The organism is Acetivibrio sp. MSJd-27 (assembly GCF_018918095.1).
Taxonomy (GTDB): domain Bacteria; phylum Bacillota; class Clostridia; order UMGS1840; family HGM11507; genus HGM11507.
Window position 1 is genome coordinate 173,015 of the sequence record NZ_JAHLPV010000001.1, and the last position, 57,671, is coordinate 230,685.

Below are 57,671 nucleotides of genomic sequence, written 5' to 3' on the forward strand. Positions count from 1 at the left end.
CCTGTTAAGCGGGGCAACCATTTTCGCCTCCTATGCGCCGGAGGGGCAGAACCCGTGGCTGTATTCCATGGGCTACAACGCTTCCTATATGATTTTCGAGTGGATTATTACAACGGCGATAACGGTATTGCTTTACAAATACGCCAAAAGATTGTTCGCCGTAAAATAACAGGATTTATTTTGGCGGAAAGCAAGCAATCGTCATGGAATTGAGATGATTCCATGACGATTTTTTCATGTCGGTATTTTCTTCTGGAAACCCGGCTTTTTTGGTTTTCAGGTATCTAATAGGTGATAAATGTCTGGCCAAAATAATATCGGTAGGTGGACTCTTCGCAATAAGCCGCTCCCACCCCCAGATATTTGAACTTGTCGCTGAGCAGATTTTCCCGATGCCCTTCGGAATTGAGCCAGGCGTCAAAATGATCGATTCCAAACTCCCTTCCGGCAGATATATTTTCCCCCCACGCACGCCATGCGACCGGGCAAAGGCGCAGATAGCGGTCAATCGGCGTTCTCCCGTCCAGCGAGATATGCGAAAAATAATCTTTTTTTCCCATATCAATCGCATGAAGACGGGCGGCCTCTGCAGCGATTTCGTCCCAAAGAAGAGGATTTAGCCCTTTCTTCACGCGAAATGCATTGGTGACATCAAAATTCTCTCTGGCCTGTATCCCAAGAAACTCCCGCTCGGTCGTGTCTATACTCTGTTTCGATTCCTCCCAAACAACAAAAACGGCATAAACCTTGTCACCATCCAGTTTGTCCCGGTATAGTTTGATATCGGGATCCCAGTCCCCGCAGCAGGTATCCGCCTTTGCCCTTCCGTCAATTTCAAAACCTGCTGAATTGGTATAATATCCGCAGACAACCCCGTCGCTGACGGCCGCCATCAGAAAACAGCTGTAATCTTTATGGTAAATATACCATTGCAGGCCATAAATCCCCATTTCTATCCGATCTGGTTCTCCAAAGATCTGACGAAGCTGTTCTATTTTCTGACCGGTATAAATTTCTTTTCCCTGCAAGTTCATAGCTATCCGCCTTCTGGCTGGCCGCTCGATCGGCAAATCCGCGTTTTCCGTCTCTCCGGCTGTCCGTTTCTCCCCGGTGGGAACCGGAATTGATTTTCTTCCGAACATTGGCAGGACATCAAGGAGCACAAGCCGTCCGTCTACAGGGATTTCTCTCCGTGCATAGGATAGGAGGCTCAGCCCCAGAACTGCCGCAAAAATAAATAACAGCACTTTTTTCGCTCGCATCGTGCTTCCACCTTTCACCTCAGCATTGAATAGACAAAAATCCCCTCCCCGCTGAATCGCTGCATTGTTCCCCAGCGGCAAATATCACCTGCCTTGCGGCACTGCTCCCTTTTATGAGCGCTTTCTTTTTTGTCTATCCTATTATCCTTATGCTTGGTAAAAGAAAAAAAGACACTGTTGGGACTCTATCCATAAGGAAAGTGCCCCCAGACTGTCGAAAAACTCGGTCTACCACAAGCAATAACTGAGAAAAGGCAGAAAGAAAAGAAATGTATTGAATGAAAACCACTATTAAAAATGCCAATGGTTCCATCGAGGAGCCATTGGCATTGCTTGCTTTTCGCCAAAATAAACCCTACCGTACCGTCATACACCTACTTAATTCTTTTTCAAAACGAAGAATATCATTGAAATCATCAACTGCGACTGCAATATCGATTATCGGTTTTGCCTTTATGGAAAGGATAGAGGGGCTTCCCACATGCTGAATGTCTTTTATGACATTACCCAATATCTGCTTCAAACGAGAAATTATATTCTGAGCTTCCATTTCCCATTCTTTTTCGTGTTCACACAGTTTTACCGTTCCCCGTTTTAATCCAATCATTCCTTAAGCATTAGGGAGTTGAATCCCATATGCCCTGCACTTGTTAAATTTCCGCCTTTTCGGATTGTCGGTCTTGCAAGGCGTCAGCCTTGCTGCACCCTTACGCACCAAAAAAACGAATTGCTCGAAAGATTCCTGCATGCAGGGTCGCAGAGTTTCCACAGAGCAAATTTTTTGTAAGACAAGGAAAAAGCGCAGATCATCCTGACGGATTGACGAGCATTTTGACGCAGGATTGCGGGAAATTTGCCTGTGAAAACCATATCGTGTTCGACTCTCTAATGCTTAACCTCCAAACGACAGTTAAGCTCATATACAGCCGTGCGATTTGAGTCCCATTTAAGCTTTTTGATTGCTTCATCATAAGGCAGCCAAACGCACTCGGTATGTTCGCGAGATAATCTTATATCTTCTTGGCACTCAAAACCAAACGCATACTCAGGTATTACATAAGTGTCCTGACTCCAATGCTGACGATACTTTTCAGAAACAGCCGCAGCAGGGATATAGGATAGGCTTTTAAGTGCAACCCATTTATCTGGCTGCACTCCACTTTCTTCAAAGGTTTCTCGCTTTGCCGCTTCTAATGGGGTTTCATCCTCTTCGCCCCCTCCAGCTATGAATTGCCATTGATCTAAATCGGCACGATGAAACACGCAGTAAAGAGGAGAATTGTCCATTATTCGATAAGGTATTACAAGTATTTGGAATGCTGCTCTCATTTTAATCCTCCGAAAAGTCAATAAACCATTTTAGCGATTTTATCACATGATAGAAATTTTTTGTAGATCAATGGTAATTCATCAATAGGATCGATTTTTCCATCATTCCAATCATTTTGATTAGAAAAACCAAAGGGAGGCAATCTCCTTACGAAGCGTCTCCCTTCCGTACCTTTTTATTCTTCCAAATGTTCAATATCCGAAAAAGCATATCCGCTGCGCGTCATCTTTTCAACCAGCTGGACAAGAACGGAATCACTGTCATATGTATACGTTCTCTCCCCCTTCGTCGTTGTGGTCAAGTGTATTTTTGTGAAGTCCATAAACGGATGAAAGAAAATGCTTCGGAGCTGATCCTCGGGCAGTGTATCTATTTTTTCCAAAACACCCGGCAATTCTTCCATGGAGGGGACATATCCCAAGGGAGTGGGCAGAAACAAAATTTCCCTTCCCCCTTTTCGAACCCATTCTGCTCTGCCAACCTTCTTCGCTTTGGTATATTGCTGATAGATGACATCAAAATTTTTTTCGGCGATTCGCAGCTGATCTTCCGTAAAGGCGTAATGAGGAAATTCGAAGATATGATCTTCAAATCCCAAAGCGTTTGCCATCTGCTTGGCCTTTTGCATTCTCTGATCGATCTCTTTTGCCGAGAACGGGGTATTGGCTCCGAATTCGGTGCCAACACCGCTCTGGGTATTCTTTTCCTGATGGGTGTAGCCATGTAGTACAATATGTCCGTTGTGACCTACCATGTAATCCAGAGTATACAGAAAATCCGCATTGTAGAAGCTGAAATTCTGCGTCATATCATTTTCAATTCCCATTTCGGGATACTTGTAAAAAGGAATCCAAGCAATATAAAACGATTGTCCGTGGGTATAGAGATAATCCGCTACCGCCCGCAGTTTCTCATTGGTTTCATTGGAAAAATTGCCGGACGCACCATTGTCAAAATAGATGTCTTCCAGCCGCAGCAGACCTTTTTTTACATTGTCTGTATCGACCGGTACAACCGGTGATGCCTTTTTGTGATATAGATTAATTTTTTTTTGCGGGGAGTCAAACACAACCGCAAGATGAAACAGTTCCGCCGCGTCATACAGGGAAAGGTAAGCTACCTTGTCAAAATAATAGATCGGCCGGTTTAGTCTTTCATCCTGCATTCCCTCCAAGACAATCTCACTGCCATTCCAGGAAATTCGGAAGGTGTTTTTGGTACGGATGACACTGCCGCCCATCTGGCTGACAAACTCCTTCATTGGCAGAAAAATCCGGCCCGCCACAAAGTAAAGGGGTTCGTTCAGCGAAAGCCGGTTGTCCAGAAAGGAAACCTGGCCTCCCTGTATTTCCTGCGCTGTGATGTGCTCGTCACTTTCCATTGCGGTAAATCCCACACAGCTGTAGACAACAATACAGACAAGAGCGATGACAAGCGTTCGGAGCCGCCTTAAATTCTTATAACACATTTGTTTTTTTATCCATTGAAACATGCCTGTCACTTCTTTCATTTTGCACTTCTACTCTTTCCTTCATCGGTTTTCTTTTTATTTTATACCATTTTGTTTGGTTTGAAAAGGGGCGAAAGAAATATTTTTATTTTTTCTCACTGATTTTCGAAAAAATTTTGTATTGACACATCTATACTGCCAACATAAGATATTCAAAAAATGATGAAGGTTGATAAGAGAGTCATAACCACCGGCACACACAAATCCGATGGTTATGACTTACAAGGTTTTAATAGAGCGTAGACGGTTTTATCTATTGAGATGTGACTGCTTCCTGTCTTAGTTTTTAATATTTACATCTCTTTGACATTTTTTATTGCGCTGGGTATAAGAATTTCATCGTTTTATCTTTCAAATCAAATTTACAAATATATGGAGTACCACCGATATAAAGGGTATCATTCTTTACTGCACAAGTAAAAGGGGTATACCCATCCCAAGAATTTTCATACCAAATACCTTTCCATAAAACCTCAGGCTCTCCTTTTATATCTTTGTAATACAGAATCCTTTTATTTGTAATAACGATGAGCCCGCCCTTGTAAAAGCAAGTGCCATATGTTTTGCTGTCTTCTAACTGATTGATTTCCACCATCTCATCCTCGCCTCCATATCCATATATTTTGGGAGAATAATGATCTGCATTCTCAACCAAGTCGCCGATTACATATAGCATACTCTCTATGAAGAAAGCCTCTTTTATGATGTGATTTTCCTGCACATCATACAAATATCTTCCTGATATTCGTTCTCCGACACTTGGGTGTCTCACATAATATTTTTTCGCTCCTGTGCTGGATTTATAAAAAGCTAATTCTAAATAATGCTCAGATCTTTTGGTTAAAAATACATGATATCCGTCTCCTGTGACTTCCCAGAATTCATTCTTTTTCAGCGGTTGAATCTCGCTCATTTTAAATTTCTTTATATTCACAGGCTCTTGATCTACAATTTTGTTATTATGAAAAAAATAAAAATAACAGAAAGCAAAAAGAAGAACGATAATAAAAATGATTGTAAACCATATTATCTTTAAAATAAATTTTTTCATTTTTATTTACCTTCCATTTCTAACCTCCAATATAGGTTTATTCTAACCGTGAAACCATCCTAATAAACTTGGTGCGCCTATCCCGGCAGCTCTTAATAATTCTTTCTCGTATGAATTGGAGTTATCTCTGTCTGAATTTACTTCATCGTTGCTACATATTTTTATGTGCCATTATAATTATCTCCGAAATGCTTATCACTTGAAATCAACTCCAAAACATGATCTAATCTAACATCCACTAGATGCTATCAATAGAACCGTCCCTTTAATATGTGCATATTTTAATTTTTGTAATTCGGAAATTTTCCATATGGATTTTCTTCTATAATTTCACCCACATACTGATCAATATACCGTTTTGTTAAAACCCCACCATATTGATAGGATTGAAACGGTGTGTGTAAAATATCATATACTAAATAAAGAAAATCTCCTGTTTCAATATATTGGTTTTCTTGCTCGTGTTTTAATTGGAATTCATTACTTATTGATGGAATTAATCCCCATCCATCAAAAGACGAGAACCAGTCATCCCCCTTTGAAGATAAAAACAGATTTCCCATTTCAAACATTCTTAATAAAATAGTAATACTTTCTTTATAGGTTATGTATGAATCTAAATCAGCTACCAAATTCCCATTTGTATCACATCTTCCTTTTAATATACCGTTCATATGTGTAGTAGCAACTAATTTACTATCGTTTGTACCTAAATCTACATCTATGAATTCGATTTTTTCTTGTTTAAAATAAGATTCACTGTCAATCTCCATTATACCATTTATTTGAATAGCACTAATTAAATACAAAGCATTTCTTCTAGATACATAATTTTCTTTGCTTTCTTCAATAAGTTCGTCAATCAATTTACAATTTATTAAGACATTAAAAGCATGATTCTCGTTTATTGGTGATAAATTATTTTGTGAAGCAAAACCTATATGTATTGTTAATATAAATATAATAAATAAACATATAATATTTTTTTTCATCACGACCTCCATTTATTGCGTATAATTTTCAAGGATATGTCTAACTATATCCGGGCCATAGGCTCTAAGAACAGCGGCATGTACTTTTCCTTTAAAATAATTGTACGTTTTTCTTTGTCTGTATTTGTGTAAGTGAAGCATTCTTTATCTGACGTAGGAAGTTGAAATGGAAATTGACCTAAGTCATTAACACCTATATATCCAATACTTTTGTCTTTAGGCTTATATCCCATTTTGATTCTAACATACTCCTCCATAATAATGGCAGTAGCTTCTTTAAGTTTTCTTCTTACAGCCATATCAATAGCTCCCGCATCTTCTGTTCCAACTCCACTTTCAATATTTATAATTAATCGATCATCTATCCCTGTCATTTCAGTAAATGCGTGTAAAAATTCATGGAACAATGTGGTAGTAGTATCTTCAGTATCAGCAATTTCTCCTAATGTTAATGTACCATTGTTATAATTTGATTTTAGCCACGTTGAATTTGTGTCGACCAATACCATTATATAAATAGTCTTGTCATTAGTCACAATTTCTTTCATTACAGCTCTAGCTAACGCTGAACCACCATTTATTTCACCGTCTTCTTTCCAAACTATGTTATTGCCTTCTATTTCATAACCACTATATCCGGTCATTTTTATAATTTGATTCCGCAAGAACTTCAAATATGCTTCACGTTTCCTCTTATTAGACTCAGAAATTTCAATTTTCAAACCACTTGGATCCACTAAATTAATTGGATTATTCGCACAATAAACAAACCAATTCAGCCCATTCTTTTCCGGCTCCTCCGACGTGAACCTCCCGATAGAACTGTCATAATACCTCGCTCTGAGGTAGATGAATCCGATTTCATTGTCGAAATATTCTCCTCAGTAACGGAACGGATTATTGTCTTCTGCCTGTTTCTGTTTCTGGTTCCCGAATGCATGGTAGGTATAATCTTTCAGGACAGTGCCGTTGCGTTGACCAGGACGGTGGTATCTCCATGCGTATTGAAGGAATAATATTCTTTGCTTCCTCCGTTCACGGTTCTGGAAATCAGGGAAATCCCTCTGTGGAAGACCTGCTTTTCGCCGTCCTTGTCATCCATGACAATATTCTGTCCGTCATAGATATGGCTGGTGGTCAAGCCGTTGGTGGTTTTGCTCTGGCGCAAACCATTGGCATCGTATGTGTAAGTTGTTGTCACATTGTTGACGGTAGATTTCGTCATCCGGTTCAGCGGAGCGTGTTCAAACAGCTGGATTCCGTTGGGCCCCTCCCCGATGGTGACCGACTGGTTGCCTGTTGCTTCGCCCATGGCCGTGATGGTCTTCGTGGTCTGGTTACCCTATATTTCCAACCACATTATACTCTCATTTCATAATATTGTCAATCTTTCCATTGTTGCTTAGAGCTAGGAACAGAAAACTGCCTTCTGTCTTGGTTACCGACATCTACCTTTCCTTGTCATACAGCAATTTTTCAAAGCGAATTTCCTAGTTCTGATTTCCATACCCTATTTTATCAGGATTGCAATGAAAATACCACAATATATTATAGGGGAATCGATGTGAAAACTTCCCAATATTTACTTGGTCATAAAGATATTTGGATCACATTGAATTTAGATACAACTCTTGAAAGAAATAATAGCATAGTAGCTAACAAATTGAATGAATCTTTTGAAAAATATTAGTTAAATGCTATTTTTAGAAGAAATTAAAAAATGACCTACCCACACGAAAACCGTATGGGTAAGCCATTTGAAGAAAATAATTATTCGATGATAGAAGAAACAACGCCGGAACCTACGGTTCTTCCGCCTTCACGGATAGCGAAACGCAGACCCTCTTCGATAGCGATGTGGCTGATCAGTTCAACAGACATGGTAACGTTATCGCCAGGCATGCACATTTCAGTGCCTTCCGGCAGAGTGATGATGCCGGTAACGTCAGTTGTTCTGAAATAGAACTGAGGTCTGTACTGGTTCATGAAAGGAGTGTGACGTCCACCCTCTTCTTTGGTCAGAACGTAAACTTCTGCGTTGAATTTTTTGTGAGGATGAATGGTGCCGGGTTTTGCTAAAACCTGACCTCTTTCGATTTCATCTCTCTGAACGCCTCTCAGCAGTACGCCGATGTTGTCGCCTGCTTCTGCATAGTCCAGAAGTTTCCGGAACATTTCGATACCGGTAACAACAACTTTTCTGGATTCTTCTACCAGACCAACGATTTCAACTTCGTCGGACATTTTCAGAACGCCTCTTTCTACTCTACCGGTAGCAACTGTACCACGACCGGTGATGGAGAATACGTCCTCAACAGGCATCAGGAAAGGCAGGTCTGCTTTTCTTTCAGGAGTCGGGATATATTCGTCAACAGCGTCCATCAATTTGTGGATGCATTCGTATTCCGGAGCGTTCGGGTCGGTGGAAGTAGATTCTAGAGCAACCAGAGCGGAACCAACGATAATCGGAGTATCGTCTCCCGGGAAATCATATTCATTCAACAGTTCTCTGATTTCCATTTCAACGAGTTCCAGCAATTCCGGATCGTCAACCTGGTCAGCTTTGTTCATGAATACAACGATATAAGGAACACCAACCTGTCTGGACAGGAGGATATGTTCTCTTGTCTGAGGCATCGGGCCGTCAGCAGCAGAAACAACCAGAATTGCTCCGTCCATCTGTGCAGCACCGGTGATCATGTTTTTAACATAGTCAGCATGTCCTGGGCAGTCAACGTGAGCGTAGTGACGTTTGTCTGTCTCATACTCAACGTGAGCAGTAGAGATGGTGATACCTCTTTCTCTTTCTTCCGGAGCTTTGTCGATCATGTCATATGCTTCGTACTGTGCTTTCCCGTCCATAGCCAGGACTTTGGTAATTGCAGCGGTCAAAGAAGTTTTACCATGGTCAACATGGCCGATTGTACCAATGTTAACGTGAGGCTTATTTCTTTCAAATTTAGCTTTTGCCATTTTAAATTTCCTCCCTTGTTTTAAATAAATAATACATATTTATTATAGCTTTCTTTTACGGATATTTCAAGCAAAAAGACAAAATTTATTAGTCTTCTTTCTTGGTTCTTGCAGCAATGATTTTTTCTGCAACCGATTTCGGAACTTCCTCATAGTGGCTCGGTTCCATGGAATACTGTCCGCGGCCCTGCGTTCTGGAACGGAGGTCGGTCGCGTAACCGAACATTTCAGAAAGCGGGATAAACGCGTTGATTCTCTGTGCACCGGCGATGGATTCCATTCCCTGCATCTGTCCGCGGCGGGAATTGATGTCGCCGATAACGTCGCCCATATATTCTTCCGGAACAGTGACAACCACTTTCATGATTGGCTCCAGAAGAACGGGAGCGCCTTTTCTGCAGCCTTCCTTGAAAGCCATAGAACCGGCAATCTTAAACGCCATTTCAGAGGAGTCGACATCATGGTAAGAACCATCGTACAGGGTAACTCTAACGTCCACGACATTATAACCGGCAAGCACACCGGTCTGCATCGCACCCTGAACACCGGCGTCAACAGCAGGAATGTATTCTTTCGGGATAACGCCGCCGACAATTTTGTTGACGAATTCGTATCCCTCTCCCGGTTGTCTGGGTTCCAGTTCCAGGAATACATGACCGTACTGACCACGTCCGCCGGACTGTCTTGCATATTTGTGTTCGATTTTAACCGGTTTTGTGATGGTTTCTTTGTAGGAAACCTGCGGTTTACCAACATTTGCTTCCACTTTAAACTCGCGGAGCAGACGGTCTACGATGATTTCCAGATGGAGCTCACCCATACCGGCAATGATGGTTTGTCCGGTTTCTTCGTCTGTATAAGTCTTAAAGGTCGGATCTTCTTCCGCCAGCTTCGCCAAAGCGATGCCCATCTTTTCCTGACCTGCTTTTGTTTTCGGTTCGATCGCGACACGAATAACCGGATCCGGGAATTCCATGGATTCCAGAATAATCGGATGGCTGTCTACACAGAGTGTATCACCGGTTGTCGTATTTTTCAAACCAACCGCAGCAGCGATATCGCCGGCATACACCTGTTCGATATCCTCCCTGTGGTTTGCGTGCATCATCAGGATTCTTCCGATTCTTTCCTTGTTGCCCTTGGTAGAGTTCAGAACGCCGGAACCTGCTTTCAGCGTACCGGAATAGACACGGAAGAAACAGAGCTTACCGACATAAGGATCGGTAGCGATCTTAAAGGCCAGTGCAGAAAATGGTTCGTCGTCGCTGGCATGTCTTGCATCCTCTTCCCCGGTATCCGGGTTTACACCCTTGATCGCCGGAATGTCGATGGGAGAAGGCATGTAGTCGACAACCGCGTCCAGCATCTTCTGTACACCTTTGTTACGATAAGAAGTTCCGCAGAGAACCGGAACAAATTTGTTCTGAATCGTTCCCATACGGATTGCTTTTTTGATTTCATCAATGGTCAGCTCTTCGCCTTCCAGATATTTCATCATCAAATCTTCGTCCAGCTCAGCAACGTGCTCCAAAAGCTCATTTCTGTACTTTTCCGAGATTTCTTTCATGTCGTCCTGAATCTCTTCTACCTTGATGTCAACGCCCAGATCGTCACAGTAGATATACTGTTTCATCTCCACCAAGTCAACCAAGCCGACAAAGGTGTCTTCTGCACCGATCGGCAGCTGAATCGGAACTGCATTACAGTTCAGACGGTCTTTCATCATATTGACAACGTTGTAGAAGTCAGCGCCCATGATGTCCATTTTATTGACATACGCCATACGGGGAACCCCGTAAGTGTCTGCCTGTCTCCATACGGTTTCAGACTGGGGCTCAACGCCGCCTTTTGCACAGAATACCGTAACAGAGCCGTCCAGAACACGCAGGGAACGTTCCACTTCAACCGTGAAGTCAACGTGCCCAGGTGTATCTATGATATTGATACGATGACCTTTCCACTGCGCAGTGGTAGCAGCGGAGGTAATGGTGATACCTCTTTCCTGCTCCTGTTCCATCCAGTCCATAGTAGCTGCACCTTCATGGGTTTCACCGATCTTGTGAACCCGGCCGGTGTAGTACAGAATTCTCTCGGTCGTGGTGGTTTTCCCTGCGTCAATATGCGCCATGATACCAATATTTCTGGTCTTTTCAAGAGAAAATGCTCTTGGCACAAAAATCCTCCTCTCAGCAAATCAAGCGACTTACCATCTGTAATGGGCAAAAGCTTTGTTCGCTTCCGCCATCTTATGCATATCTTCCCGTTTTTTTACAGAGCCGCCTGTTCCATTTGCTGCATCGAGAATCTCGCCAGCCAGTCTTTCGCGCATGGTTCTTTCGCCTCTGGCTCTGGAATAAGTGGTCAGCCATCTTAAGCCCAGAGTCTGCTTTCTGTCAGGACGCACTTCGATCGGAACCTGATAGGTTGCACCGCCGACACGTCTTGCTTTTACTTCTAACTGAGGCATGATATTATTCATAGCATCTGTAAAAACTTCCATAGCGTCTTTGCCTGATTTTTCTTTTACAATATCAAATGCATCATATACAATTTTCTGAGCAATACCCTTCTTGCCGTCCAGCATGATGTTATTGATCAGTTTTGTAACGATCTTTTCATTGTAAAGCGGATCAGGTAAAACGTCACGTTTTGCAATATTACCTCTTCTTGGCACTTTACTTCCCCCTTTCGCGATAAATGTTTATCACAGGTACTCAATGATTCATCACTGTCAGTGCTTGTTTCATATGGAAACGCAACCAAAGCAGCCATTTTAAGGAAACAGCTGACTATAGTATGCGCAAAAATCTATATAATAAACTCGCACAAAGACATGATACCTATAATTTGCGAAATTTTTTTGTACGTTTGTACTATTTCGCAGCTTTCGGCCGTTTCGCGCCGTATTTGGATCTGGCCTGGTTCCGGTTTGCAACGCCGGAGGTATCCAATGTACCCCGGATGATGTGGTAACGTACACCAGGAAGGTCCTTGACCCTGCCGCCTCTGATTAAGACGACGCTATGCTCCTGCAGGTTATGGCCGATCCCCGGAATGTAAGAAGAAACTTCGATTCCGTTGGTCAGTTTTACCCTGGCAATTTTACGCAGAGCAGAGTTTGGCTTTTTCGGTGTCGTGGTCTTAACGGATGTGCAAACCCCTCTCTTCTGCGGAGAGCTCTGATCCGTCGGTGCTTTTTTCAGTGTGTTAAAGCCTTTCTGCAGAGCCGGAGCAGTCGATTTCTTTTTGTGTGTCTTTCTGCCGTTTTTGACTAACTGGTTAAAGGTTGGCATTCTTTGTATTCACCCCCTGTTATTTAGAATATATATTTAAAGTTTCCTTTAAATCAATCGCAAAGCAACACAGCGACGGACGCACCGACACTGATGCCGCAGGCTTTTCCAAGATTTTTTAAAGTGTCCACATGTTCACAGGGAACTCCCTGTCTTTCACACAATTTCAAAAAGGGTTCGGTGACGGAAGGAGACGCTTCATCCGCAACATAGGCTTTTCTTGCCTGCCCGGACTCCACAGCCTTGGTGCTCTGCTTCACGCCGACCACTCTATTTGCCTGTGTTTTTAAATCTTCCAGCATTCTGCTTATTCCTCCATATTTGTTTGAAAGGAAGATACGCTGTATCATTTTAGGAATTTAAACTATCTGCAATATTCTACCACCAAATGCCTGTTGTGTCAAGCTTTTTGCGTAAAATTACACTTGTACACACATACATTTCCCATAATGTAAGGCGTGGACAGGGCGCATTGACGCGCCCTGCCATACACCTACTGCTCTATATTGTCAAGGATTTACTGCCTACTCGATCATATCACTTTTCGGCTGAACATCAATGCTCCGATATTTCATCATACCGGTTCCGGCCGGAATCAGCTTGCCGATGATGACATTTTCCTTCAGGCCGATGAGCGGATCGCGTTTTCCTTTGATGGCCGCTTCGGTCAGAACTCTTGTGGTTTCCTGGAAGGAAGCCGCGGAGAGGAAGGAATCGGTTGCCAGAGAAGCCTTGGTGATACCCAGAAGCACCACGTTTCCTTCTGCCGGGCGCAGTCCCTTAGCTTCCATCATCCGGTTCTGTTCGTCAAACTCGATGGAATCCACCAGCGTACCGGTCAGCATGTTGGTGTCTCCGGAATCCTCTATCTTAATCTTACGCATCATCTGCCGCACGATAACTTCAATATGCTTGTCGTTGATGTCAACACCCTGCATCCGATAAACCTTCTGAACCTCTTTGATCAGATAGTTCCAAACCGCCTGCGGGCCTTTGATGCGGAGGATGTCATGCGGGTACAGGGAACCGCCGGTCAGCTCGTCGCCCGGCTCGATAATATCCCCTTCGTTTACCTTGATGCCGAAGCCGTAAGGAATCTGATAGGTTTCCGCTTCGCCGTTGTCGTTGGTGACGATAACTTCCCTTTTCTTTTTGGTTTCGGAAAGGGTGACCTTACCGCCGATCTCCGCCATAATGGCAAGCCGTTTCGGTTTTCTTGCCTCAAACAGCTCCTCAACCCTGGGAAGACCCTGGGTGATATCGTCACCGGCGACACCGCCGGTGTGGAAGGTTCTCATGGTCAGCTGGGTACCCGGTTCGCCGATAGACTGCGCCGCGATGACGCCGACCGACTCGCCGATATCCACTTTTTTGCCGTTTGCAAGGTTCGCGCCGTAACATTTTGCGCAGACACCATGTTTGCACTTACAGTTCAATACGGAGCGGATTTCAAGCGACTTGATACCCGCCTTGCTGATGGCGCTGACCTCTTTTTCGGTGATGATTTCACCGCCTCTCGCCAGAAGTTCGCCGGTTTCCGGATGGAGCACATCGTGGACGGGATACCGTCCCATGATCCGTTCTTCAAAGGATTCCAAAACGCTCTTGTTCTCATCGATATCCATGACGATAAGCCCTTCCTGAGAGCCGCAGTCCTCTTCCCGGATAATGATATCCTGGCTGACGTCAACCAGCCTTCTGGTTAGATAACCGGAGTCAGCGGTACGCAGCGCGGTATCCGCCAGACCTTTTCTCGCACCACGGGTAGAGATAAAGTATTCCAGGATGTTCAGACCTTCCCGGAAGTTCGCGCGGATCGGGATTTCGATGGCTTTACCGGTTGTGTTCGCCATCAGACCGCGCATACCGGCCAGCTGACGAATCTGGTTGACGCTACCACGGGCTCCGGAATCCGCCATCATGAAGATTGGATTGAAGCGATCCAAGCTGTCCATCAATGCATTGGTAACCTGATCGATGGTTTTTTCCCACTGTTTGATGACCAGCTCATAGCGCTCTTCATCGGATATCAGACCGCGCTTGAAGCTTCTTGTGATTTTGGCGATCTCTTTTTCCGCTTCCTCGATCATGCCTTTTTTCTCTTTCGGCACCACCATGTCGGAGGTGGAGATGGTTACCGCACCCAAAGTAGAATACTTAAAGCCCATCTCTTTGATTTTATCCAGAACCTCAGCGGTTTTTGTCCCGCCGTGGATTTTGATACATTTGTCAATGATTTTTCCAAGCGCTTTCTTGTCTACCAGGAAAGCGATCTCCAGCACCAGCTGGTTCTCCGGTTTCGAACGGTCTACAAAGCCCAGATCCTGCGGGATATTTTCATTGAATATAATCCGCCCGACCGTCGCGTCGATAATACCCGTTATCTCCTTGCCGTCAATCGTTTTGGAGGTCCGCACCTTGATGGGGGCATGCAGGCCGACCGCTTTGTTCTGATAAGCCAGAATGGCTTCATCAAAGTCGGAGAATACCTTTCCTGCACCTGGCTCTTCCTCATTCAGATTGGTCAGATAATAGCTTCCTAGAATCATATCCTGTGTGGGCACAACAACCGGTTTTCCATCCTGCGGTTTCAACAGGTTGTTCGCGGACAGCATCAGGAACCTTGCTTCCGCCTGCGCCTCCGCGGACAGAGGTACATGCACCGCCATCTGGTCACCGTCGAAGTCGGCATTGTAAGCGGTACAAACCAGAGGATGTAGCTTCAGAGCGCGGCCTTCCACCAGCACCGGTTCAAAGGCCTGAATCCCCAATCGATGCAGAGTAGGCGCACGGTTCAGCAGAACCGGATGTTCCTTGATGACATCCTCCAGAATATCCCAGACCTCATCGCGGACGCGTTCTACCATCCTCTTGGCGGATTTGATGTTATGCGCTTTGCCGGTTTCCACCAGCTTTTTCATCACAAAAGGTTTGAACAGTTCCAGCGCCATCTCCTTAGGCAGACCGCACTGGTAAATTTTCAGGGACGGGCCGACAACGATAACCGAACGGCCGGAGTAGTCCACACGTTTTCCCAGCAGGTTCTGCCGGAAACGCCCCTGTTTTCCTTTGAGCAGGTCGGACAAAGATTTCAGCGGCCGGTTGCCGGGGCCGGTAACCGGTTTCCCCCTTCTTCCGTTGTCGATGAGGGCGTCTACCGCTTCCTGCAGCATTCTCTTCTCATTGCGGACAATGATGTCGGGTGCGTGGAGCTCCAACAGTTTTTTCAGACGGTTGTTCCGGTTGATTACCCTCCGGTATAAGTCGTTCAGATCGCTGGCCGCGAACCTGCCGCCGTCCAGCTGCACCATCGGGCGAAGATCCGGGGGAATGACAGGGACGACATCCATGATCATCCATTCCGGTTTATTGCCGGAGAGGCGGAACGCTTCCACCGCCTCCAGCGTTTTGATCAGTTTGATTTTTTTCTGTCCGGTAGCGGTTTCCATCTCCTCTTTCAGCTGAGCGGAAAGCGCGTCCAGATCAATTTTCTGCAGCAATTCCTTGATGGCGGAAGCTCCCATGGAAGCCTGGAACTTATCGCCGTATTTTTCTTTTGCTTCCCGGTATTCCTTCTCGGTCAGGATCTGCTTTTCCATCAGAGATGTTTTGCCCGGATCCGTAACAATGTACGCGGCAAAATACAATACTTTTTCCAGCACTCTGGGCGTCAGGTCCAGAAGCAGACCCATCCGGCTGGGCACGCCCTTGAAGTACCAGATATGGGAAACGGGAGTTGCCAGCTCAATGTGACCCATCCGTTCCCTTCTGACCTTGGAGCGGGTTACCTCGACCCCGCATCGATCACAGACAACCCCTTTATAGCGGATTCTTTTATATTTACCGCAATGGCATTCCCAGTCTCTCTGAGGCCCGAATATTTTTTCGCAGAACAGACCATCCTTTTCGGGTTTCTGGGTTCTGTAATTTATGGTTTCCGGCTTTTTGACTTCCCCGTAGGACCATTCCCTGATTTTCTCCGGAGATGCAAGGCCGATTTTGATTGATTCAAAGCTATTGAATTCTATCATGTATGATACTCCTTCCAAACAGGCGGGAATCTGTTATTCCTCGTCCGGTAAATCTTCCGACAGGATGGTATCGATATCGATATCCTCTTCATCCTCTTCGTCCAGCACTGGATCCGCTTCCGTTTCCGGATCAAAAACAAGCTCGATGTCATCCAGTTCGATTGCATCGTCCTCGTCTTCCTCCTCGTCCGCTTCCTCAATCGCACTGTCGCTTTCCGCATAGCCGATCAGTTCATCCTCGTCCTTGATCGCGCTCGGAATTGGTGCGATATCGTCATCGGAGGTATCTCCGAGATTGATTTCCTCATCGTTTTCACCGAACACTTTCATATCCAAGCCAAGACTTTGCAGCTCTTTTATCAGAACCTTGAAGGATTCCGGAATGCCCGGACGGGGTACATTTTCGCCCTTGACGATTGCCTCGTAGGTTTTGACACGTCCCACGATATCGTCGGATTTCACCGTCAGGATTTCCTGCAGGGTGTAAGCCGCACCGTACGCTTCCAGTGCCCATACTTCCATTTCCCCGAACCTCTGGCCGCCAAACTGGGCTTTACCACCCAAAGGCTGCTGCGTTACCAGAGAGTATGGCCCGGTGGAACGGGCATGTATTTTATCATCGACCAGATGATGGAGTTTCAGCATATACATGATACCGACGGTAACGCGGTTATCAAACGGTTCGCCGGTTCTTCCGTCATAGAGGACGGTTTTCCCGTCTTCATCCATTCCGGCTTTCTGGAGGGTTTCCAAAATATCCTCCTCCTGTGCGCCGTCAAAGACAGGAGTGGCAATCTTCCAGCCCAGCTTTCTGGCCGCATAGCCCAGATGGACTTCCAGCACCTGCCCGATATTCATACGGGAAGGAACGCCCAAGGGATTCAGCACGATATCCAGGGTGGTGCCGTCGGGCAGATAAGGCATATCCTCCTCCGGCAGGATTCGGGAAATAACACCCTTGTTTCCGTGACGTCCCGCCATCTTATCGCCGACCGAAATCTTTCTCTTCTGCGCGATGCTGACGCGGACAATCATGTTGACGCCGGGGGACATCTCGTCGCCGTTTTCACGGGTAAACACCTTGACGTCCACAATGATACCGGATTCACCATGAGGCACTTTCAGGGAAGTGTCGCGGACTTCACGGGATTTCTCACCGAAGATTGCGCGAAGCAAACGCTCCTCGGAGGTGATTTCGGTTTCGCCTTTCGGGGAAACCTTACCGACCAGGATATCTCCCGACCGAACTTCCGCACCGATGCGGATAATGCCGCGGTCGTCCAGATCCTTCAGAGCGTCTTCCCCCACATTTGGAATATCTCTCGTGATTTCTTCCGGCCCTAATTTGGTGTCGCGGGCTTCGATTTCATATTTTTCAATGTGGATTGATGTGAACACATCATTCCGCACCAGTCTTTCATTGATTAAGATAGCGTCCTCGTAGTTGTAACCTTCCCAGGTCATGAAGCCGATCAGAATATTTCTTCCCAGCGCGACTTCCCCCTGACTGGTGGAAGGGCCGTCCGCGATAATCTCGCCGGCTTTTACCCGATCCCCTTTGGTGACAATGGGACGCTGGTTGATACAGGTACTCTGGTTGGAGCGCTTGTATTTGATCATATCGTACTTATGCTTCACACCGTCGTCCGATTTGATGACGATGGAGTCGCCGCTTACTTTCTCCACAACGCCCTCGTCCTTGGTGACGACACAGACGCCGGAGTCCAGCGCCGCGCCGTATTCCATACCGGTTGCCACAATCGGTGATTCCGGCACCAGCAGCGGCACAGCCTGACGCTGCATGTTACATCCCATCAGCGCACGGTTCGCGTCGTCGTTTTCCAGGAAGGGAATCATCGCGGTTGCAACGGAAACCACCTGCTTCGGCGACACGTCCATATAATCTATTTTGGAGGATTCAATCTCCAGGAACTCATACATCCATCTGGCGGTTACGATCTCATTCTGGAAGGTACCATCCTCGTTCAGCGGCTCATTTGCCTGTGCGATGATGAACTCATCCTCCACGTCCGCCGTCATATAAATGACCTCATCCGTCACAATGCCTTCCGGCTTGAGCACACGGCGGTACGGCGATTCAATAAATCCGTACTGGTTGACCTTTGCATAGGTGGAGAGAGAACCAATCAGACCGATGTTCGGACCTTCCGGCGTCTCAATCGGGCACATACGTCCATAATGGCTATGATGCACGTCACGCACTTCGAATCCGGCGCGTTCTCTGGAAAGACCGCCCGGCCCCAATGCGGATAGCCTTCTCTTGTGGGTCAGCTCCGCCAGCGGATTGGTTTGATCCATGAACTGGGACAACTGGGAATTTCCGAAGAATTCCTTGATGGACGCTACAACCGGACGGATGTTGATCAGGTTCTGCGGGGATACGATGTCCATATCCTGCTGAATGGTCATCCGCTCGCGGATGACCCGTTCCATCCTGGCCAGTCCCACTCTTACCTGGTTTTGCAGAAGTTCGCCCACACTGCGGATTCTCCGATTGCCCAGATGGTCAATATCATCCACATTGCCCACGCCGTACATGATGGTAACATGGTAGTTCACGGTGGAGACAATATCATCAATGGTGATGGATTTGGGGATCAGTTCCTCTTTGCGCGCGTAAAGCGCCTCCTTAATCTCATCTTCCTCTGTATACTGCTCGAGTATCTCTTTCAGAACCGAGTATTTCACCCGTTCGTTGATGGTTTTATGATTGTAATCAAAATCGATAAAGTAGGAAAGGTCGCACATGTCGTTGGAGAGGACAACCAATTCTTTTCCGTCATCCAGACGGATTTTTACCATATTTACCGCGCTGCGGTCCAGCTCCAATGCGATCTCTTTGGTGATGGTATCGCCTTCCGCCGCGAACATTTCACCGGTGAAGGGGCACACAATATTCTCCGCCGCTGTCCTTCCCACAATGCGGTTGACAAACAGGCATTTCTTATTGTATTTGTATCTTCCAACCCTTGCCAGATCATACCTTCTGTTATCGAAAAACAGATTGTGCAGAAGCGTCTGAGCGCTCTCCACAGACGGCGGCTCACCAGGACGGAGCCGTTTGTAAACCTCAAGCAAGCCTTCCTCATAATTTGTGGTGCTGTCTTTTTCAAATGTGGAGGTGAGCAGGCTCTCCTCTCCGAACAGGCTTGTAATCTGTTCATTGGTTGAGAAACCCAGCGCTCTTAAAAATACGGTTGCCGGCAGCTTTCTGGTCCGGTCAATACGGATATAGAAGGTATCGTTGGAATCCATCTCAAATTCCAGCCATGCGCCCCGGTTCGGGATCATGGTGGAACTGTAGAGCTCTTTACCGGACTTATCGCGCTCCATTCCGAAATAGATACCGGGGGAGCGGACCAGCTGGGAAACAATGACGCGCTCCGCGCCGTTGATCACAAAGGTACCGGAATCGGTCATCAGCGGGAAATCGCCCATGAAGATCTCCTGTTCCTTCGCCTCGCCGGTTTCCTTGTTGATAAGCCGCACCTTTACGCGCAGCGGGACGGCATAGGTCGTCTCCCTTTCCTTTGCCTCCGCGACCGTGTATTTCGGTTCCTCATCAAACCGGTAGCCCACAAATTCCAGAACGTACTTATCCATATGATCGACAATCGGGGAGATGTTTTCAAAGACTTCCTGCAAGCCATCCTCGATAAACCAGTCATAGGAATTTTTCTGCACTGCGATCAGATTCGGCGGAGCCACAACCTCATCGATGCGGGAAAAGTTCATTCTTTCCGTTCGGCCGTAAGTAACTGGATGCACCACAAATATCACCTCATTAAAATTAATAGGGACTCGTTGTAAAAAAATGCTCGACGCATTTTTAAAAATCTTTCTTTTGTATTCATAAACCTATCTCTTTATAAACACAAAAATATGAATTTTACTTGATTTTGAAGCGTTTTGCCTTTTAACAACCTAAAAAAGGGCAAAACTATCCCATTTAAACGTATTGCATTATTGTAGCATGAAAATCAAGGGGTGTCAATAGAATTCATTAATTTTTTTGAGTTTTTTTGGATAGGGTATCCTTTCCGTTTGCTCTGTATGAAATTTATATCAAAAAAGGAAAGGATGATAAAAAAGCGCTTTACTTGGTGTGAAGCGCTTTTTGGAATAATTAAAATACCGTTAGAAATCAATCCTCTTTTATGGCTACTACGGCGCAGTTCCATTGACCCTAGCTTTCCTAATGCTCGATAACGCCGGACTGCCCCAGCTTTTTGGCAAACCTTGCAAGGCTGGGCGAAACCCATTTTTTGAGGCATAATCCCAATGCCATAAAGAACACAAAATACCACATAAGAAGAAAAATATCTTTGAGCAGTGCCGGATAATAGATCCCCGCGATGGCTTCCCGCATACCTCCGATGGCATAGGTAAAGGGCAGAAATTTGTGAATGGTCTGGAAAAAGGGAGGCGTCACCTGGATGGGGAAAGTTCCCCCTGCCCCCGCCAGCTGCAGAACCAGAAACACAACCGCGATCGCTTTGCCCACATTGCCGAACAGGGAGGCCAGCGTATAGACAATCATGGAAAAAATCAAGCTGTAATAGACCGCCAGAACCACCAGCAAAATGGGATGCATTGGTTTTACCCCCAAGACAAAAATGTCTCCCAGAGAGGCGATTGCTCCCTGCAGGACGGCAAGCGATCCATAGATCAGATATTTGCCAAGAAATTCTTCCACTGCGGTGGGAATAAAATCGATATTCTTCGCCTTTGTGGTAAGCAGGGCGCTCAGCAGCAAAGCCCCCACCCACAGACAGAGAGTGGTATAAAAGGGAGTGAGCCCTGCGCCGTAGTTTTCCATGGGATAGAGTTTGTGGGTATTCAGCAGTACCGGGGAAGAAACGAAATCCCCTTCCTCATTTCCATCCCTGCTCATCAGGCTGATGAGACTTTTCAGATCCAGATTGGCATCAATTTCACGTATTTTGCCCGTCACCTGATTCAAAAGACTGCTCAGATTGGGCAGGCTGTCTTTCAGCCGCTGAATTTCCTCCACCGTCAGCTGACCTTTGCTGTTCAGACTGTTCAAAACCTCCCTTGCGGCATCGACATCCTCCTCTGACCGGGAGAGAAGCCCATTGACATCCGAGACAAACAATGAGGTGCTGCGCACGTAGCTCAAGAGCTTTGGAATCAGGGTTTCGTCCGTATTGACAATCACTCTTCCCAGCGTGTTATCCAGCTGTATGAAAACCCTCTGTGTATCCTCCAGCGTCCGGTTTAACTGGCCATCATCCTCAACCACGTTTTTCAGCTGTTCCAGCTTTTCCTTGAAATCCGCGGCCCGCGGAGCCATATTCGCCAGTTTGGAGGACAGTTTTGCGGGATCCGATTCTTCCAGTTTTTCCTGTACTTTGTTTAAATCTTTATTCATCTGTTCCAGATCCTTTAAAGCTTTATCGATTTTCACGGTAAGGCTTCGGCGGGTTCCTGTGATAGAGCTTCCCATATTGTCACATACCTGTGAGAGTTTTCCCGCAAGAACCTCCATGTCATAGAGGCGGTTTCCCACATCGCCGTGCAGGGCGGAGATCTTGCTGCGGAGCAGTTCCAGCTGTGTTTTCAGGGAAATCAAGGAATTTCTGAGCGTTTCTTCCGGCGCATTGTTTTTCAGTTGCCGTTCCATATCCCCAAGAATGCTGTTCGCCAAGCTGAAACGGAGATCGCCCTCCAGCGTGTTCTGAGCCTCGGATACCGCCTCCACGGCGGCTGCCCGTTTTTCCTGTGAACCGGCTCCCAAAAATTCTTCTATTTTTTCGATTGTCTTTTCCAAGCGATCTATCTTTTTTTCAATGGATCGGAATGCTTCATTCACTGCCCCGGAAGCCTGCTTGAGCAAGTCTGCCAGCTGATCGTTCAAACCAGCAATCTGGTGCAGTGTGCTCGCAAGGACACGTGTGTCCAGCAAATCCGCCTGGGCGCTTCGCAGGGAGCTCTTCATATCCGCAATGATTTCCTTCAGCCGCACATTTATATCCAGCAGTTTCTCCTTCCCGTCGCCGCTGATCTGTCCCACTTTGTCCGCCATATCCAGAAGATCCTTTTCCACCCTGTCCATATCGTCGATGGCGCTTTGCAGGGATTCCAGATTTCCTGGCTTATTGTCTGCGATATCTCTTTGAATTTCATCCAGCAAAGCGGCAATATCCTTTGAAAGGCTCTGCATCATCAGAAGATCCTCCTTCACTTCGGGCGAGACCTCCTCCACTTTATCGCGGAATAAGTTGAGATCACGTGAAAAGTGATCGGTAAAATCAATCAAGTCGGTGAGGGTATCTCTGATGTAAACTACATTTTCGTCTGCTCCATCGATTTTCACCAAGCCATCTTTTGCCGCGGCGAGCATACCGTCCAGTTTTCCATCGATATTGGGAACCGCGTCGTTTAAGATATAAATCAAATTTTTGTATTTCTCTATTTTCGGATACTCATCATCCAGCGTGATGCCCAGCTGATTGAGTACCTCAAAAACCTTCTCGGTCACTGTACTCACAAAGGAGCCGGTGATTTGCTTTTGAATGGTGGAGGCGCCAGAGTCGGTCATTTTCGGCGCAATAGCATTGATCTTCTCGTTCACATAATATTCCAAAGTTGGTTTCTGAGGCGTTTCATCCAGCACCGTAGCCATTTTCTGTGAGAAATCCTTAGGGATAATAATCGCAGCATAAGCTTTTCCACTGTCCACCACTTGAATTCCCTCTTCTATCGTGTCATAGAACGTCCAACCCAGTTTGTCATTCTCCCGCAAGGAGTCTGAAACCTCAGCACCGATGTTCATGGCATTGCCCGCGATGGAGGAGCCCTCATCCAGATTGACCACCGCCACCTTGACGCCGCCGGTGCTCCCATATGGATCCCAGGAGGCATAAATGTTGATCCAAGCGTACAGGGAAGGCAAAATAGCCAAACCGGCCACAATGACGATGGCTACCCAGTTTTTTGCAATCTTCCGTAGATCTTCCATAAAAATTCTTCCGATATTGTGAAACATGGTGTAAATCCCCTCCCCGTCAAATCAATTCCTTCGCATACTCGGCCAAAACATGGATCGCATTCAGAATATTCTGCCTTGTAAAATCATCCAGCCCGTTGAAACGCCGGTGCAGGTAATCCTCCAGACAGTTATTCACCTTCTGTGCCACCTGCGCGCCATCCGTTGTCAGGCTTAAATAGATTTTCCGTTTGTCGTCCGCCGCCTTTTCGCTCTGGATGTAGCCGTAATCCGACAGCAGATCGATGGTCGTTTTAAAGGAACCCTTCTCCAGAACCACCAGCTTGCAAATCTCACTCATGGTCATCTTATCATGCTGTGACATGATGGCCAAAACCCACAGCTGAGTGGTGTTCAGCTTTTTTCCCAACCCTTGGATTTCAAACTCCTTATATAGCTTTTTAATGAGATACTGGATAAAAATCATATCCTCCAACAGTCCGCGCTGTGACATGAAACATTCCTCCCTGCAAAATAGCAACAATTGTTACCGTAATATTTGTTACTATTTTATGCTTTTTCCTTTCCTTTGTCAACCCAGTTCACAGAATGTTCACAGTGGAAAAAGAAATTGGACAAAGCGGAAAAACTTTAGGATAATCTTGCTGAACATATTCCCCTCTTCTGTAAGTACAGAACGTAACATCCTTTGACCTGCAAGGCCGGAATATTTTCATGGTAACTTTTTCCTTGCAAAAGTATTGTTATCTTGTTATAATTAGCTTACTAACAGTTAGCTTTCTAATAAATAGGAGGGAGTATCTTGAACACACCTTTTCATCTGATGATATTAAAGGCCTTCAGCGCCCAGCGCAATACCATCCGCCCGCGAATGGCCGGTTTGGGGCTGTCCCCGGGCCAGCCGAAAATTCTGAATATCCTGACCATGCGGGGTGAATGCCTGCAAAAAGATCTGGCGGAAGCCTGCGACATTGAACCCGCCACAGTATCCAAGCTCTTAAACAATATGGAGGAGAATCACCTAATCACCCGCGGCACGGTTCCCGGAAACAAACGGGCGGTAGAAATTTCTATCACTCCAAAAGGAAGCCGGCTTCAGAAGGAGATCTCCCTCGCCTGCTCCCAAGTGGAGAGAAAAGCCCTGGAAAACTTCTCGGAAGAAGAGCGGAGAAGCTTTGAATCTTATCTCTGCAGAATGTATCACAATCTGACCGGAAAGGAAATGAAATGACAATGGAACAAAGCCAGCAGCAATTTATCAAAATGACCCAATCTCCTATCCCAAGACTGATTACCACACTGGCGGTTCCGACCATCATCAGCATGCTGACCACTGCCATTTACAATATGGCGGATACCTTTTTTGTATCCAAGCTGGGCACCAGCGCCACCGGCGCTGTGGGCATCGTGTTCTCCCTGATGGCAATCATTCAGGCGATCGGCTTCACTCTGGGGATGGGTTCCGGCAGTTTCAGTTCCCGCCTGCTGGGACAGCAGGAAAATCAGAAGGCAAACGAGGCCGGTTCCACCGCATTCTTCACCGCGATTGCGTTCGGACTGCTCCTGACCGTCTTCGGTCTGTTATTTATTGACGGACTGATGGAACTGCTGGGCGCCACTGAAACCATCCTGCCTTTTGCCAGGGATTATGCCCGCTTTATTCTGATGGGCGCCCCGGTGATGTGCGCCTCCTTTGTGCTCAACAATCTTTTGCGGGCGGAGGGCAAGGCGGTGCTCTCCATGGTTGGCCTAACCTTGGGGGGCGTTTTCAACATCATCCTGGACCCCATATTTATTTTTCTTTTGAACATGGGCATTGCGGGAGCCGCTGTCGCCACTCTGCTAAGCCAATGCATCAGCTTCTGTATCCTCCTGTTCTGCTTTTTAAGCAAAAAGACCATTATTCAGCTGCATTACAAAAACATATCCCGTCATCTCAAAACCTATCTGACTATCCTGAAAACCGGCATGCCCTCCTTCTGCCGGCAGGGACTGGCCAGCGCCTCCACCGTTGCTCTCAACGTCAATGCGGCCGTATACGGGGACGCGGCGGTAGCCGCCATGTCTATCATCGGCAGAATCTTTCTGTTTATGCTTTCCTTTATGATTGGTTTCGGCCAGGGATTTCAGCCGGTGGCAGGATATAATTACGGCGCGAAACGGTTTGACCGCGTCAAACAGGCCTATTGGTTTGCATTAAAAGTGGGGATTCTTGTGTTCACCGTGTTGGCCGCCGCCGGATATTTTGCGGCTCCCTGGGCCATCGGATTGTTCCAGAAGGAGGATCCGGAAGTCATGCGCATCGGCATATACGCTTTCCGCGTGCAGTGCCTGGCGCTTCCGCTGCAGCCCCTGATTGTCACCAGCAACATGGTGCTGCAGTCGGTGGGAAAATCCTGGCAGGCCACGTTTCTGTCCGCGGCGAGACAGGGGATCTTCTTTCTGCCGCTGATTTTCGTGATGCCCGCCCTGTTCGGCCTGAACGGTGTTCAGCTGACCCAGCCTCTGGCCGATGTCTTTACTTTTGTGAGCTGTTTTCCCTTTATGATCCGCTTCTTTCGCGAACTGAACCGAAAGATACCGAAGCAGCAGCCTGTGAGCTGACCATCTATCCCGTTTCACAGGAGAGAAAGAAAACGGACACATAAAGCTCAGCTGACACAAAAAATCCGAGGTTCCTCCAAACTGGGAATCTCGGATTTTTTAGGTTGTTTGAAAAGTTTTCTCCGTCAGAACGGAGTTTTGTCACGCCCTGCCGGATTACACGGAAAGCACAGAGGGATAATGCGCCGCACCGATGACTATGCTTGAAACAGCACCGCCTGTGCGGTAAAATTATCTCAAATCGACAAAAAACGGATCGCCGTATTGGATATAATCTCCCTCGGCGTCTGCGCAGATGACATAGGGTCTGGTATAATAGCTTGTTCCGCTCAGGGTTCAATGATATGGAAGGTGCTTTTCCCGGAGACCGGAACCTGATTCATATGCTCCGCCAGCAGTGTCACAAGCTCTGCCTTGCCCTCCGCTTTCATGGCCTTTGCCATGTTTTCCTGATTATTGGTTAACAGATAGAACAGCGCATTCTTTGGACAGGTGATGGACACATCCGCCGCATCCGACTGCGCGTTTTCATACACCAGCAGCACACCGTTTTTTATACGCAGTATGTGCTGTTCGCCCACATCGGGCAGATTCACGTTCATTGTGAAATCATAATCTGCCAGCGCCTGCTTATCCAGCAGGATCCCCATGTAATCAAACATCATGGAGGCAGTCATTTCCAGCACCATGGCGCCGGTATTTTTCGCCTGCTTGACGCTTTGGGCACGGTTTCCGTTTCGCAGCTCCAGCGCGGCGGTGAGATAGGCATTGCGCCAGGGGCCTGACTCCGCCTGATAGCCCAGCTGCTCCAGTGCGTCGGCGCACAGCAGACGGGCATCGATATTCTCCGGATCGACAAATACAATGGTGTTGGTAACCTCTGCCACCCACTGATATTCCCCCGCCTCGTAGTCCTTCTTTGCCATGCGCAGAACCTTATCCACGTCGCCCAGATATTCCACCCACTTTTTGGCTCTGTCGGTGGGCGTGAGGGGATTGAGATTCACCGGGTTCGCATCGTACCAGCCCATATACTTCTGATACACGGCTTTTGAATTGTGTGCCACCGTGCCGTAATATTGGCGGGTGTACCAGTTCTTTGCCAGCTTCTCCGGCAGCTCGATCATGTTGGAGATCTCGTCGGAGGTATACCCCTGATTGATATAGGTCAGCGTCTGATCGTTGATGAATTTATACACTGCGGCGGTGTTGACCAGATAGTCATTGACGATCTGGTTGCCCCAATGCGGCCAGTTATGGGATTGAAAGGTGAGTTCTGCGTTCTTGCCATATCGGGTAACGGCTTCTGTGATATAGCCTGCCCAGGCAGCGCCGTCACGCACCTGCGCGCCGCGGAGCGTATAGAGATTGTGCAGCGTACCGGTGCAGTTTTCCGCCACCCAAAGCGCTTTGAATTGCGGGAACCAGGTATTCATTTCTGCCGGAGCCTCGGTGTCGGGAGTCATTTGGAATTCCATTTCAACTCCGTCAATCGTAATGACCTCACCGGTCTCTTTCACCTCATATGTGGGTGCGAGATAGGACACGGTACCGGTGGACTGTCCCATACCGATACCCTGTGCCAGCTTGCCGGTTACACCCGGCTCCAGAAGTACACCATACTGATAATTGGATCGCCGTCCCATGGCTTTTCCGGCATAGACGTTTTCCGCAATGGCATGCTCGGCAAAGCCCTCCGGAACAATGATCGGAATTTTTCCGCCGGCGAGCTGCTCCGCGAGAGACAGACCGACGTCCGCTCTCTCCTCCGCACGCATCACGCCAAAAATACCGCCAAAGTGATCCACATGAGGATGCGAAATGATCACCGCCTTGACGGGATAGCTTCCCAGATTTTTCTCTATCAGCTGCATGGCGGCCTGGCTGCACTCTACACTCATCAGCGGATCGAACACGATCCAGCCGGTATCCCCTTTGATCACCGTCAGATTAGCCATGTCATAGCCGCGCACCTGATAGAGGCCGCGGCATACCTCAAACAAACCGTAAGCGTGGTTGTTCTTAGTGTTCTCCCACAGGCTGGGGTTTACGGTATCCGGCGCTTTCTCATATTCCTCCAGAAAACAATAGGCTTTCTGACTCCAGATCACATCGCCGTCCGCATCCGTCAGTTCCAATGCTTCCGGGGCATCAAGCCGTCCGCGCACAGCAAACTCCGCCTCCTGATTGTCATCAAAATCCAACTGCGAATAGACGTCGGCGTTCTTCTGCGCAGTATATCGGCTGGCACCCTTGGGCTCCGCCGTCAAGCCCAGGTCACCGTTCTGCGTGCCGTTGCAGGATGTGCAGGAAAAAAGCAGCATCGCTGCAAGAAGGATAGAAAAAATGTATTTCATATAGAGAGAACCTCCTTTCTCTGAATCATTCCATGACCTTTATAACGGGCGGCTGCCAGTTTTTAAGGGCAGTCATGTCCGGAGTATATATCCGCATGTACAGATGAAATGCATCCCCGGAGACCGGCAGCCAGTTGGAGGTATCCGCAGGCTGCTCCTTAGACAGAATGATATCCAGTGAGCCGTCTCCGTTACACCTGAAATCCGATCGGTCATTCACGCAATAGCGGTTGAGGGGATTGTCGATCAGAAAATCATCACTGCCATAGGCGGTCACCGACCAGAATCCCCCTTCCAGAATAGGCGGCATCGTGTCAAAATGCAGAACATATTTTTTCTCGCCGGTCAGCGCTGCACCGGTGTTGTCCGTTCCGGTTTTGGGATAGATTGCCACATTCACGGTGTTGGCGCCCAGTCCCGCCAGAGCCACCAGAGCACGATAGGTATATTCCGTACCAAAATCGCCGATAGGCGCGTCAAAGTACTGCCATTGTCCAAGCTTCACCGAATAGTTCGCAGCTCCGGCCACCAGCTTTCCGCGCAGCTGCTGCAGCATCTCCGTCCAGCGCGCGGCAATATCCCCGGGAAGAATACTTGTGTCAAAAGCCAGCCCGGGGCCTATGTTGATCGCGGAAAATCTTTTCAGCACGTCCGCGTCAGCAGCGGCAGGAGGATTCGCCAGCATCAGCGTATTGGCTTTGTCAAAGAATTCCTTCGGGCCCATGGAAAGCACTTTCTCCACGGGAACAAAATCGTTCTCCGCCGTATAAGCACCCTTTGGAGCAACGTAATCGCCGCCCTGCCTATATGCTGAGAGCGGCATCAGATTCATCTTCCGCTGAATCACATACACGTTAGGAAAATCCTCCTGCCCGGAAAGCACGACACGGGCGATGAGCCATACCATAGAGGTGGGGACCTCCACCCGGGTAACACCGTCCGGCAGTTTCCCCTCCCATCCGGGAACGGTGAAAGCATAGGTGCCTGCCTTCTCAAGCACAGCGGCAGTGTTGGTCCAGCCGTCGAGAACCTGCACGTTGAAGAAACGGTCGGCTTCGGGCATGACATATACCATAGGCTCGGCGCTCAGATCAAGCCAGGCCTGCGTATAAACGGTGTCCACATTGGGTGTTACAACAAGCTTTGACTGTGCGTCTGCCAGCTTCTTCGCATGGATGAGCTGATTGATCGGCGCGCGGCCGGTGACGGGTGTTTCAGTGTTTATGGAAGAAGTTTTTGTGGCGTCCATGATGACAAGCGGAAAGGCATAGGTATATGCCTCGCTGACCAGCTCCCACGCAGTGTCAGAATCCGTGCCGGTCTCGTGAACGCCGCAGGACGAAAGCAGTAAAGCTGATGTTATTAGAAGAATAAGAAACTTTTTCATATTGACCTCCCTGTTCTATCACATTTATTTTCTTTTTCCGGATGGATGCCCGCGGTGTATGAGAAATTCCGCATGTGCCAAAGTTTGCTTTCATTGCAAAAGCAGACTTTCTATTTTCCCCTTTGGCTATGGCATTTTCATCCTTTTTGTGTCAAATATATTATAAAGGATAAAGGGAGATCTTGCCAACAAAAGAGGCATAAAACGACGTTAAAACGGCGTGAATCGACAAAAAAGCAGTGCTCAGCTGTTCTTCTCCAGCAGGTTTCCGAAATAGAACATCAGGGCTTTTTCGGCATCGCTGCTGTTTTTGGTGAATTTTATCTCTGAGATATTGAACAGAATGCACCCGCAGTGCCCTTTGAAAGTCGGAAAACAGATCACTTTCAAATAGGTATCTATCTCGGGGCTGTAGTCGATAATCTCCAGCATTTCGCCGTAAAGCGTCGCGCGCTCATAGCTCTGCAGCCACTTGGAGTCCATGTTGGAAAACAGACTGCCGAAAGAGCTGCCGATAAGCCGCTCCAGCGGTATCTTTTCAAGCTTTGCCAGCGCGGGATTGCCGTAGCGGAAAATCCAGTCCACAGCGTGGCTTTCCTCATTGAATATCATCTCGATATCCGTGAACGCGAACGGCAGTTTGTCGAAACTGCTGTAATACTTGCGGTATTCCTTCTCCGTTTGCGGAACATCGTCCCCGGCGAAGCTATTGATGATGCTCTTCTGCTTTGTGTGCAGCTGTTCAATGATCCAGTTCTTCTTTCGTTTCGTGTATTCCAGAGACTCACCGTTGCTGAGATTAATTTTATCGGTGATATCATGGATCGCCATTGCGGACACGAGGCACCCGCGGTGTACCTTTATAAACCCCTCGCCCAGCTTCCCTTCAAGCTCGCTGAGCGTCATTCTTGTCCCGTATATCTTACCTCCGGAAACGTGTATCTCGGCATTCTTCCCTATCACAAGGACGTAAAGGATCGCGCCGGTTCGGAGCACCATCTTTCTTCGGTTGGAAACGACGGTGATGTATTTTGCTTCCTGCAAATCGGAGACTCCGTTTTCTGTTCCGTCAGCAGTGAAAGGCGCATTGCCGCCGGCAATGTCAGAAATCTTTTTGGCTTTCATACCTTCTCTCCCCTTTCCGAAAAAGCCTGTGAAACGAAAAAAACACGCCCAAGCCTGCACAAAATTCTTTCTTGTGCAAGCAGGGCGTGTTTTTCCATCCTTTTTGAAAAACCGAAAAGAGCAAAAAGACAGCTTTTTCTATACTGATATGCGATTTTATCCCGTGCAGACATGGCTGTCAAACCCCTTTCTGTCGGACAAACATTCCTGTATGGGATAATAATAGCATATTTTTTTGGTTTCAGTCAATCATTACAATGTATTTGGAACGACCTTTTTTCTCTCCCGGCGTTGTGACGTTGATTCCTTACCGAAAGGAGAAAAACGGATTTTTTGAACAGGCAGAAGCACCGATAAATTCCACGCTATTCCCCGATAAGAGCCTTTTCCACGCTCCAATAAAAGTTATCTTCCCCGACATACTCGGTAATTCCGCTTCGGATCATCATCTGCTCCACACTCTCCGCCAAACCGCAGATGAAAATCTGTTTTTTCGATGCTCTCAGCTGTCGGAGCATCTCCAGAAATGCCTGCGCTCCTGAAATATCCAGATAGGAAACACCCCTCATGGACAGAAACACTGTTTCATGATGTTCCAATTCTTTCGCCATTTCGTCCAGAGCCTGAACATTGGAAAACAAGATCGCCCCGCTGATATAGACCACGGCAGCGTTTTCGGAACGCTCCTCCAGCATATCCTGGGGTCGGTGCATTCTGGAGGCATCCACCTCATCATAGTGGATTTCCAGATTGGATTGCCGGGCGGCCAGCAAAATCAAGGCAATCACCACCCCGATCACGATAGCAACCGTCAGATCAAAAAGAATGGTTGCCAGCATGGTCACCGAAAATTTCAGAATAGCCCCTTTAAACTTTCTGGAAAACAGATAACGTATGGTATTCCACTCATTCATCCGCCACGCTGTGACCATCAGAACACCGGCAAGGGCGCTCAGCGGTATTTTGGACATAACAGGCGCCAGAACCAGCATGGAAACCAGCAAGCCCGCTGCGTGAATCAGCCCTGCGATTCTCGTCTTCGCTCCGGACTTGATAGCCACACTGGTGCGGGCGATCGCCGCCGTGGCGGGAATGCCGCCGAAGAAAGGAACCAGAATATTCCCAATTCCCTGCGCTACCAGCTCCCGGTCGTTGTCCAGATGCACGCCGGTCATCCGCCCTGCGCTGGCGCCGCACAGAAGACTCTCCACCATCCCCAGCATGGCGATGCTGACCGCGGGAATCAGCAAATTGCCCATTTCAGCAACATTTATTCCTGAGAAAGTGAGGCGCTCCTCCAAAACCAGCGTTGTGGGAATGGAGCCTACCGTCGCCACATCCAGAGAAAAGAAAATAGACGCCGCGGTGGCCATTATAATGGAAAGCAGAGACGCGGGAATAACAGCATTCCACTTTTTCGGGTAAAACACCATCAAAAGAATCACCAGCACTCCGATGAGGACGGTGATCCAATCCGGTGAAAAACCATTTGTAAAATAGCTGAAAAACTTTTGGACAGCGGAACTTCCCGCCGAGGTAACTCCAAAAAAATTATCCAGCTGGCCCAGGGCAATAATCACCGCAATCCCCGAGGTAAAACCTGTTATCACAGGCATAGGAATAAAGGCTGTCAGCCGCCCAAGACGGAAAATGCCCGCAAGCACCAGCAGAACGCCGGCCATCAGGGTCGCTTCAAAAACGCCAATCATGCCATATTGTGCCACGATGGACATGAGTATGGCCGCCATAGCACCGGTTGGTCCTGAAATCTGATAGAAAGCACCGCCGAACAAGCAGATTACAAAGCCGCCTATGATCGCCGTCAGCAATCCAGATGCGGCCGTCGCACCGCTGCCCACCCCAAAAGCCAAAGCCAGAGGAAGGGCAACCGCAGCGACAGTCAGTCCAGCCATGATATCTTTTGTAAATTTTTTTGCATTATAGCCTGAAAACTCTTCTTTTAAATCCCTTACATATTTGCCTAACATACAACAATTCCTTTATTATTTTTTATCTTGGGCTGAAGAAAAAACGGATACCGAAAACAGATTTCCGCCCTCCTTTCCAATACAATTTATTTCTTTCAACCGGAGGATTCCCATAAAAAAACAAGCTTCTCAGCTTGTCAATGAACCGCATTCTTTTCCACTTCCCTTCTGCCATCGATCACAGAAACGCGAAAGGAAAAGAAGCATATCTTTCGTCCCCGAAAACTCTTTCTTATTTATATTATACGATATTACAGATAAGCTGTCAAGGTTCAAAGGGCTTTGCGCTTACCTTTTTCATTCTCCATATACCGCTCCGCCGATGATGAAAACAGCACCCGCCAGTTAGAACATCACGCTCCCATCGTCAACTGGCTTTTTTTGGCAAACAGCCGTTTCAGCATAAAAAGCTTTTCATTCCGAACAGCACAACCGCGCTTCGCACGCTGTTTTTTGAAATGTGTAATTGCACACGATTCCACGCAATTTCCTATGTTATAAAAATAATACTTATCTGTTAATGAGAAGATAAGCATTATCTTATTTCCCGTGTTCATGGAATTATTTTATTTATATACATCAAATATATCAAAAGAGATATCACCCAAGACCTGACTTTAACGGAATATTGTTTTCCATTTCTGCTGCATAGTTGGAATTTACTTTACCTTTTCAACAGGTATCCAAAGCTCTCTATAACGATTCTTGCTGCTTTCTCCTCTATACCAATGTGTAGCTACGATTTCAGGTGCATTGGCAAGCTGATACCCAGAAACAGGAAGCCACTCGGCAGCAATTCTCCTTCTGAGATCCAAGAATGCTGTTGTGGGATATAAGCATCGTTCTGTCTCGAAAATCGCATATACTTGCTTTGGTATGACAATATTCTCATAATATCCCGCAAACTCTTCTCCGAGTACTCCGGACTTATGCAAGCTATTGTGATAGAATTCAGGGAGTTGATATGTGATATAGAAATCATAGCCGTCATCACCAATATTGGTGATGACATCATAATTCAAATCTGGATATCCCGAAAGACCTTGCAGAATGTATTGCAATGGTCTTGTATTGACATACATATCTTTTTCCTGTTCTTTGCGCTCACCCGGTATTCCTGTAAAATGACGTTTATACCCCGTCAAAACCATCTCGGGCTTTTCTTCAATCCTGTAATTCATAGTACTACCGCCTTCCAACGAAAATTTTAGTACAAGACGGGAAAAGGACTTGAGTCTGCTGCCGTGATTCCGAGCCTGTGACGGCAGTACACCGTGGAACTTTTGGAATGCTTTCGCAAAGCTATCCGGACTCTCATAGCCGTATTTCAGCGCAATATCAATGATTTTTCCATCACTCGCAGCCAGTTCCGCACCAGCAAGAGACAGCCTGCGGTTGCGAATATACTCGCCAAGAGTGAATCCGCAAAGAATGCTGAACACACGCTGAAAGTGATAGCTTGATGAAAAGCTTCGTGCTGCGACTTTTTCGTAGTCAATCGTTTCCGTTAAATTGTCTTCGATATAGTCTACAGCCTTTTGCAATCCAACGATCCAATCCATATTATTCCTCCTTGTCTATGTTTATTCTATCAGATGGCGAACTGTTTTTCCCGATAATTTGTGCTGAGTATAATCGGATGCGTTATTTTGAAACATAGAGTTTTATGAATAACAAGGTAATTTTAGAACAAAAAAGCGGCAAGTCAAAACTTGCCGCTTTTAATGGTGGAGGAGGGTGGATTCGAACCACCGAAGCGAGACGCAACAGATTTACAGTCTGCCCCCTTTGGCCACTCGGGAACTCCTCCATATGTATGGAGCTGGTGATGGGACTCGAACCCGCGACCTGCTGATTACAAATCAGCTGCTCTACCAATTGAGCTACACCAGCGTGTTACTTTAGGGATTATAACACAGTTTCAAAAGCTTGTCAACATTTTTTTGAAATTTCTTTTTTCTTTTTTCAAAAAAATATTTTTGACTCAAACGGTGCTTCCATCATCTTTACAATTTAGAAAACCGTTCCCGCTTTTATTATTTGCAGTATATCATATAAAATTCATTTTGTCAATATTTTTTAATAAATTATCTATCCTTTTTTCCTGATGCAAGACAAATGGTTTTCAGGGGAACCGCAAAAAAAGAGCCGCCCGGTGAGCTGTCCATTCACGGCTCATCAGGCGGATCTTGTCTTCCTCCGATTCAACAAGGGGTCCCTCCCCTTGCAGAGACGGGGTTATTTATCGCTTCGGAATTTCCCGGGGGTCATTCCCACATTCTTTTTAAAGTTTCGGATGAAGACCACATCACTGTAATATCCGACCTTCTGTGCGATGCTGCTCACTGTCATATCGGTTTGAAGCAAAAGCTGCTTGGCGCGCTCCATCCTCTTTTCGGTGATATAATCACTGATGTATACGCCGGTATATTTGGTCCAAAGCCTGGAAAAATACAGGGAATTGAGGTGGAAACGGTCCGCCACCGCCGATACGCTCAGGTTGAGATCGTGGAAATTTTCATCCACATAGGCTCTGGCTTCGCGGATCAGCTTGGCGTTTTTATCCTCGAATTCCGCTTCCGTCCGCTCCGCCAAGCCGGTGAGAATTTCATTGTGAAGCTTCTGCAGTTCATGGAAGGTTTTCGTCTCCAGCAGTCTGGCCGTCCACCCTTCCACCTCCTCCTTCCGCACGCCCGTGCCCGCTTTCAGCAGGCTCTTCAAGCCCTCGGTGATCATGTTGATCAGGGCGTACATCTTGCATTTGACAGCGCTTAAGTTCAGAGAACTCTTTTCGATCTGTTCAAAGACAGGCTCTGTCAGATGGATCGCCGCCGGATAGTTTCCGCTCTGCAGAAGGTGGATATACTTTTCCTGTATGGCTGTGATATCCGTATCATCAAAAAGGGTATCCTTATTGATCTCATCATAGAACAGAATCTCTTTCGGCAGCAGGGTTAGCTGGTAGTCCAGCGTGTAGACCGCATCACGGTAAGCCGAATTGATGTCCGCAATATCTTTTGTCACCGCGCTGAACGCCGCCTTGAAGGTGAAGCCAAAATGGTTGGAAACCACCTGGGCGCACCGCATCACGATGCTGCTCAGCTCCTCCTTGGTGATATGGTCAAAGTTGATGACAGCCACATAGATATCGTCGATGGTATTGGACAGCACCATACAATTTTCACTGAGCATTTCGGTGGAAATGTTTTCAATAATAAAATTGGCCAGGCCGATCTGCTCCTCGTACTCCCCCTCGTTCTTCTCAAAAAAGAGGTTGTCGATATTGTCCACATAGAAGAGCGCCACATAATAGTTTTCGCCCACAGGGCGGATATGGAACTTCTCCAGATTGATCCGGATGCTCTGAGGGTTCATATATTTGTTTGTCAGCAGATTGCTGACGAACACGGATTTGAGCTGATCCTTCTGGCTGTCCAGCTCCCGGCGCATATCCTTTGTCTGGGAGAAAAGTCCGGTGAGGCTCTCTTCCAGCCGGGAATAAACCTTTTCATCCATGTTGATATTCGCGGCCATATTGCGGTTCAGAAGCTCGGTGATGCGGCTGACCGAACCATAATTTTTTTGGGCATACCGGATACTGGCATAGACAGAGATGACAATCAGCAAAAGAACGGTGATTCCGAGCAGAATATAGATGCCCCCGTAGGCGTCAAACGCGCCGTACTTCTCATAGGAGAACACATACTTCAGCATGGTGATGGTAGACGGAATACGGAATTCCGTATAACTTTTTCGGATGTCATCCGCTTCATAGCAGTAAATTTCCGCATTGTCCTGATTCCAGATGGAAATTTTGATTTTCTGCCCGTTCCAGACCGGCTGCATTTGTTCATCCAGACTGGCCTTTTTGATGACAACGCAGATGTTGGCTTCCCGGTCGCTCACCCGGAAGGTATTGACATAGTAAATATCCTCCCCGAAGGCAATATAGCGGTTGACATAGTCCCCGTTCAGAAGCGCGAGCCACTCTTCATAGGTGGCGGTTCCTCCGCTGTAGAAATCCTGATAATATTTCTGCAGGCTGTATTTTCCGAAATTATTCAGCAGATAATCATTTCCCTTGTTATAGATGAAAATGCTGTCGGTCACATTGTAGGACACTGTGTTGATGGTGGAATTCCGAAACAGCTCCACCACCTGGTTCTGCTGAAGAGAGCCCGGCTCGGGCAGGGCGATATAATCCCGGATAGTCTGGCTTTTCTCGTAGGAGAGAAAGATATTCTGCAGGTTTTCAAAAACGGTGTCCATCTTCTGCTGCACCATCTGGAACATGGATTTTTTATTCTGTTCAATCTCTCCCAAATGAAGGTTCAGGGAGGAAACCAGCACGCTGATGGATAAAATAGCCGAGATCAGGATGATGATAAAGTAAGACATCAAAAGAGACGTCAGAAATTTGTTTTTCCAGTGCATAAGATTTCCTCCCTTTTCTTTTTTACCGGTAGAGAATGATAAAGCGGCAGCCGCCCCACCATTGATATATCAGCGCCTTGGAATAATTTTCGCTGTCGGTTTTATAATCGATGATATCCCCGTCTGACGCATTGACAAACTGCTTTTTCCCCTGGCTGTCGAACAGGAGAATATTTGGCACCGCCGAGGTGTTGTAGACAAACATATTGTCAAAGAAGGTTGCCGAACCTGCCGCCTCGCCGGCCGCAAAGCTTTCCATACTGACCGCCGGCGTGGTGGAACCGGATTTCAGCACCTTTGCTCCCTTGTTGACAATCAAGGTTGTGTTTTCTTTCGCGTAGACGCTGGCAAACAGCACCTTGGAGGATTCCGAATAGTTATTCCACTGTCCGTCGTCCCACATTCTCTTTTTCAGAACAAAGCGGTTGCCGGTGCCGGGCTCGGTTACATAGAACACGGGGTAGGCATAGGTGATTTCCCCTTTTTCATTGATGATAAACTGAGCCACATCGCCGGTTTCATAGCCGCTTAACACCGATTCATCCTTAGTGTAATACTGGTTTTCTTTTTTGTTTCCGTAAGGATCAATCGTGAGAACCCTGACCGAATGAACCGGATCCCCCGCCGCATTGACCGCCTGATTCACCGCCTGAATCAGCTGCATGGGGGTATCCGAGGTGATGGAAGCGTCGCCGCCCTTCTGGGTGACCAAAATATCCACGCCGTAAGAGCCCCGGCTCAGCTTGAAGGCCTGAAGATAGGAGTTCTGGGAATCCGCCAGAAAGCCCAGCGCCTGCTTTACGCTGAATTCGCTCGGATCCGCGGACGCGATGGTCTCCTCGCTGCCCACCGGAAGAACAAAAACCTTCGCGTCCGAAGCAATGGTATAGATCCCTTCCAGCGTTTCGCTTCTGCGCATGAAATCCCGGTACCCGTATGTTCCCCGCAGCGGGAAGGGACGCAATGCCTCCTCGTCGCCGCCAACCGTGGGAATGGTGATCTTTCTTATCTCGTTTTCGCCTTTGGTTTCAAACAGAATAATCTTGGCGATTTTTGCGCCTGCCGCGCTGTTCAGAGCATCGAAATTCGCATCCAGCGCGTTTTTGACGGAAGTGCTGTCCTTGCAGCGCAGATCGTTCACCGTTGCGTCCTCCACGTCATAATCCCGGATGACGCCGTCCTCGCAGAGAATCCGCATGCGGACATTGCCCTCCAGCAGGCTGTCCTCCTGATAATAGCCGATGACGTATCCGAGGGTGCCGCTCCCCGCCAGGTTTTTGATCTGACAGAAGACGTTCCCGTCAATATCCAGCTTCAGCGTCACCGTCGCGCCCAGATCGAACGCAGTTCCCTGTCCGTACGCACCGTAGTATTCCTTGGCGACGGAATACTCCTTCCCGTTCACCGTCACCAGTGTATCATTCCCCTCGGTGATTCCGTCGATGGTGCCCATAACGCTCTCAAAGGCGCAGTACAGCACGGCCTGATCCAGATCGCGGTTCAGCATCACCGAAACCACATCCCACTCCTTTATCTCGCTCAGCTCACGGGCATAGCCCTGCATGTCGATGACCTTCAGATCGTCAATGTCGCTTAAATCAATCACTTCCGTCTTCCAAGCCGAATCGTGGGAGGGCCACACCTTTACCGTCAGCTTCTGATCCTTGGTATTGACGGAGTTGATCACATAGGTGTCCATCTTGCTGACCAGCACCACATCCGCCTGTCCGTCGGTGTTGTAGTCAATCACGGTGATACTGCCCGCCGACAGATCAAACACCTCACTAAGAGGCTGCTCGGTATTGAGACTGCCGTTGACGAAAATATCCGTGGCAATGTTCAGCTTGACATAGAATTCCTTTTCGGCCGGATCCGGCTGATATACGAGCTTGCGTTCCGTTTCATTATAGCTGATATTGTCGGAGGGATAGAGCTTCACCATCTGCTGTTTTTCCATCTCGGCTGTCACAAAGACAATGGTCTTTTCCCCGTCCGATACGTCGTAGTAGATCTCACATTTATAGCCGAAAAAACCGGTTAAATCCAGTTTATCCGACACGTTCATCACTTCGCCGCCGGCAACCGCCCGATGTCCGCCCGGAGCCGTCACGCCGGAAAGCGCGGTGTCGCCTACCGCCTGAAGAACGGCGTCAATCCGCTCCACCTTTTTAAAATAGCTCAGCACGCTCTTGCCGGTCCGGGCAGGGGTCAGGCCGTTGCCCAGATACGCATAGGACATATACTCCTGCGCAAGGGTGTTATAGATCAGCTTGTAGGCCTGCGCTTTTGTGATGTAATCCCCTTCCTGCGAAATTCCCTTCAACAGTCCCAGGGCGGAGGCCTGAATCCGGAAATTGCCGTCCACGTCCCCCTGCCGGCTGACCAGCGGACCGTAGCCCGTCAGGCAGACGGCGGAGCGGATCGCGCTGGCATAGGTCAGCTCCAGATAAGGACGGAAGGTACCGTCCTCATATGGAAACATCAGCTCCTGCGCCACCGCTGAGTTGATCGCATTGTTATTTTTCGATTTTCCGGTGTCCGGATAGCGCGCGGTTTCATCTCCCAAAAATCCGGCAATGTTCGACAGCAGAACCGCGAACTCCTCCCGTGTGATATACTCGCCCTCCTGCGGCATTTTCTCAGCGATACCAAGTCCCACAAGAACCTCCGGTTTCGCAAAGGCCGTGCTTGCGAGGGAGAGCAGCAAGGTGAGAATCACCAAAATGCTGATACCCTTTTTCATCTGATTCTCCTCCTTTTATGACAGTTCATACAACAATTTACCGATAATTTTGACCGCCTGTGCTCTGGTTAAGTTGTCCCTCGGGCCAAACCAGGAATCCGAGCCAATCATCAGTTCCAGTTTTCCCATGGTTTCCACCGCGGCGGAAGCATAGTCCGCAATGGCGTCACCGTCCAGATAGCTGAGCGGCTCCGCCGGCGGAACCTCAACTCCTCTCATCTGGCAGATGCGCTCCATCACCACCGCCATGTCCTGGCGGCTGATGGGCTCGTTGGCGCCGAAATAACTCTCGTCCATTCCCTTGAAATAGCCTGCCGCTATCGCTTTGGAGACATAGGGATAGAACCAGTCGTCCGCTTTCACGTCGGAGAAGTCCATATTCTCCGCCTCCGTCTCCGGATTCAGCGCGCAGACCAGAACCTTTGCCAGCTCCGCCCTTGTGAGGTTGTTGTCCGGATTGAAATTGCCTTCCGTATCCCCGGTTATAATGTTGTTCATCTTCAGAGAGGGCAGATATGCCTTTGCATAGGCGGGAATGGATGCCTGATCCTGAAACAGAATGATCTCCTGCTCCGTACCGCCGCCGGGCAATTGCTCGCTGGGCGGCACGACAATCGTACCCGGTTTCACCACCGGCGTACTGCTTCCCGTGCTGGAATTGCCGCTGTTGCCGCCGTTGCCGCTTCCGCCGGTTCCGGAGCTGACATCCACCGTATTGATGGCAGTCTGCAGCATTGCAATGGTCTCATACTGCTTTCCGCCGATCTGCTTGTTTATTTTGTCTGCATATTTGCGGTAGCGGGTGTAATCCACATCCTTGAGATAGGTATCCGCACCGTTGATGACCGAAGTCAGACTGCTCCAGTTATCCGTTTTTTCCACCGTAGTCAGAATGGTTTCGTCATAAATTTTGCCGCGCAGGGCTTCCAAGCTGTCCGCTTTGAATCCGGCCGCATTGGCGTTAATCTGTGTTTTCAGCTTGCCCTGGCTGTAAAGCGTGTACATCTGCGGGTTTCTGTCAAGTCCGATGCCGCTTACCCCGTAAGCTTCGACAAACGCGGCAACCTCGTCAGCCGTTTTGGTCTGTGCAAACAGTGCGGCGAGATAGGCTTCCCCGTATGTGGCATTGATTTCTGCGAAGGAGGTGTAGGGCCTGTTTTTCACCATGTAATCATAGACCGCCGTTTTATCGGACGGGCTTGGATAGCCGGGCTCCTTCAGGAAAATCTTTGCGTCCTCTCCGGTAAGAAGCGTCTCCATGTCCTCACTCTTGGAAACCGCGTTGATCTGGTTCAGAAACTCCGCTTCAAACGTCCCCGGTACCATGGAATAGGTTGTTGTGAAGGTGTCTGAACCGTCGTCGGAAGCCACGTAAATGGTATAGATCCCTTTCGGGGCGTCCTTCATGCTGACCGAAAAGGAGATCCCTCCAAAACGATCCGCGGATTTCTGTTGGGCAAACCAGACCGTTTTGTCATCGTTGGCCTGCCCGTCGTTTTTGACATCGCCGAGGCCTTTTCCCGGGCTGAGCACCAGCAGGCTGACGCTGCTCCCGGGCGCATAGACCGCGCCGCCCCCTATGGTGAGTACCTCGGAGGTTTTGTCATAATTTACGGTAAGCCCTGTCTCCGCGAAGGCGGAAAACAGGATCGTCATTGTAAAAACCAAGCATAAAAGAAAACTTTTCCTTTTCAAAAAAACCACTCCTCCCCTGTTTTGATATCCTTTCATTGCTCCGCTCCCTTCCAAGGCAGCTCATAGAGCAGCTTTCCGATCACTTTTACTGTCTGGGCCCGGGTCAGGCATTCCTCCGGTGCGAAACGGCTGTCATATCCGTTCATCAAACCAAGCAGACACATATCCGCCACGGCAGAGCGGGCATAATCGGCAATCTGCGCTTCATCCTGATAAGGCTCCGCCGGTCCTGCGGGAACCGTGATGCCCCTCATGGTGCAGATTCTTGCCATGACAACCGCCATGTCCTGACGTGTGACTGGTTCGCTGGCGCCGAAATAATCGCCGGATACTCCCTTGAAGAAGCCGGATTTCACCGCGCTCTGCACGGCGTCAAAATACCAGTCTTCGGCGGTCACATCGCTGAATGCCGGCACGGCTTCCCTCTCGCCGAAGGAGAACGCGGAAGTCAGAATTTTACAGAGCTCCGCTCTTGTGATGTTGCTGTCCGGATGGAAGAAACCTTCCGTATCCCCGCTTATGATCCCTGCTTCCCGCAGCTCCGGCAGATACGCCGCCGCATAATCGGGAATGGACGCCTGATCCAGGAAAGGCTTTAACTCCGGCTTCCAAGTAGGAACCGGCGTCTGGGCAGGTGTTTGTGTTGGTGTTGGCGCCGGGGTTGAGGTCGGTCTTGAACCGGAGCCTCCGCCCGATCCGCCACCGGAACTGCCGCCGGGTTTTGACGTTGGAGTTGAGGTGGGCGTTGGCGACGGTGTGGGATCCGGTGTGGGGGTGGGATCCGGTTCAGAATCCCCGCCGCCGGCTGTGACGACAATATCCTTGGTGTTTTCCATCACAAACTGATCGTTTACGGAGGTCAGTACCTTTCCGTTATAGCTTACATTCTCAAAGGTGATGTCGTGAATGCCGTCCGCAAAAGGAGTGGACAGCAGGATCGATTCCTCGCGGGTGTCCAGTATCTGAATATTTTTGAATACCACATTTTTGGTCTCCGCATGGGTTTTCTCCCCTGCGTTGACCAAAATTTTGATGACCTCTTTGCCTGCAACGCTGTCCTCCACCACGATATTTTCAAACCGCACGCCGTCGATATCGGCTCCGGCATTGTTCCAGATACCGACAACAGGGCCGGTGCCCGGGCTCCAGAGCGGGTTCATGGAATGAATGACCGTACAGTCGTACCACCCCGCATTGGTGACATCCTGATACAGTTCGCAGATGCCGCCCAGAGAGGAGGACACGTCGTTCCACGCCACACAGTTGCGGAAGGTGACATTGTCCACCGGTCCCCAGGATTTGAGGATAAAGCTGTCGTCCGCGTTATGGGCGAAGCAGTTGGTGATCATGCCGTTGCTGGAATCGCAGAAGTCGATTCCGTCGTTGTTGGCAAAGAAGCCCACCATTTTGATATTGTTGTAGTTTACCCCGTCACACTGTGCGATGAACACGTTCCATCCGGAGCTCTCCATCAGGATGATTCCGTCCACGTTGACGTTGGAACAGCCGAAAATCTCCATCAGCTTATGCCGCTGAAGCTTTTCCAGTGGTTTGCGCGCGGAGATGATTCCCCTGCCGCGAACCGTGATGTTTTCGAGATAGTTGCCCGGCCCGGGATTGTCCCTGTGGGCATATATCAGCGCGTCCATTGTCTGCAGTTCATAGCCGTAGTAAGTACCGCCCGGTGTGGTCTTTGTCTGGGTATTGGTGTAGACCACCGCGCCTCCGTCCACATACACGGTCTCATTGCCCTTCAGATACAGAGGGTCAATGTAGTGGACGCCAGGGCCGAAATAGATGACGTTCGGATCTTCCAGATCGGGCTTATTTTTCTCCAGAGGATTGGCAAACAGGTGCAGGGGGCGCTGGGTTCCCCAAGGCTCCACGCTCAGGTTTGCCGGCTGGTATATGGTAAAGCGGATGGTGTTGCCCTTTACGATCGGCTTGATGTCCTCGGACAGAGGACGAATCGCCATGGTCGGATCTACGCCCAAATCCGTGTTGTGCAGTTCGATCTCGACCTCCGCAGGACCGAAGAAGTCAAAGTAGGCGATTCCCACCGGGGAAACAGGGCGACCGATGATTGCACCCTCCTGAACCCCCTGACCGGGAAAGGCGTAAGACTGGTAGACGGCAACCTCCTGCCCGTTTACCCGAACGGTGTAATCCGGCATCGGCGGAACATCCTCACTGTCCGGCATGGGATAGGTCACAACCTTCTGCGCCGCCTTTATCAGATTGAAAAGCAGCCGCAGCATGTCGCCGTTGGTGGCTGTTTTGCTGCCGTCAAAGTTTGCCGCACTGTCAATCAAGCCGTATTCCGCAAGCTGTGCCGGAACATCGGTGACAGCCGTGTCTTTCTGATCGGTTTCAAACAGATACGCCTTTACAATCCACTTCCCGACCTCCTGCATGGTCATGACCTTGCTTCCATCAAAGGTATCTGTTCTCTCAATCAGCCCGAGAGCGGCCAGCTCATTGGCATCGGACGCCTCGGTATCCGAAAAGATTTTCTGTTTGGTTAAATCCAGCCGTTCCGGCAGATATTCATGATCGGCGGACAGGGTATTGTAAAGATAGCCTGCCGCCGTTTCTCTCGTCAATGGCTCCGACGGTTTTATCTCCGTCTGCGTCTCCCCAAAGAGGCCGTAATGGGAAAGCAGGCTTGCCTCGCTTTTCAGATCTCCGGCGTCGGCGAAGCTTCTCTCCGCCTCCGGCACCGGCTGAAACCTTCCCTCGTCCTTGCCGAGAAATTTCAGTTCACTGATGCCGAAATAGCCGGGTTTTCCGTTGGCCTCCAGCACCCGCAGCTTCACTGCCCTGGTGCGGATCTCCCTGAATTCCATAAAACGCTGTTCGGAAGTATCCGCATAGTTCCACTGAAACACAATGTTTCTGCGAAGGGGCTGCCAGTTTCCCTCCCCGTCCAGATAATCCGCGTCCATCTTGGTCACGCCGCTGTTGAGGGGCGCAAGACAGGAGACGGAAATTTTGGAGAGGGCGACGGGGATATCCCCGAAATCCGCGGTGATCTCCACCGGCATCTTCTCCTTGGTATTCACCTTGAACATGGTGTCATAATGACCGTCCAGCATCCGATCCGGTGTGGTATCCTCCACACCACCGGAGACAGTCGAGGTGAGGCTTGAAAGAAGGCCGTTCAGATTGGTGAGAAACACCGGCTCCTCCTCTGCCGCCGCGGCTGTCCCGAATACCGGAAGCAGGCACGCCGCCAGCAGAAGCGCAATTATCCGTCTCATCATATCACCTCAATTTGTTCCATCAATGGCCGCAGATCCGTATCCTTCCAATCTCCCCAGATGGTATAAACCATTTTGGTCGCGTTCTGCGGAACGTGGGGAACCGCGAAGGAAATATCCTGGGTGGTTCCGGCCTGAATTACCGCCCCCTTGCAGTAGGAGCTTAACAGCTTGTCGTCCTGATAGAAGAACACCACAACGGTGGCTGTTCTGCTCTCGGAACGCTGGTTGGAAATTCTTGCGTTCACGGTGCCGGCGCCGGCGGCTTTCAGCGCTTCCAGCGAGCTGAAATCCGCACTGCAGGAGAGGACCGACGGACTGTCGGTGACCGGATCGCCGCCGATCACTTCCATCTCGCTGACGCTTGCGCCCCATCCGCCGCAGGCTTCAATTTCAATCTTGATCGCCGTGCACTGTACCGTGCGGGGCAGATCGATCTGATACCAGGACACGCAGTTGATTTCCACACCGTCGCTGCGGAGCAGCCCCTTGTCCGCATAGGCTTTCTTCCCCTCCGCGTCAAAGGGAATGGTAGAGGAGAAGTAGGATCCCAGCTCCGGTGTGTGCGCCTGGTATACGGGTACATCGTCCATGATTTTTTCCATTGTTCCGTTGATTTGGGCATAGACATCCAGGCTGTTGATTGCACAGGGATAATATCTGGTGGAAAGACGGATGGAATCCACATCCTTCAAACCGTCAAAGCTGAGCTGTGCCCAGAGATTGTCGTCACAGTTGGTGGTATCCGAATTCCAGTAGTTCGTTATATCCGCCCACAGACTGTCGTTTAATCCATATGCCTTCTCCGGATTCACTCCCGCGCTTGCCGTGGTGTTTGAAATCACATCCCGCACAGCGATTTTTTGGGAGGCGGACAGGTATTTTTCTTTTTCTTCGCCGCTCATGCCGCTGACCGCATCTTTGAGAAGGCTGATATTTTTCTGTGTGGGCTTCTCAGCCGCATATCCGAGGAGATAATCCGCTTTTTTCGCTTTGATCTCCGCCGCGTTGTCCCGGGTTTCAATATCGGCCGCCATGGGCTCCCAGCCCCAGGCCATCACCTCGTCCAGAAGGATTGCTCCCCAATAGTTCGAGGCTTCCGTCACTTTAACGCGGAACTGATAGCCCAGCTGCGGCTGATCAAATTCCACATCCATAAAGCGGGCAATCTTGGTTTCGTCGCTCTCCGCTCGGGATAAATTGTTCCAGTCCAGCACAGCCTGATTTCCGTCAGCTGTCACGCCGCCGGTCTGCGTATGGCTTGGCGGAACGGTAACCCAATCCTTTCCGTCGTGCACCTGCATTTCGATCCTTTTTATCTGTCCGGTCGCTTCCCTTCCCTCTCCCAGAGTAAGCTTCTCCAGTTCCACCAGCCTGCCCTGGAAATCAATGGTGATATAGAACGGGATTCTCGCTTCATCATAGGGCAGAGCGGTCTTATACCACCCATCCCCTGTGATGTTGTAATCCGTCAGGTAATCCCAGCTGGATCTCTGCGGATTGTTGGGATCGATCATACGCAGCGGATTGCCCTGCCCGTCGGTGACCGATACCGGCTGGCGGAACGCCATATTCTCCGCATTGTAATGATACTCCACGTTTGCGCCGTCGGTGCCGAAGGTGCGCGCCTCCGTCAGAATGACGCCCGTCCGGCCGGAATCTCTGACCGCGGTGGTCTGAACCCTCAATTTTTCACAGACCGCGGCATTGGGCAGGACAATGGTGTAAAAGTCGGAATAGTGTACTTCCCCCTGGGCAATCTGTCCGGCTTTTTCAAATTCCGCATAAGCGTCGCTGCCGAACGCGGTTTCCAAATTAAACTCATGGTGCTCCGGCACTCTGCCGATATGGACGTCAAACTCGCCGACCAATGTTTCCGCACCGCCGGAGGTGGCATAGACGGCAACCTTCTTCGGGGCGTTGTCCGCGTTGCAGCCGCCCAGTTCAATTGCGTTTACGGTGACGGTTTTTCCGTAGTCATAGGTAAAGCTGCCCATGGGATCGGAGCTCCAGTAGGACAGGCCGTTGGCGTTTTCATCGTTCAGCTGCCCGAGCTGTTCGCTCCCGTCACCCGACAGGGACGCCTCCAGCGCAAGGTTTCTCCAGGGCTGCAGAACAGCCTTGTTTACCTGTGCGGTCAGCGTTTCCTTCTCGGCGTCGTCGGCGATGTATTTCAGCAGTGTTCTTGCCTGCTCCGCATTTTCCGCCGTGCCCATTTTTTTCATGACGGAAACGGCTTTTTTTGCATAGCCGTCCAGAAAATCGGGAGCGCAGTCCGCCAGTTCCGAATCGGCTGCATAGTGACCGTCCATCATGATCTCATCGATGCCGATTTCACCCCAGGCGTCGCCGTTGGGTTCGCCGATCTCGAGGATTTCAATCCGGAAATCGTGGGATACAATGTATTCTCCCAGCGGAACATGGATAAAATCCGCTTTGGCGTAGTCATTGTTCCATGCACTGACGGTCAGGTTCTCGGTCAGGCTGGGCTTCGACCAGTCCAGCGCGATGCTGTTGTCGTCCATCAGCGCGTATTCCCCGTTGGCGGCGGCGGCTGGCACGATAACCTGCCACTCGGATCCAACCTTATTGTACAACTTTACTCTGGTATACCGCCCCAAGTCGGTTTTGCCGTCAAAATTCCGCAGGGTTTCCACCAGACGAATCTGATGGATTGCGGCCGCCTTGCCGCCGTAGTCAAAATCGACATAGACCGGCAGCCCGCCGCTCCGTTCCGCTGAAAAGGTATAGTTTGTGCCCCAGTAATGCTGATTTGCCGCAATACTGTAATCGTTGACCGTATTCCAGTAGGTTCTCCAATGGTTCTCGCCGTTGTATCCGGCACTGGCAGGAGCGCCGTCTTTATTGGTCACGGAAACCTCCGCGTAGTAACCAATATTGAAATCCGTTTCCTCCGCGAGGCCCGCAAAGCCTAAAAGGCTGAAAAGCAGAACTGCCGCCAGAACGGAGGCCAGCATTTTCTTTCCCATAAAACCTTCATTCCTTTCTTTTTTGCAGGAATCTAGTTGTTTTCCGTCAAATACTGTGCAATCTTATTCCCGCCCTTTTCATTATACTGCCGTTTGAATTCCTCCCACTCCGCGTCGAAATCCCCGGATTCCGAGATCAGCCGGATGATGGTGTCAATGGCAAAGTCCTCCAGCTGCATCACGTCGATTCCCTTTCCGCCGCTGGGAAGATAGTTATTGTAATTTTTAGAAACATAAGCGTATCTGTGATACTCCGCCTTCATCTGGGTGATAAAATCCTTGTAAAGGGTCTGATCATCCACGTAAAGGTTGTCATAATTGACCAGCGCCTTGATGGTCGCGCTGCCGTCAATGTCCCGGATCCGCACGGTGCTGCCGTCACTGCCCTGCCCCAGCAGGGAGTATGGCTTTCCGTCCCGCATTTCATAGTGGACACCCTCCACGCCGTAGCGCATCAAAAGCATCCCCTCGGGACTCAGCATATAGTCCGCAAGCTCCAGGCGTTTCCGGATAAGGGCTTCGTTCCCGTCGTCCTTTAAGTACAGGCCCCCGTAAAAGTTATAGGTTCCGCTCACCCGCTTCTCCCCGCTTGTGTTGGTCATAACGGGAATGTACGCGATGGCGTCCAGCGGGGAGGAGCCGGGATACCTCTGTGCATACAGCTTTGCCATCTTGTCGTATTTATAGTTGGTGTAAATGACCGGGGAAGCCCCCGTCAAAAACTTTTCAAACATATTGTCCCAGTTTGGAGTCAGCATGAATTCCCTGTCCAGAAGCCCCTCGTCCCACAGCCTTTTTAAGAAGCGCACTGCCTGCTTCATGTTGTCGTTGATTGCCGTGGCCCGCCATTTGCCGTCAACCATTTCATAGTCGGTCAGCCTGGCATCAAACAGGTCAAAAACAGCGTACAGGAAATATTTGCTCTCGATGGTGAAGGGATAGCTGTCCGGACGTTTTTCGCGGATCTGTTTTAAGAAAAGGTAAAATTCCTCCGCATTGCGCGGCAGTTCCAGCCCCAGGCTGTCAATGATATCCTTGCGGTAAAACCAGGCGTGCTCCGCCAGGATATACTCGTCGGAATCGTTGATTTTGATGGGGATGAAATAAACCCTTCCGTCGTTTGACGATTTGATGAACTCAAACTCGTTGATCCGCTTTTTGATATTGGGATAGTCGTTCAGATAAGGGCTTAAGTCCAGCACGATGTTCTGATTGACCAGACGCTCCACCTTGTCCCCATAGGTATACCCATAGGAAAATAAATCCGGCGTGTTTCCCGCCGAGGTCAGAACCTCCAATTTGTCATGCCGTTTTTCCCAGATACTCTCGATGTAGTCAAGGCGGATCCCCAGCTTTTCCTCCAGCTTTTTGGAGACCACCGCATTCTCGCCCGGCATCTCAAGATCGCCCGCCAAAACACGCAGCGAGGGGATTTCCTCCCGCTTTGCCGTTTTGCAGCCGGAAAACAGCACCAGCACAATTGTCAGAACCGCAATGAACCGAATTTTCATCTTTTCCCTATCCTTTCACACTGCCTACTACCAAACCTTTTATAAAGTATTTCTGTAAGAAAGGATAAACCAGCATAATCGGAAGCGCCCCCAAAAAGATCTGGGCGATCCGCACGGATTTATCACTTAAAACCGCAAGCTGCTGCAGCTTTTCCTCCGAAAGATTCCGCATATTGCTCATGTTCGCATCCTGCACAATGGTCGCCAGGTAAGTTTGCAGGGGATATTTGCTTGGCGAATTGATATAGAGAATCCCGTCAAACCAGGCATTCCAATGCCCGACAATGGTAAAGAGCAATATGGTGGCCAGCGCCGGCAGAGATACCGGCAGATAAACCTTGAACAGAATCGTCAGATGACCCGCGCCGTCCAGCAGAGCGGATTCCTCCAGCTCCACCGGAACCTGCCTGAAAAAATTCATCAAAAGCACCATGTTCCAGACGTTCAGCGCCCCCGGAAGAATCAGTGCCCAGATGGAATCCAGCAGGCCGAGCTCCTTTATCAGGATGTAGGTCGGCACCATACCGCCGCTTAGAAACATGGTCACCACAAAGAACCAGGTGTAGACATTTTTCGCCCGGAACTTGGAGGCAGGCTTGCTCAGCGGATAAGCGGTCAGCACAACCAGCAGCATGTTGATGGAAGTCCCCAGCACCACCCTCACCACCGAGACGAGGAAGGAGCGCAGAAACTCCGGTTTTTCATACAGAAATTTATAGGCCTCAAAGGTAAAATCCTTTGGCCAGAGAAACACCTGCCCTGTGGAAACCGCCGTCTTTGAGCTCAGCGAAACGCTGAGAAGATAGACAAAAGGCAGCACGCACAGCAGGGTTACCAGTAGCAGAAATACAATATTGACCGGCTGGAAGATTCTCTCTCCCAGACTTCTTCTCATTTTCATTGTCACGCCGCCTTTCTAGAAAATCCGGTAATCGGTGAACTTGTATGCAATCCAGTTGGAGACGGCCACCAGGGTTACCGATATAACGGATTTGAACAATCCCATCGCCGTCGCGATACCGTATTGCTGGTTGTATATCCCGATCCGGTAAACCAGGGTATCCAGCACGTCGGTCGTCTCGTAGGTGAGAGGGTTGTAGAGCATCAGAATCTGGTCAAAGCCCGCGTTTAAAAGGTTGCCCAAACTCAGCACGGTGAGCAGGAATATCATGGGCGCCATGGCGGGAATGGTGATATGGATCGCCTGCTTCAGCCTTCCCGCCCCGTCGATGGAGGCGGCCTCGTACAGGCTGGGATCGATATTGGTGATCGCCGCCAGGAACACAATCATGTTGTAGCCCATTGATTTCCACACGTCGGTCCAGATGATGATATGCCGCGCATACTTGTTGCTGCCCAGAAAGGAAACGGCATCCTGTCCGAAAAAGCCAAGAATCTGATTGACGATGCCGTCCAATGAAAATATCTCTAATATTATACCACCTAAGATAGCCCAGGACAAGAAATAGGGCAGAAAAATACTGGTCTGCACCGTCTTCACATACCGCTTGGAGCGCACCTCATTGATAAGAAGGGCGAGCAGCAAGGGTACCGCCAAAAACAGAACCGCTTTCGCCGCGGCGATGTACAGGGTGTTGAAAAAAGCCGTGCCGAAATCCGGCATATGGAACAGGTACCTGAAATTGTCCAGCCCCACAAAGCGGGAACCGAAAAATCCCTTGAACGGATTGTATTCCTGGAAAGCCATGATAAGTCCGCACATGGGACCGTAGGCAAAAATAAGGCAGATGATCACGCCGGGCAGAAGCATCAGATGATAGATTGTGTTGTCCTTTTTGATTTGAAAGCGTTTCAAAGTGATTCGACTCCTTATTGTTTATACCATTCGTTGACTTCCTCTGTGATCTTGTCTCCCCCAAGATTTTTCCAGGTTTCCACGTACTTGTCAAACTCATCGACGGATTTTTCTCCGGCAATGATTTTGATGAAGGTTTCCTCCGTCAGCTTCTCCAGCGTCGCGCCGTTGTCAATCATGGTGCGGGTGGAAGCGCCGGTGAATTCATTGTATACCACCTTGGAATCGCTCACCGCTTTCATCGCCGTGGCCCAGCCGCCCTGTTTGTCCACGCGGGCGAAGAGTCCGCCGAACATCTTCTTGCTGTCCCAGGCCATATTTCCCTTTTTGTAAGCCTCGTAATCCGCCATCCGTTCCAGCTTTTCCTGTTCCTGCCCGCTTGTGACAGGCGTTCCGTTTTCATAAGCCTCGTTTACATTTTTATAAGTCGTGTCAATCTCATAGGGATCCAGATAGATCATGGGGCACCAGCTCCAAACATGACCGTTCTCAGCGGTCAGCACATCCTTGTAAGTCGTCTCCGACTGAATGAACATATTCATCCCTTTTAAGAGCACTTCCGGATTCTTGAAGTTTTTATTCACTACGTAATAGCTGAGCACCTGCTGACGGTCCAGCGTGATGGTCGGCTGACCGCCCTCCTGAAGCGGGGGAATCTCCACGCAGACCCATTTCGCCTTTTCGTTGGCGGTGATGGATTCCGGAACCGGAAATTCCGCAAACCACCATTCGGACAGAATCAGACCGATTTTACCGCTGATAATGTCCTCGCTGACCTGATCCTCGTTTTTGGTGAACAGCTCCCGATCGAACAGGCCTTCCTGATACATGCGCGAAAGCTCGGTAAGCGCCTTCTTTGTCTCGGGCTGGATATTGCCGGAAACCAGCTTGCCGGTTCCGTCGTCGATCCATTTGTCCACAAAGGATCCGTAGGGCATAAACATGGGTTTGATGCCGAAGCCCCATGGCGACAGGCTTTTTGCCGAAGCGCCGAAGCCGTATGTATCTTTCTTGCCGTTTCCGTCGGGATCGTTCTGTGCAAACTGTTTTGCGATGTTTTCCACGTCCGCCCAGGTTTTCGGCATTTCCAGATTCAGCTTATCCATCCAGTCCTTCCGCAGCCACAAAAGCGGAGCCGCGCCGCGGACATCGGAATAGCGCGGGATTGCCAGCAGCTTTCCATCCTGGGTGACACTTTCCAGCACCGCCGGATCCCGTTCAATCATCTCTTTGAGCTGGGGGCTGGCATACTTGTATGCCTCCGTCAAATCCGCCAGCATATCGTTTTCTTTCAGATACTCGAAGTTTTTCTGATCCAATGCCATGATGTCCGGCAGGGAGTTGGAGGCGATCGCCGTGGAAAACTTCTGCTCAAACTGGGATTCCGGCACGGTCCACAGATAGTTTATCTCAATGTTCAGCTCATCCTTCAGAAGCCGGTTAAACGCCTGGTTTTCCGGTGTGGTGCTCTTGGGCACGTTCTTGTCCGTTGGATCGCCGTATCCAAGCACGCAGTTGACCGTCACCGGCGTTTCATATTTCCCCATCGGATCATAATTTTTGTTTGCAACACCGGTATTTTCACCGGTATCCCCGCCGCAGGACGCGAGCATTCCGCAGCACAGCGCTGCCGCCAGCGCCGTTGATAAGATTCGTTTCATTCCTTTCACGCTCCTTTTTTTATTGTACTGTAATGTCCGCATTACAGCTGTTCACAATTCTGGGATCCGCGGGATCCCGCAGATATCTGCCGTTTATGCAGATGTTCTCAAAATGAACCCCGTCCACCATCTTTTCTTGCTGTCCGTAAACGGCGATCCGCTCGTCCCCGCTGTCCAGAACATCAATATTCCGGAAGGTGACGTTCCGCACCCGTCCACTGTCCAGCCAGACGACGCTGACCTTGATTGGCTCCTTGCCGGCAGCCGCCTTCTCGATGGTGATATCCTCAAACAGGAAGTTTTCCGCCGTGCCGCCGTATGCGTTCCAGACGCCGATGACTCCTCCGGCGTCGTGATCCCACAAAGGAAAGGTGGAGTGCGTCACCGTGCAGCTGCGGAACACGATATTTTTTGTCTCCGCGGCGATCTCACAGACCGCGCCGAAGGAGGTGGAAACGTCGTTCCAGGCTACGCAGTTCTCAAACACCACATTGGACACCGGTTTGAACGCCTTGACCAGAAACGAGTCGTCCGCGTTGTGGGCGAAGCTGTTCCGAACCAGCACGTCGTGGGAATCGCAGACGTCGATGCCGTCGTTGTTGGCGAAATGTCCCAGCACCTTGACGTTGTCGATGAGCACCTGCGAGGCCTCCTCGGTGTGAATAGACCAGGAGGTTCCCTCCCGGAAAACAATTCCCTCCACGGTGACATCGGTGCTGCGCATAATCCCCAGCAGGCGGTGGCGCTGGCAGGCCTCCAGTGTTTTTCTGCCGCACAGCACCCCCCGCCCCGCAATCCGGACATTTTTAACCCCCTCCGCCATGAGGGTAAAATCCGTCCACCACATTTCAATGGCGTTGACCAGACCAAAGGGCTTCCGCTTTTCCGGCGGCTGCGGCTTGGCGTATACGAACGCGCCTCCCTCCAGATACACAATGTCGTTGTCCTTCAGGCGAATAGGGTCGATCCGATGGGTTCCCGCCTCAAAATAGTGCACATTCGGTGCTGTTTTGTCGGGGATATCCGTTTCCATCGGATTGGCGAAGATATGTAACGGCTCCTGTTCCCCAAAGGGTTCCACCGAAAAGTTGGCATTCTGCGTGATTTTCAGACGAATGACCGTGCCGTCGGTTTCGGGGTGAATGCCAAGGCTCAGGGGCCTGACCATCACTTTGTGGGTGGGCAGGCGTTTTAAACGGATTTCAATCTCCGCTTCCCCCTCAAAATCAAAGGCTGTAAAGGAAACCGGAGAAACCGGTCTGCCCTGAATCCTTTCGCTTGCCTGCTTCGGATCAAAGCGAAAACTGGTGTAAACGCCTGTTTCAAGTCCGTTGACCCGCACGGTGTACATCTGCGATTTCGGTTCCTCCGGTGCAATGGGATAAATTTTCAATTGATTCATTTGTTTTTCCTCCTTCCGTTGATTGATTTTCTCAAGCATCACAAAACCGAAAAAAAGATTCACAATCATTTTTGGCTGTGTGATTTGTGAAAATCTTTCAGGCTCGGCTTGTGTTTTTATTATAAAGGAAACTTCATTCGGAGGATATAAACGATTCCATAAATCAACATACAATTTCATACTTCCCGTTCCCCTGAAAACACCTGTATCCCCTGCTGCGGGCTCTTTTGACGGAGAAATATACTTTTGCATACTTTGCCCGATTCTATGGAGCAGTCTATTTACGGGACGGCTCCCTTTTTGATAAAATTTTAAACAAAGAAAGGAGTCAAATCAATGGAAAAATGTTACATTTCTAAAATGAGAATAACAGGTTCCTTATTAAAAGAGGAAAGCCCTTATCCTTTTATGGCAGTCCCCTATGAGAGCCGTGTTCACGCGGAGGCGGAGGATGCGGTAAAAAAGGAGCTTCGTCTCAACTACGGGCTAATCACAAGCACCCTGCCCTATACCCTGCAGGATGAGTACGATCGCGAAACGGTTCCCTTAACCCTGCGGACCCCCGTGCTGGAGAACGAAAATCTGAAAGCGGTCTTCCTTCCGGATTACGGCGCAAGGCTCTGGTCGCTGTATTCCAAGAAAGACGGCAGGGATCTTTTGCACTGCAACCGAGTGTTCCTCCCTTCCAACCTGGCGGTGCGCAACGCATGGTTCGCCGGCGGCGTGGAGTGGAACATGGGATTCCGCGGTCATTCTCCCTTTACCTATGATAAGGTGTTCTGTGAGATCTGCCATGACAGCGGGATGAACGTTCCGGTTCTCAAGTTTTATGAATGGGAGCGCAAACGGAAAACAAAGTTTGAACTGTACGCCTATCTGCCGCCTCAGGGGGAGGACTTGGTCATCAAAGTCAAGCTAAGCAACTATGCGGGGCAGGAGGTGCCCATGTACTGGTGGTCCAACATTGCCGTTCCCGAAACGGTGGACACCCGGGTTATCGTGCCCAGCACCTGCGCCTATACCAACGATTACAGCGGCTGTGTCCACAAAGTACCCGTCCCGTACTATGACCGGAAGGATCTTACATACACCACCGGAGAGCTGAATTCCAGAGACTACTTCTTCCGCATTCCGCCGGAGGAACCCAAATTTATCGCCACGGCGGACAAATACGGAAAAGGGCTTCTGCAGCAGTCCACCAAGCGGCTGATGTCGCGCAAACTGTTTCTCTGGGGCATGCGGCGCTGTTACCGCAACTGGCAGAACCTGCTCTCGGAAATCTGCGATCCTTATATTGAAATACAGGCAGGGCTTGCCCAGACGCAGATGGAGTGCATTCCCATGCCAAAGGACGCGGTGTGGGAGTGGACGGAAGCCTATGGCCCCTTCCGCGGCGACCCGCACCGGCTGCACAGCCAGAACTGGGAGGAAGCCGTCGCCTGTGCGAAGGAACAGCTTGGGAATGTGATAGAGAGAGAGGAACCGCGTGTTTTACAGCTCACAGACAGCGAAACCGTTCTTCCGGCTTCCGGCTGGGGCGCGCTGGAAAACGAGCTTCGGAAGAGGAATGGTTTATCGGTAATTCCGGATTTCCCGCCCAGCTCCATCGGCCAGAAGGAACAAATCTGGCTGGATTTGCTGGAAGGAAGCTTTCCCTGTCCGAAGGATTACCGGGAAGCGCCGGTCTCCTTCACCGAGGAGGAGGAGCTTTTAAACCGGCTCACCGAGCAAAAAGAAAACTGGTATGCTCAGTATCTGCTGGGCGCGGGAAGATGGGCGCAGGGCCAAAAGAAGGATGCGGAGGAATGTTTCACCCGTTCCGCCGCCCTGTATGAGAATCCGCTGAACCTGTACGGACTTTCCTTCTGCAAAGCAGAGCGAAAGGATCCGGCGGCGGTATCCCTTATCGTCAAGGCGCTGGACATGGCGAAAAACGATTATCACCTCTTAAGGGAAGCCTTCCAAATGCTCATTGATTTCGGCGAATACCGGCTTCTGATTCAAAAATATGAGGAACTGCCGGAAGAGCGGAAAGCAGCCGGCAGAATGAAGCTGTTCCTGCTGTATGCTTACATCAAGCTGGAGCGGATTGAGGACTGCGACCGGCTTCTTAGGCAGCCCTTTGTGATTGACGATCTGCGGGAGGGGGAAAACGTGTTTGTCCCCCTATGGTTCGAATACTGCAAATTGAAAGGCGAGGAGCTTGAGGTTCCCGCCTGGCTGGATTATTTATACCGGCAGAAAAAGGAGGACTGACATGATACAGGCAAAAATTTTTCCGGCGGAGGAGTGGCTCTATCCCGACAGCGCCGGCGGCAGGGAGTCTGTCGATCTCTGCTGCCCTTCCAACTCCTTTGCCTGCTGGCAGATGATGCTGCGCGCTGAGGGAACGGTGCGGATATCCGTCTCTGGCCTGGAGGGACTGCAGGTGTTCCGGCTTCTTCCGGTCACCGTCAACTTAAACTCGTCTTTCATCGAGGAGCTGGACACCGAGCACACCTCCCTTGCGGATTTGCCGCAGTACTATACAAAAAAAGCGCCCTTTGAAGTGTATGACGCCATGCTTCCGCTGGAGGACATGTCCGTCCTGGCGGACGGAGACACTGCCCTTTATTTCAAATGGCCCAGCGGGCAGCAGGCGGGGGATTTCCGCGGTGAAATCCGTCTTAAGACAGACCGCGAGACCTGCCTTGTCCCCTGTCACGTCAAGGTGTTCTCCGCCTCGGTTCCGGAAAAGGGACGGTTCAACATGATAAACTGGATTGAGATGAATCCGAACAAATACGGCTGCACCGCCTTTTCCCAGAAATACTGGGAAAAGCTCACCGAGATATTGAAGCTGGCCAGGATGGGAAGGCAGAATTTCTGCAATGTGTCAGCGGCCTATTTCCAGTGCAGTTATGACGGAAGCTATCACTTTGATTTCACCCGGGTGGAGAAGTTTCTTTCCATCTGTTTTTTCCTGGGCTTTGAAAAAATTGAGGGGCCTTCCCTCAAACAAATTTACGAGAATCTGGTGATGCCGGTGGAAAAGGCGGCGTTCGGCGCGCCGGAATGTCTCCCGCCTCTTAGGCAGTTTCTCACCCAGTGGTATGCTTTTCTGAAGAAAAACCATTATGAGACCATCACCTTTCAGCACATCTACGATGAGCCGCGGGAGAAGAACGTGGCCTTTTACCGGGAGCTGGGCGGGCTGGTGCATCAATATATGCCGGGGATTCCAACGATGGACGCGGTGCTTTCCCTTCATACGGAAGAGGCGGCG

General features: G+C 49.2%; 37 protein-coding genes, 2 tRNA genes and 1 pseudogene (2 of these 40 running past the window's edge). 5 read left to right on the plus strand and 35 right to left on the minus strand.

Annotated features, from left to right (window positions below; genetic code table 11):
• Nucleotides 1-169, plus strand: partial view of an energy-coupled thiamine transporter ThiT gene (thiT, locus tag KQI32_RS00715; protein ID WP_216423539.1) — the 3' portion only. Its footprint begins 356 nt before the window's first position; only the last 169 of its 525 coding nucleotides appear in the window; the start codon falls outside the window, past its left edge; the stop codon is at nt 167-169.
• 115 nt (nt 170-284) lie between these two features.
• Here the strand turns inward: thiT and KQI32_RS00720 are convergent, their stop codons facing one another.
• The 18 genes and pseudogenes from KQI32_RS00720 to KQI32_RS00800 all read right to left on the minus strand — a co-directional run bounded on the left by KQI32_RS00720 (nt 285) and on the right by KQI32_RS00800 (nt 23,926).
• Nucleotides 285-1,262, minus strand: a complete 978-nt coding sequence (locus KQI32_RS00720; RefSeq protein ID WP_216423540.1) for a CAP domain-containing protein — start codon at nt 1,260-1,262, stop codon at nt 285-287.
• Between the two features lie 355 nt (nt 1,263-1,617).
• On the minus strand, nt 1,618-1,869 hold the full coding sequence (locus KQI32_RS00725; RefSeq protein WP_177691270.1) for a GrpB family protein: 252 nt from the start codon (nt 1,867-1,869) through the stop codon (nt 1,618-1,620).
• A 278-nt stretch (nt 1,870-2,147) separates the two neighbouring features.
• A complete protein-coding gene (locus KQI32_RS00730) occupies nt 2,148-2,591 on the minus strand; it encodes an NUDIX pyrophosphatase (RefSeq protein ID WP_216423541.1) in 444 nt (147 codons plus the stop codon).
• Nucleotides 2,592-2,767: 176 nt separating this feature from the next.
• Nucleotides 2,768-4,102: a DUF2334 domain-containing protein gene (locus KQI32_RS00735; RefSeq protein WP_216423542.1), complete on the minus strand. Its 1,335-nt coding sequence runs from the start codon at nt 4,100-4,102 to the stop codon at nt 2,768-2,770.
• A gap of 313 nt (nt 4,103-4,415) precedes the next feature.
• Nucleotides 4,416-5,153 carry a hypothetical protein gene (locus KQI32_RS00740; protein WP_216423543.1) on the minus strand — a complete coding sequence of 246 codons (738 nt, stop codon included), beginning with the start codon at nt 5,151-5,153 and terminating at the stop codon, nt 4,416-4,418.
• A 281-nt stretch (nt 5,154-5,434) separates the two neighbouring features.
• Nucleotides 5,435-6,145 (minus strand): hypothetical protein, encoded by a 711-nt coding sequence (locus tag KQI32_RS00745; RefSeq protein ID WP_216423544.1) that lies wholly within the window; start codon nt 6,143-6,145, stop codon nt 5,435-5,437.
• 44 nt (nt 6,146-6,189) lie between these two features.
• A complete protein-coding gene (locus tag KQI32_RS00750; RefSeq protein ID WP_253290953.1) occupies nt 6,190-6,867 on the minus strand; it encodes a hypothetical protein in 678 nt (225 codons plus the stop codon).
• A 9-nt stretch (nt 6,868-6,876) separates the two neighbouring features.
• Nucleotides 6,877-7,014: pseudogene (locus KQI32_RS13605) on the minus strand (RHS repeat-associated core domain-containing protein); the annotation flags it as partial.
• Nucleotides 7,015-7,100: 86 nt separating this feature from the next.
• On the minus strand, nt 7,101-7,457 hold the full coding sequence (locus KQI32_RS00755) for a hypothetical protein (RefSeq protein ID WP_216423545.1): 357 nt from the start codon (nt 7,455-7,457) through the stop codon (nt 7,101-7,103).
• A 458-nt stretch (nt 7,458-7,915) separates the two neighbouring features.
• Nucleotides 7,916-9,118, minus strand: a complete 1,203-nt coding sequence (tuf, locus tag KQI32_RS00760) for an elongation factor Tu (protein ID WP_216423546.1) — start codon at nt 9,116-9,118, stop codon at nt 7,916-7,918.
• A gap of 88 nt (nt 9,119-9,206) precedes the next feature.
• Nucleotides 9,207-11,291, minus strand: coding sequence for an elongation factor G (gene fusA, locus KQI32_RS00765; RefSeq protein WP_216423547.1), 2,085 nt, complete (start codon nt 11,289-11,291; stop codon nt 9,207-9,209).
• A 30-nt stretch (nt 11,292-11,321) separates the two neighbouring features.
• Nucleotides 11,322-11,792: a 30S ribosomal protein S7 gene (gene rpsG / locus KQI32_RS00770; RefSeq protein ID WP_177691352.1), complete on the minus strand. Its 471-nt coding sequence runs from the start codon at nt 11,790-11,792 to the stop codon at nt 11,322-11,324.
• A gap of 199 nt (nt 11,793-11,991) precedes the next feature.
• Nucleotides 11,992-12,411, minus strand: a complete 420-nt coding sequence (gene rpsL / locus KQI32_RS00775; protein ID WP_177691353.1) for a 30S ribosomal protein S12 — start codon at nt 12,409-12,411, stop codon at nt 11,992-11,994.
• A gap of 53 nt (nt 12,412-12,464) precedes the next feature.
• The gene (locus tag KQI32_RS00780) at nt 12,465-12,713 is read right to left on the minus strand and encodes a ribosomal L7Ae/L30e/S12e/Gadd45 family protein (RefSeq protein ID WP_177691354.1); all 249 of its coding nucleotides are present in this window, start codon (nt 12,711-12,713) and stop codon (nt 12,465-12,467) included.
• Between the two features lie 222 nt (nt 12,714-12,935).
• Nucleotides 12,936-16,442, minus strand: coding sequence for a DNA-directed RNA polymerase subunit beta' (gene rpoC / locus KQI32_RS00785; RefSeq protein ID WP_216423548.1), 3,507 nt, complete (start codon nt 16,440-16,442; stop codon nt 12,936-12,938).
• Between the two features lie 33 nt (nt 16,443-16,475).
• Nucleotides 16,476-20,234, minus strand: coding sequence for a DNA-directed RNA polymerase subunit beta (gene rpoB, locus KQI32_RS00790; RefSeq protein WP_216423549.1), 3,759 nt, complete (start codon nt 20,232-20,234; stop codon nt 16,476-16,478).
• A gap of 424 nt (nt 20,235-20,658) precedes the next feature.
• Entirely contained in the window at nt 20,659-23,445 is a 2,787-nt protein-coding gene (locus KQI32_RS00795) for a YhgE/Pip domain-containing protein (protein ID WP_216423550.1), read from the minus strand.
• A 46-nt stretch (nt 23,446-23,491) separates the two neighbouring features.
• A complete protein-coding gene (locus KQI32_RS00800) occupies nt 23,492-23,926 on the minus strand; it encodes a MarR family winged helix-turn-helix transcriptional regulator (RefSeq protein WP_177691900.1) in 435 nt (144 codons plus the stop codon).
• Nucleotides 23,927-24,235: 309 nt separating this feature from the next.
• Between KQI32_RS00800 and KQI32_RS00805 the strand changes: the two genes are divergently transcribed.
• Nucleotides 24,236-24,664 (plus strand): MarR family winged helix-turn-helix transcriptional regulator, encoded by a 429-nt coding sequence (locus KQI32_RS00805; protein ID WP_216423551.1) that lies wholly within the window; start codon nt 24,236-24,238, stop codon nt 24,662-24,664.
• A complete protein-coding gene (locus KQI32_RS00810; RefSeq protein ID WP_216423552.1) occupies nt 24,661-26,037 on the plus strand; it encodes an MATE family efflux transporter in 1,377 nt (458 codons plus the stop codon). Before KQI32_RS00805 ends, KQI32_RS00810 begins: the two co-directional genes overlap by 4 nt.
• Nucleotides 26,038-26,366: 329 nt before the next feature.
• On the opposite strand, the gene KQI32_RS00815 is transcribed toward KQI32_RS00810, so the two are convergent.
• From KQI32_RS00815 to KQI32_RS00895, 17 genes are all read right to left on the minus strand, one after another.
• Nucleotides 26,367-28,394, minus strand: coding sequence for an alkyl/aryl-sulfatase (locus KQI32_RS00815; RefSeq protein WP_216423553.1), 2,028 nt, complete (start codon nt 28,392-28,394; stop codon nt 26,367-26,369).
• 25 nt (nt 28,395-28,419) lie between these two features.
• Complete coding sequence (locus KQI32_RS00820; protein ID WP_216423554.1) at nt 28,420-29,781, minus strand: DUF1254 domain-containing protein; 1,362 nt, start codon at nt 29,779-29,781, stop codon at nt 28,420-28,422.
• A gap of 243 nt (nt 29,782-30,024) precedes the next feature.
• On the minus strand, nt 30,025-30,906 hold the full coding sequence (locus KQI32_RS00825) for a LytTR family transcriptional regulator DNA-binding domain-containing protein (protein WP_253290955.1): 882 nt from the start codon (nt 30,904-30,906) through the stop codon (nt 30,025-30,027).
• A 365-nt stretch (nt 30,907-31,271) separates the two neighbouring features.
• Complete coding sequence (locus KQI32_RS00830; protein WP_216423555.1) at nt 31,272-32,894, minus strand: SulP family inorganic anion transporter; 1,623 nt, start codon at nt 32,892-32,894, stop codon at nt 31,272-31,274.
• A gap of 659 nt (nt 32,895-33,553) precedes the next feature.
• Entirely contained in the window at nt 33,554-34,456 is a 903-nt protein-coding gene (locus KQI32_RS00835; RefSeq protein WP_216423556.1) for an AraC family transcriptional regulator, read from the minus strand.
• A gap of 163 nt (nt 34,457-34,619) precedes the next feature.
• Nucleotides 34,620-34,704 (minus strand) — tRNA-Tyr (locus KQI32_RS00840).
• A 7-nt stretch (nt 34,705-34,711) separates the two neighbouring features.
• Nucleotides 34,712-34,787 (minus strand) — tRNA-Thr (locus KQI32_RS00845).
• Nucleotides 34,788-35,132: 345 nt separating this feature from the next.
• Nucleotides 35,133-37,328: an AraC family transcriptional regulator gene (locus tag KQI32_RS00850; protein ID WP_216423557.1), complete on the minus strand. Its 2,196-nt coding sequence runs from the start codon at nt 37,326-37,328 to the stop codon at nt 35,133-35,135.
• Between the two features lie 22 nt (nt 37,329-37,350).
• Nucleotides 37,351-40,071, minus strand: a complete 2,721-nt coding sequence (locus KQI32_RS00855) for an S-layer homology domain-containing protein (RefSeq protein ID WP_216423558.1) — start codon at nt 40,069-40,071, stop codon at nt 37,351-37,353.
• A 15-nt stretch (nt 40,072-40,086) separates the two neighbouring features.
• Complete coding sequence (locus KQI32_RS00860; RefSeq protein ID WP_216423559.1) at nt 40,087-41,766, minus strand: S-layer homology domain-containing protein; 1,680 nt, start codon at nt 41,764-41,766, stop codon at nt 40,087-40,089.
• A 32-nt stretch (nt 41,767-41,798) separates the two neighbouring features.
• Nucleotides 41,799-45,029: an S-layer homology domain-containing protein gene (locus tag KQI32_RS00865; protein ID WP_216423560.1), complete on the minus strand. Its 3,231-nt coding sequence runs from the start codon at nt 45,027-45,029 to the stop codon at nt 41,799-41,801.
• Nucleotides 45,026-48,016, minus strand: a complete 2,991-nt coding sequence (locus tag KQI32_RS00870; protein WP_216423561.1) for a hypothetical protein — start codon at nt 48,014-48,016, stop codon at nt 45,026-45,028. Before KQI32_RS00870 ends, KQI32_RS00865 begins: the two co-directional genes overlap by 4 nt.
• A 32-nt stretch (nt 48,017-48,048) precedes the next feature.
• The gene (locus tag KQI32_RS00875) at nt 48,049-49,527 is read right to left on the minus strand and encodes an extracellular solute-binding protein (RefSeq protein WP_177691889.1); all 1,479 of its coding nucleotides are present in this window, start codon (nt 49,525-49,527) and stop codon (nt 48,049-48,051) included.
• Between the two features lie 7 nt (nt 49,528-49,534).
• Nucleotides 49,535-50,428 carry a carbohydrate ABC transporter permease gene (locus KQI32_RS00880; RefSeq protein ID WP_177691888.1) on the minus strand — a complete coding sequence of 298 codons (894 nt, stop codon included), beginning with the start codon at nt 50,426-50,428 and terminating at the stop codon, nt 49,535-49,537.
• 15 nt (nt 50,429-50,443) lie between these two features.
• Complete coding sequence (locus KQI32_RS00885) at nt 50,444-51,343, minus strand: sugar ABC transporter permease (RefSeq protein ID WP_253290957.1); 900 nt, start codon at nt 51,341-51,343, stop codon at nt 50,444-50,446.
• 14 nt (nt 51,344-51,357) lie between these two features.
• Nucleotides 51,358-53,004 (minus strand): extracellular solute-binding protein, encoded by a 1,647-nt coding sequence (locus KQI32_RS00890; protein ID WP_216423562.1) that lies wholly within the window; start codon nt 53,002-53,004, stop codon nt 51,358-51,360.
• A 19-nt stretch (nt 53,005-53,023) separates the two neighbouring features.
• Nucleotides 53,024-54,406, minus strand: coding sequence for a glycosyl hydrolase family 28 protein (locus KQI32_RS00895; protein ID WP_216423563.1), 1,383 nt, complete (start codon nt 54,404-54,406; stop codon nt 53,024-53,026).
• Nucleotides 54,407-54,742: 336 nt separating this feature from the next.
• Between KQI32_RS00895 and KQI32_RS00900 the strand changes: the two genes are divergently transcribed.
• Together KQI32_RS00900 and KQI32_RS00905 are read left to right on the plus strand one after the other, a co-directional pair.
• A complete protein-coding gene (locus KQI32_RS00900; protein WP_216423564.1) occupies nt 54,743-56,662 on the plus strand; it encodes a DUF5107 domain-containing protein in 1,920 nt (639 codons plus the stop codon).
• Nucleotide 56,663: 1 nt separating this feature from the next.
• Nucleotides 56,664-57,671 carry the 5' portion of a DUF4091 domain-containing protein gene (locus tag KQI32_RS00905; protein ID WP_216423565.1) on the plus strand. 519 nt of this gene lie beyond the right edge of the window, so 1,008 of the gene's 1,527 nt are visible here — the first part of the coding sequence; the start codon lies at nt 56,664-56,666; its stop codon lies off the right edge, out of view.

Coding starts and splice junctions, on each gene's coding strand:
- KQI32_RS00815 (WP_216423553.1), bottom strand. CDS start 28,394: ATGAAATACATTTTTTCTATCCTTCTTGCAGCGATGCTGCTTTTTTCC.
- KQI32_RS00725 (WP_177691270.1), bottom strand. CDS start 1,869: ATGATTGGATTAAAACGGGGAACGGTAAAACTGTGTGAACACGAAAAA.
- KQI32_RS00865 (WP_216423560.1), bottom strand. CDS start 45,029: ATGATGAGACGGATAATTGCGCTTCTGCTGGCGGCGTGCCTGCTTCCG.
- KQI32_RS00735 (WP_216423542.1), bottom strand. CDS start 4,102: ATGAAAGAAGTGACAGGCATGTTTCAATGGATAAAAAAACAAATGTGT.
- KQI32_RS00870 (WP_216423561.1), bottom strand. CDS start 48,016: ATGGGAAAGAAAATGCTGGCCTCCGTTCTGGCGGCAGTTCTGCTTTTC.
- KQI32_RS00740 (WP_216423543.1), bottom strand. CDS start 5,153: ATGAAAAAATTTATTTTAAAGATAATATGGTTTACAATCATTTTTATT.
- KQI32_RS00855 (WP_216423558.1), bottom strand. CDS start 40,071: ATGAAAAAGGGTATCAGCATTTTGGTGATTCTCACCTTGCTGCTCTCC.
- KQI32_RS00820 (WP_216423554.1), bottom strand. CDS start 29,781: ATGAAAAAGTTTCTTATTCTTCTAATAACATCAGCTTTACTGCTTTCG.
- KQI32_RS00745 (WP_216423544.1), bottom strand. CDS start 6,145: ATGAAAAAAAATATTATATGTTTATTTATTATATTTATATTAACAATA.
- KQI32_RS00900 (WP_216423564.1), top strand. CDS start 54,743: ATGGAAAAATGTTACATTTCTAAAATGAGAATAACAGGTTCCTTATTA.
- KQI32_RS00780 (WP_177691354.1), bottom strand. CDS start 12,713: ATGCTGGAAGATTTAAAAACACAGGCAAATAGAGTGGTCGGCGTGAAG.
- KQI32_RS00800 (WP_177691900.1), bottom strand. CDS start 23,926: ATGTCACAGCGCGGACTGTTGGAGGATATGATTTTTATCCAGTATCTC.
- KQI32_RS00890 (WP_216423562.1), bottom strand. CDS start 53,004: ATGAAACGAATCTTATCAACGGCGCTGGCGGCAGCGCTGTGCTGCGGA.
- KQI32_RS00810 (WP_216423552.1), top strand. CDS start 24,661: ATGACAATGGAACAAAGCCAGCAGCAATTTATCAAAATGACCCAATCT.
- KQI32_RS00825 (WP_253290955.1), bottom strand. CDS start 30,906: ATGAAAGCCAAAAAGATTTCTGACATTGCCGGCGGCAATGCGCCTTTC.
- rpsL (WP_177691353.1), bottom strand. CDS start 12,411: ATGCCAACCTTTAACCAGTTAGTCAAAAACGGCAGAAAGACACACAAA.
- KQI32_RS00850 (WP_216423557.1), bottom strand. CDS start 37,328: ATGCACTGGAAAAACAAATTTCTGACGTCTCTTTTGATGTCTTACTTT.
- KQI32_RS00880 (WP_177691888.1), bottom strand. CDS start 50,428: ATGAAAATGAGAAGAAGTCTGGGAGAGAGAATCTTCCAGCCGGTCAAT.
- KQI32_RS00830 (WP_216423555.1), bottom strand. CDS start 32,894: ATGTTAGGCAAATATGTAAGGGATTTAAAAGAAGAGTTTTCAGGCTAT.
- KQI32_RS00720 (WP_216423540.1), bottom strand. CDS start 1,262: ATGCGAGCGAAAAAAGTGCTGTTATTTATTTTTGCGGCAGTTCTGGGG.
- KQI32_RS00875 (WP_177691889.1), bottom strand. CDS start 49,527: ATGAAAATTCGGTTCATTGCGGTTCTGACAATTGTGCTGGTGCTGTTT.
- KQI32_RS00895 (WP_216423563.1), bottom strand. CDS start 54,406: ATGAATCAATTGAAAATTTATCCCATTGCACCGGAGGAACCGAAATCG.
- rpoC (WP_216423548.1), bottom strand. CDS start 16,442: ATGATAGAATTCAATAGCTTTGAATCAATCAAAATCGGCCTTGCATCT.
- tuf (WP_216423546.1), bottom strand. CDS start 9,118: ATGGCAAAAGCTAAATTTGAAAGAAATAAGCCTCACGTTAACATTGGT.
- KQI32_RS00730 (WP_216423541.1), bottom strand. CDS start 2,591: ATGAGAGCAGCATTCCAAATACTTGTAATACCTTATCGAATAATGGAC.
- KQI32_RS00835 (WP_216423556.1), bottom strand. CDS start 34,456: ATGGATTGGATCGTTGGATTGCAAAAGGCTGTAGACTATATCGAAGAC.
- KQI32_RS00795 (WP_216423550.1), bottom strand. CDS start 23,445: ATGGAAGATCTACGGAAGATTGCAAAAAACTGGGTAGCCATCGTCATT.
- KQI32_RS00755 (WP_216423545.1), bottom strand. CDS start 7,457: ATGGGCGAAGCAACAGGCAACCAGTCGGTCACCATCGGGGAGGGGCCC.